The sequence below is a fragment of the Azospirillum palustre genome (assembly GCF_002573965.1).
Lineage (GTDB): Bacteria > Pseudomonadota > Alphaproteobacteria > Azospirillales > Azospirillaceae > Azospirillum > Azospirillum palustre.
On the sequence record NZ_PDKW01000043.1, the window covers coordinates 1,730,985 to 1,785,790 of the forward strand.

Sequence of the window (54,806 nt, forward strand, 5' to 3'; positions counted from 1 at the left end):
CGACTCCTCACGCCCGCGCAGCCAGCGCCATTCCGACCCGGCATGCAGCAGCACCGACACCGGCCGCCCCAGCGCGCCGGCCAGATGGGCCATGAAGGTGCAGGAGCTGATCACCACATCCAGCTCGCCCAGGGCTGCCGCGGTGTTGTCCATGCCCTGCAACGCGTCGCCCCAATCGACGGTGCCGGCGGGCAGCGGCAATTTGGCCATGTCGCCACGCCCTTCCCCGAACTGCAGCACCACCGCCGTCGTCCCCGGAATGCCGAACAGCGGCAGCAGCGGCTCCAGCCGGGGCGAGCGGACGCGATCATAGCGGAAATGCACCGAACCGGCCCAGACGATGCCGATCCTCAGCCCCTCCAGACCCGCGGCCCTCCCGGCCCAGAGGGCCTTGGCCGCCTGCGAGGCGTGGAGATAGGGGATGTCGGCTGGAATGCTGCCCAGCTCGGTCCCCATCCGATGGACCAGGCTCATCACATGGGCATGCATGTCGTAGGGCGGCAGTTCCTCCTCATAGCCGAAGGCGGCATCGACGATGCCGGAGGACCGCAGCAGCCCCAGCAGGTTTTCCTGGCCGCAGAACAGCACCCGCATGCCCTGCGCCCGCAGGATCGGCGCATAGCGGATGAACTGGATCGCATCGCCTATGCCACGGTCGGCATGGATCAGCAAGGTCGCCCCCGGCCGGATGCTGCCGTCCCAGTCCGGCCGGTCGAAACGCCGCGGCGGCTGGAACAGCGGCAGCCGCACCCGCTCCTCATAGAGCGCCGCCCCCTCGCGCAGGCGCCCCATCAGCATCAGCGCGCTGCCCTGCCCGACCGCCGCCTCCGCCAGGGCCGGGTCGAGGCGGCGGGCATGGGCGAAGGCCGCCACCGACGCTTCCGCCCGATGCCGTTGCAGATGCGCGAATCCGAGATTGCTCCAGCTTGCCGGATCGGCCGGATCGAGCGCCAGCGCCCGGCAGAGCGCCGGCTGCGCCTCCTCGATCCGTCCCGCCTCGACCAGTTCCGCCCCTGCCGCGGCCCAGGCCGGCGCCGTGCCGCGAAGCCGGGCCAGCCGGGCCAGCTCCGTCGCCGCCGCCGGCATGGCCTGCCGGCGCAGGGCTTCCGCCAGATTGTTCAGGCTGCGCCCATGGTCGGGCGCCAGCCGCAGCGCCGCCCGGTAAAGCGCCAGCGCCGCCGATTCGTCGCCGCTGCCCAGCCGCAGATCGGCGAGATCGCAGAGCAGGTCGGGAGCCAGCGCGCCGGCAAGCGCCGCCCGATGCAGGACGGCCGCCGCCTCTTCCGCCCGCCCCAGCCGTTTCAGGCAGGCCGCGAGGTTGCGGGCATAGGCGGGATTGCCCGGCGCGCTGCACAGCGACCGCCGGAACGGCGCCAGCGCCCCCACCGCATCGCCGCTGCCGATGGCGGCGACGCCGAGGATGCTCCAGCCATCGCCGCGCCCCGGATCGAGCGCCAGCGCCTGCCGCAACGCCCTGCGCGCCGCTGCCGGCTCCCGCCGCTGCAACGCCGCCGCCGCCGATTGAATGAGTTGGAGAACGTCACCCACGAATATGCCCCCGCCATGCCCCCGATCAGAGTGTTGGGTCGGTCGGGGAGGCGTGGTGGGCCCGGCCGGATTTGAACCGACGACAACACCGTTATGAGCGGCGCGTTCTAACCGCTGAACTACAGGCCCTACCGCGGGGCGCACTTTGCGACAAAGCTTTGGGGAATTGCAACCCCTCGTTCATCGTTCCGACGCGGAAACCCGAAAACGAAAACGGGGGCCGATTGGCCCCCGCTTCGTCTCGAAAAGTACGCTTCCCGATCAGGTATCCCAATCAGGTATCCAGGAAGCTGCGCAGCTTGCGCGACCGCGACGGGTGCTTCAGCTTGCGCAGCGCCTTCGCCTCGATCTGGCGGATACGCTCGCGGGTCACGTTGAACTGCTGGCCGACCTCTTCCAGCGTGTGGTCGGTGTTCATGCCGATGCCGAAGCGCATGCGCAGCACACGCTCCTCGCGCGGCGTCAGCGAGGCCAGGACACGGGTCGTCGTCTCGCGCAGGTTCGCCTGGATGGCGGCGTCCAGCGGCAGGACGGCGTTCTTGTCCTCGATGAAATCGCCGAGATGCGAATCCTCCTCGTCGCCGATCGGCGTTTCGAGGGAGATCGGCTCCTTGGCGATCTTCAGGACCTTGCGGACCTTCTCCAGCGGCATCATCAGACGCTCGGCCAGCTCTTCCGGGGTCGGCTCGCGGCCGATCTCGTGCAGCATCTGGCGGCTGGTGCGGACCAGCTTGTTGATCGTCTCGATCATGTGGACCGGGATGCGGATGGTCCGCGCCTGGTCCGCGATGGAACGGGTGATGGCCTGACGAATCCACCAGGTGGCGTAGGTCGAGAACTTGTAGCCGCGCCGGTACTCGAACTTGTCCACCGCCTTCATCAGGCCGATGTTGCCCTCCTGGATCAGGTCCAGGAACTGCAGGCCGCGGTTCGTGTACTTCTTGGCGATGGAGATGACGAGACGCAGGTTGGCCTCGACCATCTCCTTCTTGGCCCGGCTCGCTTCCTTCTCGCCCTTCTGGACGGTGGAGACGATGCGGCGGAACTCGTTGATCGGCAGACGCGCTTCCTCGGCGACGTTCGAGATCGACTCGCGCGTCTTGCGGATCTCGGCGTCGTACTTCTCAGCGAACTTGCCCCAGGTCTTGGGGTTCAGGCCACGGATGCGCTCCAGCCAGTTCGGGTCCAGCTCGTGGCCGAAATACTGGTTCAGGAAGTCCTCGCGCTTCACCCGGCACTCGGTGGCCATGCGCAGCAGGCGGCCTTCGAAGCCGGTCAGCTTGCGGTTCAGACCATAGAGCTGCTCGACCAGCTGCTCGATGCGCTGGTTGTTCAGGCGGACGGTGTTCATCAGCTCGACCATTTCGAGCTTCAGCTTGTCGTACTTCTTGTCCGTCTGCTTGGCGACGTCCTCGCCGCGCTGCATCGACCCCATACGGGACTCGTGCAGCTTGTGCAGCTTGTCGTAGGTCGCCTTGATGTTCTCGAAGGTCTCGATGACCTGCGGCTTCAACGCGGCTTCCATCGCGGACAGCGACAGGCTGTTGTCGCCCTCGTCGCCTTCCTCGCCCTCTTCGCCCTCGCCTTCGGCGCGCGGCGGACGCGGCTCGTCGCCTTCCTCACCGGCCGGCGCATCGGCACCGGCGGCGGGAGCGGCGGCGGCGGCGCCTCCGGGGACGGCGCCAGGGGTGCCGGCGGCCTCGACCACCTCGGCAAGACCCTCAGGAATCTCCTCACCGTCCGGGCCACCGCCATAGGTGGCGTCCAGATCGATGATGTCGCGCAGCAGCATCTTCCCTTCCATCAGGGAATCATGCCACTCCAGAATGGCGCGGATGGTCAGCGGCGATTCGCAGATCGCGCCGATCATCATCTCGCGGCCGGCTTCGATCCGCTTGGCGATGGCGATTTCGCCTTCGCGCGACAGCAGCTCCACCGACCCCATCTCGCGCAGGTACATGCGCACGGGGTCGTCGGTGCGGCCGATGTCGTCGTCGTCGAGATTGCCCGACGAACGGCCCTCGCCTTCGCTACCGGCCTCGCCGCTGTTCTCCGAATCCTGCTCTTCCGATTCGACGATGTTGATGCCCATCTCGGACAGCATCGCCATCGTGTCTTCGATCTGCTCGGACGAGGACGAATCCTGTGGCAGCGCTGCGTTCAGCTCGTCATAGGTGACATACCCGCGCTCCTTGCCGCGGGCGATCATCTTCTTGACGGCCAAACCCATGCCGTCCATCAGAGGACCGTCTGCGGATTCCTCCCGCGTTTCGGAAACTTCCACGCTGTTCGCAGCTTTCGTGGCCATGCGATCGGTGCCCCCGCATTACCCCAGTGAATAAAGACGAAAGGAGCGCCCGGTCCCGGTTTCCCGGCCCGTCCGCCCCACCCCCAAACCATGTATCTACCCAGAACCCGCCATCACAGAAACTGTCATGCGGCCCCGTCCTGTTACCCTCTGTACCCATCAACCGACACCCGATTGCCGACGATATGCATCATCAACAGTCAGATGTCGTCAAAGTCACTGTCCGCGATACCCATGCCGGACTTTATGACCTCCTGCTGAAGAGCCACGACCCTCGCGAAGTTGGCCTCGCTGTTGTCACGGGTCAGAGCGGCCTTCGCTTCCCTAAGATCGTCGAGCACCCGCTCGTGATGCAGATGCCGCCACGCAGGCCACCATCCCTTCCGAGCGTCCTCCGTGGAGGCGTCCGGACGGGCGAAGCCGGCATGGACATAGGTCGACTCGCCTAGCAAAGCACCGACCATTGTCTCATGGCCGGCGGATGACAAGTGGCGACAAAGCGCATCGGCGTCAAGTGTCGAGTCGTGGTTGCGGTCGTCGGAAAGGCATTCGATGACCGCCCAGCGCAGTTTTTCCAGCTCCGGGTCACCGAATGGCAACAGCCCCAGCGGCTCCGCCAGTTCGCCGAACAAATCCGGATGGTTGATCAGCGTGGCCAGCAGAATGCGCTCGCGCATCGACGCGAGGCGGGAGGCACGGCCGCGCCCCTCCCCCGCCGGCTTGGAGGTCAGGCGTCCGGGCGTGCCCGGCACATGGCGGCGCGGCGCCTCGCCGAAGCGTCCCCGCCCCTGCCCCGGCACCCACGGCCCGCGGTTGTAGGCCGGCCGGGCCGGGGCGAAGGCCTCGTCGACGCGGCGGCGCATCTCGGTGCGGTAGAAGCTCTGGACGTCGCGGTCGGCGATGGTGGCGACGCGGGCCTCCAGCGCCGCCTTCACCGCGGCCTTGGCCTCCGGCGTGTCGGTCGGCCGGCCCTCGCTCTCCATCCGCCACAGGGCGTCGGACAGCGGGATGGCGGCCTCCAGCACCGCTCCCATCGCCTTCGCCCCCTGGGCGCGGATCAGGCTGTCGGGGTCCTCGCCCTCCGGCAGGAAGGCGACGCGGGCCGACTGGCCGGGGGCAAGGTGCGGCAGGATGCGCTCCACCGCCCGCCAGGCCGCCCGCCGGCCGGCATTGTCGCCGTCGAAGCACAGGAAAGGCACCTTCTCCGCCGCCGGGATCAACTTCCACAGCTCCTGCACCTGGGTCTCGGTCAGCGCGGTGCCCAACGGCGCCACCGCCCCCTCGAAGCCGGCGCGGACCAGCGCGATCACGTCCATATAGCCTTCGGCGACGATCACCGGCTTGCCGTCCGCCGCCGCCTGCCGCGCCCGCGACAGGCCGTAGAGCAGCGTGCCCTTGTGGAAGAGCGGCGTGTCGGCGGTGTTGACGTATTTCGGGCCGTCGCCCTCCAGGATGCGTCCGCCGAAGGCCACCACCTGCCCGCGCCGGTCGGTCACCGGGAACATCACGCGGTTGCGGAAGAAGCTGTAGGGCGACCGGCCGTCGTCCGGCCGCTTCAGCAGCCCGGCATTGACCATGTCCTCGTCGGAGAAGCCCTGCTTGCCGAGATATGTGCGCAGCGCATTCGAATCGCCGGGCGCGTAGCCCAGCCGGAAGCGCGCGATGGTCTCGCCGTCCAGACCGCGCCGCAGGAAGTAATCCAGCCCCGACCGCCCGGCGGAGGTGTGCAACTGCTGTTCGAACCAGCGCGCCGCCTGCTCGACGAGGTCATGCAGGGTCTTGCGCCGCTCGTAGCGCTGGCGGTCCTCCTCCGTCGGGCGGGGCACCGGCAGACCGGCCTCGCCGGCCAGATGCTCGACCGCCTCGGGGAAGCCGAGATTGTCGTGGCGCATGACGAAACCGATGATGTCGCCATGGGCGCCGCAACCGAAGCAATGAAAAAAGCCCTTCTGGTCGTTGACGTAGAAGGACGGCGACTTCTCATTGTGGAAGGGACAGGGGGCTTTGTACTCGCGGCCGGCGCGGATCAGCCGCAACCGCTTGGAGACCACTTCCGACAGGGTCAGCCGGGTGCGCAGTTCTTCCAGAAATTGGGGCGGGAAGGCCATGGTCGAACGGTCACCGGATGCGAAGGACGATAGGCGGAAGCGATGGGGGCCACGCTATAGCAGAGGCATAGTATGGGAACCAGCGCCGCCGGCCCCAAGGGTGCAGACGGCGCAAGGTCAGTCCGGCTGCCGAACCAGTTTGGTCCGGGCATAGACTTGGATCAGCGGCACCCGGTATCCGATACTGGCCAGAACCAGTTCATCGTCCGGCCCGATGATGATCGGCTCGGTCGGCCAGTCACCATTACACCGCCGGTGCAGTTCAGCACCGACGCGGGTGGATTGGACGAACAGGATTTCCTGAACGCTGGGGATTGACGCATAGGCCCAGAGATTGCTGCGGGTTTCGCGCTCGTTGCCGGGCGAGAGGATCTCCACGATGAGCACCGGATCGGGAAGCAGACGAGCGTCCGGATCGTCGGGCGCGCAGGTTACCGCCAGATCGGGAACCCGCAAGTTGACGTTGCTGGACAAGCCGGGCACCACCGGCGCCTCGGTCGCCGCCCGGCAGGGGCTACCGCGGTCGATCAGATGGCCTTCGATCAGCCGGGCGAGCGCCACTTGCAGATAGGCGTGCGTGGCGCTCGCCGGCGCCATGGCGCGCGGTTCGCCGTTCACCAGCTCGTACCGCGTGTCGGTGCCGTCGCCGTTCCAGTCGAGGAACTCCGCGACGGTCATGCCCAGGAAACCGGATTTGCGGACCGCGACCATTCCACCGTCCTCCCGACTGCCCAACCGGTCTGCCGCATGGGGGCGCAAGCCTCGCTTCAGCGCCCCGTCCGCCCGGCCTTACTTGCCGGAGAGCCGCGCCTTCACCAGGCCGCCGGCCTTGGCGAAATCCATCTGGCCGGCGTGGCGGGCCCTCAGCTCGGCCATCACCTTGCCCATGTCCTTGATGCTGGCCGCACCAAGCTCGGTCACGATGGCGTCGATGGCGGCGGCGACCTCCTCCTCGCTCATCTGCCTGGGGAGATAACGCTCGACGACCGCGATCTCCTCGCGCTCCTGCTGGGCCAGTTCGGGACGGCCGCCCTGCTCGTACATCGCCGCCGATTCGGTGCGCTGCTTCACCATGCCCTGCAGCATCGACAGGATGCCAGCCTCGTCGATGCCGTCGGTCACGCCGCGCCCCCGGGCTTCGATGTCGCGGTCCTTCAGGCCGGCGAGGATCATGCGGATGGTGGACACCGCGCGCTGGTCCTTCGCGCGCATCGCATCCTTGAGGCTGTCGTTGAACTGCGTGCGCAGTGTCATGTCCCGTCTTCCTTGGTTCGTCGGGCCGGGATAGGAGGCTCCGGCCGGACAGCCGACTATTCCGAAAATGGCCGCCGATTTCCACGGCAAAAGCCCCAGCCGGCAAATGGGTGCCCCGCGGCCGTCCGACTTTGTCCGCGGATCAGGGCCGCCTTGCAAAGCTATTGCTGGAAATCCTGCGTCCAATCGTCATATAGGATGTCCGGCCCATCCGATCAGCCCACTCGATCCCACATAACCGCTTGATTCCGGCGGAGGTGGGGTGCGAGCGGCTACGTGTGCGCGCCCGGCGGGACGCTAGGCCGTCGCCGTTCCGCCGATCACCCGATCCGTCGCCGGCCGCGGTTTTTGGGAAGGTTCACAGGAATGACTCTCGCCACTCCCCCCTCCGACAATGCGGTTCACACCGGCGTCCTGGTCCTGGCCGACGGCACCGTGTTCCGCGGCCGAGGCATCGGCGCCACGGGGGATTCGGTGGGCGAGGTGTGCTTCAACACCTCCATGACCGGCTATCAGGAAATCCTGACCGATCCCAGCTATGCCGGCCAGATCATCACCTTCACCTTCCCGCACATCGGCAACACCGGCGCCAACCTCGAGGACATCGAGACGATCACGCCCGCAGCCCGCGGCCTGATCCTGCGCGCCGACATCACCGATCCGTCGAACTGGCGCGCCACCCGCCATCTCGACGACTGGCTGAAGAGCTACGGCCTCGTCGGCCTGACCGGCGTCGACACCCGCCGCCTGACCCGCCGAATCCGCGACCTGGGCGCGCCCAACGGCGTCGTCGCCCATGCGCCGGACGGCAAGTTCGACATCGAGGCGCTGGTCGCCAAGGCCAAGGGCTGGCCGGGTCTGGAGGGCATGGATCTGGCCAAGGACGTGTCCTGCCGCCAGACCTACGACTGGACCGAGGCCGGTTGGACCATCGGCGGCGGCTATGCCACGCTGGACAAGCCGCAGTACCATGTCGTCGCCATCGATTACGGCGCCAAGCGCAACATCCTGCGCTGCCTCGCAGCCGCCGGCTGCAAGGTGACGGTGGTGCCGTCGACCGCCACGGTCGAGGACGTGATGCGCCACCAGCCGGACGGCGTCTTCCTGTCCAACGGCCCCGGCGACCCCGCCGCCACCGGCGAATATGCCGTGCCGACGATCAAGGGCCTGCTCGACACTGGCGTGCCGATGTTCGGCATCTGCCTCGGCCACCAGATGCTGTCGCTGGCGCTGGGCGCCAAGACCACCAAGATGCAGCAGGGCCACCGCGGCGCCAACCATCCGGTGAAGGATCTGGCGAGCGGCCGGGTGGAGATCACCAGCCAGAACCATGGCTTCGTCGTGATGCCGGAGACGCTGCCGGCCGACGCCGAGGTCACCCATGTCAGCCTGTTCGACGGCACCAACGAAGGCATCCGCCTGAAGGGCAAGCCGGTCTTCTCGGTGCAGTACCACCCGGAAGCCTCGCCCGGCCCGCAGGACAGCCACTATCTGTTCGACCGCTTCGTCCAGCTGATCGCCGAGAAGAAGGCGGCCTGACGCCAGATCGCCGACAGGTCATGAAAAGGGGGAGCCGTTCGCGCGGCTCCCCTTTTTCTATTTGGCGTTGCGGTCCTTGTCAGGGGCCAGCGTTGCGGCGGTCACGGTGCGCGGCTGCACCCGCTGGATGCCACCGTAGCAGCTGGTGCCGCCACGGCCGCCGGGCGATCCGGCGGCTTGGCCGTACTGAGTGCAATCGGCAGTATGGCTGGCGGCAGTCTGGCTGGCGGCGGTTTGGTTGGCGGCTGCCTTTTCGCCGTCATGGTTCCGGTCGCGAGGCTGTGATTTGGGATCGTTCACAGTGGCCTCCTGGAGGTTGCGGACCATATCGTTTATGGCCTCTCCTTGATTGCCAACATGGTCAGCGATCAGCGGTTCCAACAGATATGCGTCTTCCCGATCATCCGTTTTCCCACAAGCCCCAGCCGGCCGCCGAGCCAGACGGCCCCACCTGCCCGCTCTGCGGCCGGCCCATGGTGCCGGGGGCCAGCCTGAACGAACACCACCTGATCCCCCGCACCTATGGCGGGCGCGAGACGGTGACGATGCACCGCATCTGTCATGCGAAGATCCATGCGGTGCTGACCGAGCAGCAGCTGCGAGACCAGTATCACGAGATCGGCGCCCTGCGCGGCCATCCCGACCTTGCCGGCTTCATCCGCTGGGTCCGCCGCAAGCCGCCGGAATTCAACGACGGCCATGCCACCGATCGCCAAGCCAGAGACCGGCGGCGGCGCAAGCGCTGACCGCCGGTGTCAGCCCTGGCGGACGGTCCGCCGCGTGGCGGGTTTCGGCAGGTAATTGCGGGCCTCGCCGTTGCAGACCCGGCTGACCCGCTCATACTCCTCCACCGTATCGACCTGGGCCTGCCGGCGGTCGCGCTCGCGGCCGAAGTCCTGCATGATCCGCCGCATCGCCGACTCGAGCGGCCGGCGGACCGCCGCCATCGCCTGCGACTGGCTGCGCGAGCGCACCGGCACCATCTCCGCGATCACCTGATCCAGACGGCTGCGAATCTGCGGCATCATCTCCTGCAGCAGGGCCTCGTCCACCGCGACATGGCGCATCTCGTGGGCAAGCACCTCGCCATACAGGCAGGAGCCGGCGGGGATTTCCCTGGCGACATGGACGATGCGCTGCTGGAAGCCGAAACTGATGGCAAGCTTGCTGGCAGAGGCGCAATAGGTGCCGTCGCCCATCGTCTTGAACAGGGCCGACACCTGGGACTGCTCGCCGTAGCGCGCCTGGGTCAGCCCCAGCACATGGCTGTCGGCTTTGCTGACCGGCCCCGGCGTGCGTCCCGGCAGGCGGGTGAGCTGCACGATGGACAGCGCATCGTCGCGCTGGATCGGCGCCAGCACGGTGTCGAGGTCCAGCGTGGTCGGCGGAAACCCGGTGCAGCCGTTCGACTGCGCCACGGCCGGCGACATGGACAGCAGGATTGCCGGAAGGGCAAGGAACAGGAGGCGAACGGTCATCCCAGCACTGTTACCGGGAAACCGTTCCCCCACAAGAGATATGGAAGGGCCGCCACCGCTGGTCTGCGGCGGCGGCCTTTTCACTCAATGCTGGCCACTCAATGCTTGGAGGGGAACAGGAAGCGCGCCTTCAGGGTGCCTTCGATGGCGCGCAGGTCGTTGACGACCTCCAGCTCGTCGACGTCGCCGTTGACGTCGACCACCACATAGCCCAGCTCCGGATCGGTCTGGAGATACTGTGCGGCGATGTTCAGGTCGCGGCCGGAGAACACCTCGTTCACCTTGCGCAGCATGCCCGGACGGTTCTCGTGGACGTGCAGGAAGCGGGTGCAGCCCGCCTGCACCGGCAGCGCCACCTGCGGGAAGTTGACCGCGCCGACGGTGGAACCGTTGTCCGAATACTCAAGCAGCTTCTGCGCCACCTCGGTGCCGATGTTGGCCTGGGCCTCCATCGTCGAGCCGCCGATATGCGGGGTCAGGATGGCGGTCTTGATGCCGCGCAGCGCGCTCTGGAACTCTTCCTTGTCCGAGCCGGGCTCGACCGGGAAGACGTCGATGGCGGCGCCCAGGATGTGGCCGGAGTTCATCGCGGCGGCCAGCGCCTCGATCTCCACCACCTGCCCGCGGGCGGCGTTGATCAGGTGGCTGCCCTTCTTCATGGCGGCCAGCTCACGCTCGCCGATCATGTCGCGGGTCTGCGGGGTGTCGGGCACATGCAGGGTCACCACGTCGGACACCGACAGCAGTTCCTCCAGCGAGTCGCAGGCCCGCGCATTGCCGAGCGCCAGCTTGCGCACGGTGTCGTAGAAGCGGACCTGCATGCCCATCGCTTCGGCCAGGATCGACACCTGGGTGCCGATGTGGCCGTAGCCGACGATGCCCAGCGTCTTGCCGCGGATCTCGTAACTGTCCTTGGCCGACTTCATCCAGCCGCCGCCATGGACCAGCTGCGACTTCTCGAAGATGCCGCGCATCAGCATGATGATCTCGCCGATCACCAGCTCCGCCACCGACCGGGTGTTGGAATAGGGGGCGTTGAAAACCGGCACGCCGTGGCGGCGCGCCGCCTTCAGGTCGACCTGGTTGGTGCCGATGCAGAAGCAGCCGACGGTGATCAGCTTGCTCGCCGCCTCGAACACCTTGGCGGTCAGGTGCGTGCGCGAGCGGATGCCCAGGATGTGGACCGAGCCGATGCGTTCCAGCAGCTCGGACTCGTCCAGCGCGCGCGGCAGCCGCTCGACGGAGGCATAACCGCCGCGGGCCAGCTCGTCGATGGCGTTGTCGTGGACACCTTCCAGCAGAAGGATGTTGATCTTGTCCTTGGAGAGCGAGAGCTTGGTCACGGCCGGCTTCCGTATCTGGGCATCGGGTCTGTTCCGCAAGACCCGCCCACCGGGATACGGCGCGTAGGGCCTTTCGGAAAAGCGAGCGCGCAAAATAATACCAAAGGCAGCCCTTGTCACCTGACGGATGTTGCGCCGCGGCGTCCGTTTCCGCATGCCGGATTGGCGCTCAGCGCGGGTTGGGTGTATCTGTCTGACCGCTCTCCAAACTTGGAATCCCTGTCATGAGCGCCGTGACGATCTATCACAACCCGCGTTGCAGCAAATCGCGCGAGACGCTGGAGCTTCTGCGCTCCCGCGGCGTCGAGCCGGCGGTGATCGAGTATCTGAAGACCCCGCCGACCGCGGCGGAGCTGTCGGCGATCCTCGCCAAGCTGGGCAAAGGTCCGCGCGACATCACCCGCGCCAAGGAAGCGGCGGAGGCCGGCATCGCGAAGGACCTCGACGGCGAGGCGCTGATCGCCGCCCTGTCCGCCAATCCGGCGGCCATCGAACGCCCCATCGTGGTCAAGGGCGACCGCGCCCGCGTCGGCCGCCCGCCGGAGTCGGTGCTGGACCTGCTCTGACCGTCTCCGATCCGCCCTGCCCCTCGCCTCTGCTCCCTCACCCCCGTCCCTTCACCGGAGCCCGCCGCCCGTGACCAGCAAGCACACCGCAGCATCCGCCGCCGCTGAGCTGTCGACCATCCGCGATTTCCTGCGCTACGGCGTCAGCCGCTTCAACGAGGCCGAGCTGGATTACGGCCACGGCACCACCACGGCCTTCGACGAGGCGGTGTTCCTGGTGCTGGAGTCGCTGCACCTGCCGGTCGACCAGCTCGACCCCTATCTGGATTCCCGGCTGACCGCGGCCGAACGCGAGGCGGTGGCCGGCATCCTCCATGCCCGCATCGACACCCGCAAGCCGGCGCCCTACCTGCTGAACAAGGCCTATATCCAGGGCATCCCCTTCTATGTGGACGAGCGGGTGATCGTCCCGCGCTCCTACATCGGCGAACTGCTGTTCTCCGACCTGTTCGGCGGCGACGACTTCACGCTGGTGGAGGACCCGACCTCGGTCGAGCGGGTGCTGGATCTGTGCACCGGCTCCGGCTGCCTCGCCATCCTGGCCGCCCGCATCTTCCCGGAAGCGCAGGTCGATGCGGTGGACCTGTCGCCCGATGCGCTGGAGGTGGCCAAGCGCAACATCGCCGACAGCGGCTTCGGGGACCGCATCGCCCTGCATCAGGGCGACCTGTTCGCCCCGCTGAAGACGCGGAAATACGACGTCATCATCACCAACCCGCCCTATGTCGACGCCGAGTCGATGGAAGCCCTGCCGCCGGAATTCCGCGCCGAGCCGGAACTGGCGCTGGCCGGCGGCGACGACGGGCTGGACATCGTCCGCCGTATCCTGAAGGAAGCCCCCAAGCACCTGACGCCGGAAGGCGGGCTGCTGTGCGAGTTCGGCACCGGCCGCGAGATCCTGGAGGCGGACTATCCCCACCTGGACTTCCTGTGGCTGCAGACCGCCAACAGCTTCGGCGAGGTGTTCTGGCTGACGCGGGACCAGCTGAAGGCCGGGAAGTGAGCCGAAGGTAGAGTGCGGTTGCCCCCACGTCTGCCCCCATCCGGGGAGGACAGACGTGGGGACCCGACTTCATCAGGAACCCTTCTCCCGCCCGCCGGTTGTCCTCTGACGATGTTGCACCGCAGCAGCCCCGAGAGGACGCCGCCGATGACCGACCGCCGCTCCACCCTGCTCAAGACCCTGGGCCTCACCGCGCTGACCCTGGGCGGATTGGCCGTCGCCAACACGCTTGCCGCGCGCGCGGCCGAGCGGCGCTATCCGCCGGAAGGCCGCTTCCTCACCGTCGATGGCGTCCGGCTGCATTACATGGAGGCCGGCAACGGCCCGCCGGTCGTTCTGCTGCACGGCAATGTCTCCGCCCTCGGCGATTCGCTGGCGAGCGGGCTGTTCCAGCGTCTGGCCCGGACCCACCGCGTGATCGCCTTCGACCGGCCCGGCATGGGCCACAGCGACCGCCCGCGGGATCGTGCCTGGACGCCCGAGGATCAGGCCGACCTGCTGGCCCGGGCCTTCGACGCGCTGGAGATCGGGAACGCCGTGGTGGTCGGCCATTCCTACGCCACGCTGGTGGCCCTGGCCCTGGCGCTGGACCATCCGCGGACGGTGAAGGGGCTGGTGCTGATGGCAGGCTATTATTTCCCGACCAAGCGGGCCGATGCGGCTCTGGTGGCGCCGCTGGCGATGCCTGTGCTGGGCGACCTGCTGCGGCACACCCTGTCGCCGCCGGTTTCGATGGCGATGATGCCGGGGCTGCTGAAGACGCTGTTCTCGCCCCGTCCGGTCCCGGACCATCTGACCGAGAGCTTCCCCGCCGCCCTGACCATCCGGCCAGGCCAGATGCGCGCCAACGCCCAGGACGGCGTGACCATGGCGCCGGCTGCCGACCGCCTGCAGCACCGCTATGCCGACGTGACCGTCCCGGTGGCGATCTTCGCCGGCCATCAAGACCGCGTGGTCGAGCAGGAGGAGCAGAGCGGCCGGCTGCATCATGTGCTGCCCGACAGCACGATGCACTGGGTGCCGGACTCCGGCCACATGGTCCATTATGTCGACCCCGAGCTGGTCGTGCGCCGGATCGGTGACCTGTCAGCCGGAAAGACGGCTCCGCGGATCGTCGCTCACAGATAGCGCCGCATCAGGATGCTGCCGCCATGGTGCGGCAGCCGGGGGTGCCAGGGGATGGCGGCGTTGCCGATCTCCTCGAACCCCTCGCCGGCATAGAGACGGCGGGCCGGCTCGTTGTCGGCCCAGACATGCAGGGTGACGCGGTCGAAGCCGCCGGTCCGTGCCCGCTCGTAGAACCAGCCGAGCAGCCGGCCGGCGATGCCGTGGCGCCGGTGCGCGGGATCGACCGCCAGGGCGGACAGGAAATAGCTGCCCCAGTCCAGCGTTTCGGGGAATTCGCCCATATGGGCGACGCGGTCGGGCGGCAGGCCGCTGTGATCCTCGGTCCGGATCCAGTCGGTGGGATAGCCATGGGCGATGCCGATCACCTGCCCATCCAGCTCGGCGACACCGCTCTGGCGATACGACAGCGATCCGCTGCGTCCGGCCAGACCGGGCACCAGCATCTCCGCCGCGGTCATCCCCGGCACCAGCCCGTCGAGCAGGAATTCGTAGACGCCGCCGCCGGCGATGTCGATCAGCCGTGCCAGATCCGGTGCGTCGTCGGCATCGGCGGAGCGAAGGCGGAAGCGGTCGTCAGTCGGTGCGGAACTCACGGGCGGAACCCTTGGATCGGGAAAGCGGCTGGATAGAAAAGGCTCTCCCGCCGACGATTTCCAGTCCCAATCTTATCTGTCCTGATCGGCCGCCCGGTTCAGATCGTCGCGCAGCCGCAGCAGCGCATCGCGGAGCGACATCAGCTCCGCGGCGGAACAGCCGGCGGCGGCGGCGATGCGGGTCGGCAGGCATTCGGCCTGCGTCCGCAGGGCCGCCCCTTCGGCGGTCAGGCCGATGCGGACCAGCCGCTCGTCCTGCGGATCGCGGCTGCGGGTCAGCAGCCCCTGCCCTTCCATGCGCTTCAGCAGCGGGGTCAGCGTGCCGCTGTCCAGCCCAAGCCGCTCGCCGAGCAGCTTCATCGACTGGCCGTCCTCCTCCCACAGCAGCAGCATGATCAGATACTGCGGGTAGGTCAGGCCAAGCTGCTCCAGCAGCGGGCGATAGACACGGCTCATCGCCAGATTGGCGGAATAGAGCGCGAAGCACGCCTGATTGGAAAGCAGAAGCGGATCGTCCCTGTCGGCTGCCATGATGTCTGAACCTTGAAAAGACGGCGCGCCGCCGGGATGCTGCGCGTCGGTCGACCGTGCGGACTGCACAATCGCGCGCAACAGCCCGGCGGCGCAATGCCGAAGACTTTTCGCTTCAGGCGACGGTCTCAGGCCCGGCCCTCAGGCAACGGCCCTTAGGCAACGGTCGTGGTGACCGGGATGTTGCCCTTGGTCGCGTGGCTGTAGGGGCAGACCTTGTGGGCGCGGGCCAGCAGATCCTCGGCGGCGGCCTTGTCCATGCCCGGCAGCGAAACCACGAAATCGACCGTCAGGCCGAACCCCTCGCCATCGTCGCGGGCACCGATGCCGACCGTGGCGTTCACCGTCAGATCGGCCGGGACGGCGATCTTGTCACGGTTGCCGACGAACTTGATGGCGCCGATGAAGCAGGCGGAATAGCCGGCGGCGAACAGCTGCTCGGGGTTGGTGGCGCCACCCTGGCCGCCCAGCTCCTTCGGCGCGGCCAGTGCGACCGACAGCAGGCCATCCTCGCTGACGGCCTTGCCGTCGCGGCCACCGGTGGCGGTCACCTTGGTCGAATACAGGGTCTTCATGACGTGTGCTCCTTCATTGATCGCCAAGTGGCGGAGTTTGGTTTCCTGGGCGGCGGCTCGAACCGGCCCCCGTGATCTTGTGAGAAGAACAATGACGCACAATTGAATTGCGCGCAACGTATTTGATCGTGCGCTATTCAATTGTGCGCAATGCATTTGGCGCATGCGCAGCCCGTCGAGCGGCAGCACGATTGCGCCTGCTTCCTGCTAACTGCGTGAAAACTCAACCGGCCTCAATCGAACAGATCGGGGGCTTGACCCGTTGGTGCCGGCCGGTCCGCCAGGGTGCCGCGGTGCAGGATCACCGGATGACGGCGGCCGGGGAGACCGACATACGGACAACCGGCCGGTGCCAGCAGCGCCAGACTGGTGTCGTTGGGGGCGATCCAGGCGATCCTGCTGTTTCCGAGCCAACGGCCGAGATCGAAATCCCAGGCATCGCCACACACCTTCCATTGCTCGCCGCGGGCGGGATCGTTCCACATATGCTGGGTTCTGAGCCAATACTGGTGTCCCTGCTCAGCCGGTGCAGGCGGATTGGCGAAATAGGCCATGAAATAGGCCCGATACCGGCTTTCCACGATGTCATGGACCGACAGCACGCACGCCATGCCTGGAATCGCCATCAGCCGCGGCACGATGAAAGGAACCGCAGGACCGGCGTGGATCTGATTGTAGATGCCGGTTTCCGCCAGTGTCGGTGTATGGCCCCGCAGGTCGAGGGCGCCGAGGTAGGTAAGGAAGTGGGGGCAGGCGGAGACGAAAACATCCTCGCCCATATCTCCCCAGAACGGCCCGTCAAGCCCGAAGAAGTCCGCCTTCAGCGCCAGTTCTTTCCGGCAATACGGGCAACGCGACACACCAACGGCGGGCAGGCCTTCCGAATACTGCTCGTGCATCTCCTCGATGTCGTCGCTCATGCGCTCCAGCACATCATAGTCCCAGACCTGGTCCGGATCATAGAGGGCCTGCTCGGTCTGGGTCAGGCGGCGAACGAGGTCGTTGCGCTCCTGGCGGGTCAGCGGCATACACGGTTCTCCTTTATTCGGGTAGTGCGTACCGGCCACCGGATGGGTCACCCCAGCCCCAGCCCGGATGGGGACTTAGATTGTAGCCCTTGGCGTTCATGTCGTTGAACAGGTCGAGAAGCTGTTGCTCGCTTTCGATTGAACGCACAGAACCATCGGGCATGTACGAGGCCATCGGAAAATCGCTATGCGACAGCCGACCGATTTTCTCGTCAGGGTTCCTGTTTTCGGGGCCATGATGGACGACCCGCTGGGACGGTCTGCCGCGACCGGGCGTTTCGGTGGCACGCTGAAGGGCACGCAACGTCTTCTTTTCCGAGCGCGACAAAGTGCCAAGTACGTCATCATCATTGATGATTTTAGACGGCGGTCGGTCTTCCGGCGGAATCCTGCCGATGGCCAGCAGGTCATAGTCGGCAGTGATCGGCATCCCTGAGACGGGATCGGCCAGCACGGTCAGCGGCTCCCCGTCAGGAACCGGCTTCACCGCATCGGACAGCATCTTCTCACCGGGAGGACCCGCCCGGTAATAGTGCTCTCCAACCTTCATCACTTCACTGGGAGGCGGCGCCAGGTTGGCGTGAACCGTCACCGGCTCGCCATTCGGCGGCGGAATGCGCAAAGGCAGCGCTTTTGCAGCCGGCGGCTTCTCAGCCAGCAGCTTTTTGACCTTAGTGTTGTACTTTTTCACATCACCGGCGTCGGTCAATTTGCTGTATTCCTGCTTCTCCGGGATAAGGCCGGCGTGCGGGCCCCACGAAGCACTTTTCCCTTTGATATGCATGTCCTTCGTCGGACAACCCATCTTGATCCAAGGCTGGGCATGTTCGTTAACGTTGCGGACGATGATCACCTCCTTGCGGGTGTTGGCCACCGTGGCGAAGCCAGCGGCATGATGGGGCAGCATGCTCGATGATTTGATCGCCTTTCTATACCGCCCGTGCCACGCCCCGCTGTTGATCGCGGGCATCTTTCCGCGCTTCACATGGGGGCAGTCGGTCACCAGTGCACCCGGCTGCTTCGATGGCAATGTGGCCGCGGCTTTGCGGACCTGCTCCATTGCCTTGCCCTTGAGCGACTTGGGCGTTCCCTCCGCAGATTTCCTGGCCATTTTCCGACTGACCTTCCCAATTGCCCACTGACGATTGCCGCCTTTTCCAGTCGCTCACCCAGTTTTCCGGAATCGGCGACGCCCTCGACGCCCTTAACCAGCTTCGAGACACCGGCCAGTTGGCCGAGCTGGAGGCGGGGATCAACAACGAGCCGACGTCGAACCCGCCGCCTCCTACGATTGTGCCGTAGGACTCGGCCAGCCGGCCCTCGGGCTCCGCCTGTTCCTTCGCTTCGGCATAGGCAGTGAGGGCCTTGTCCGCCCCGTGCAGGGCGAGATCGTAGGCATTCGCCACCCTGTCGCGCACTTGACGCAGTTTGCCTATGGGATTTGCCGCAGCATCGTCGAGTTGGCGCGAGGTCCAACCGGCGGTTGAGGTGACCGTGGATTTCACGCCTTGGCAGACCCCGACCGACGCTCCTTTGAGGAAGCCACCGAGCCCGTGAAGAGAACCGCTCATCCCCGCTCCCGATCAAATCGTCCGGCCGGTATCCAGCGCAATCCTGGCCCGTAGCAACTCGAGCCGGACTGTGGGCGGGAGATCGGGACGCGGCAGCACATCCCGGCACCAGGACGGCCCGCTCGGGCCATCGAAATCGTCGCCATAAAAGGCGATGCAGGCGGCTATGACCGGCACTGCATCATTGTCTTCCAGCCCCAGTTTCCGTGCCTTTTCCGCCGCAGCGGCAGCAAGGGCGTAGAGCCGTTCCTCCGGACGCACCGCGCTCAGTTCGGAGAAGGTCCAGCACAGCGTGGCGACGGTCCAGCCGGGCGTGTCGTCGGGAGCGAACCACGCCCGGTCATCGGCGTCCTCGTATGCCTCTTCGAGATCGGCCTCGGTAAGACCGTCGATCAACGCGGACAGCCGCTTTGTCTCGTCCGCCTCCGCGATGTCCGCCAGCACATCGGCAACCATCGGATGTTCATCGAAGTCGGCCCCAATCAACGCCATCAGGCGGACGAACGCGGCTATGCCACCCGCCTCGACGAAGCCCCAAGCCCGAGCCCGCTCTACGCCCTGCCGCAGCATTCGGCAGGCCACGGAGCGCGGCAGGCTGAGGAATAGCTCGGGAAATTCCGGCAGCAGGTCTTCGTAGAGGAACTCGACGAACTGTGTCAGGTCTTGCCGAGACATTTCGCCGAATTGTTCGCCGCTAACGGTCAGCATGATCCGACGTCATCTCCAACACTGCCGGAGCAATCAGTGATGACAATTAAGAGTGTCATCATTGGCAGGCATGCGCCGACAGTCTCAAGACCGGTATGATTTCGAAACCCAAGCGGGGGAAGCATAGATCATCCGAGGACCAACTTGGAAGAGAAAGCATGATGGATGATGCAGTCCGGAAAACGAAAGCTAAAGATTCGTTCTTTCCCTGGTCGCTGGAAGACGGAATGACACAGCGCCATCGCGCCGATCCTGGGCAATCATTCTCGGTGAAGCTGTAGCGGGTTCAATCGGCTGTTCAGGCGGCGGAGGCGTGGTCAGCGCCGGTTCTGCCCGGCTTTTCCGACCACGAGGCATTCAGCGCCTTGAAAAGCCTGTTATTCCGCTACCCGGAGGTCCACCTTGCCGCGCCGTTCGTCGGTCCTGCGACCCATGGTGATGTTCTTTGGCGCCCGCACGTCCCGGTTCCGCCAGGTCCAGCATTCGCCCGTCTCATCCTGGAAGCAGACCCAGCACAAATCATGCTCGGCGCCATAGTCGATGAGGAAATGCGCAAGGGCGGGGCCCTTTGGGGTGTCCATGGGAAGCGGCGGATTGAGTTGGAGCATGATGGCCTCGTTGCGACACTGTGGAGCATGAACGCGCCAAAGCGTGCGCTCGGTCCCGTTTCGCTTCCGGACACTCCCATTGCGCCGGTCCCCGTCCGGTTCGGAATGGTCGGTCGACCTCGTCACCGAAGTGCTTTGCGGGCCGGCCCCGTGCGGCTGCCTTCCCGTCCAAGACTTCCAAGCGGTGCCGGCAGAAGACGCGCCGCCCCCCAGGACCCGGACAAAGAAAAAGCCCTGGAACCGTTGGGTTCCAAGGCTTTTTCGTTCCCTCCGGAACTGGTCGGAGCGACAGGATTCGAACCTGCGACCCCCAGACCCCCAGTCTGATGCGCTACCAGGCTGCGCTACGCTCCGTCAACATCACCGCAGTGCTTGCGGCTTGGCTCCGGAAGGGAACGGGACTATAGCCGCGGGCTTTCGCCGATGCAACATCTCCCGTGATGATTTTTCAGCTTTTTTTGCTCCCTATTTCGGACAGACGTGACAGCATCGATTGCAGAGATTTCAGCTCGTCCAGAACCATGGCGATCTCGTGCCGGACCGCGTCCGACAGCGGCGGATGATCCTCGCCCCTCTCCCCGCCGTCATCCCTGTCATCGTCGGTGACATCGCCGCCGAAGCCTTCCGCATCGACCGGCCCGCCGCCATCGTCGGCATCCTCGGGCAGCGGCGGCGTCGGGTCGGACATGCGCCCTTCCTTCAGCAGACGCTGGACGCCCTTGATGGTGTAGCGGTCCTCATACAGCAGAGCCTGGATCCGCCGCAGGAGTTCGACATCCTCCGGCCGATAATAGCGCCGGCCGCCACCGCGCTTCAGCGGGCGGATCTGGGGGAACTTCGTTTCCCAGAACCGCAGCACATGCTGAGGCACGTTGAGATCGGTCGACACCTCGCTGATGGTGCGATAGGCCGTGGCGGACTTCATGGCGCGATCAGGCCGCCGTCCGGCAGAGGCCGCCAGCAGTGATCCGCGGTAAGGCACGGCACGGCGACAGGCAAGGCGGACAGGTCATCGCAATCGACCGGCGTCAGGACAGCGCCCGCGCAGGCGTCGGTGCCCCACCCTCCTGGACCTCGTTGATCCGGTGCTTCAGCACATGGCTGGCACGGAACACCAGAACACGGCGCGGCAGAATCGGCACCTCTTCCCCGGTCTTGGGGTTGCGGCCGACCCGTTCGCCTTTCTGGCGGACCTGGAAACTGCCGAAGGACGAGATCTTGACCATCTCCCCCCGGGACAGGGCATCGGAAATCTCGTCCAGCACCGTTTCGACCAGGTCGGCCGATTCGTTGCGCGAAAGTCCGACTTCCTGGTAGACGGCTTCGCTCAGTTGGGCGCGCGTTACGGTATTTTGCGACATTGTCAGACCTCCCCCCGCAACCGTTGCAAAGACGGTAATCCGGCGGAAGAAGGTCCGTCAATTCAAAAGCTTGGCAGCCTCATACGGCCCGGCCGAAGCCCGGCCGGGCGTGCAGTGCAGCATGACGGAAGCGCGCTATGCGGAGGATGCCGGCGCCTTACCAGCGGACCAGCGCCGACCCCCAGGTCAGGCCGCCGCCGATGGCTTCCATCAGGATCAGGTCGCCGCGCTTGATGCGGCCGTCCGCCACCGCTTCGCCCAGGGCCAGCGGGATCGAGGCCGCGGAGGTGTTGCCGTGGCGGTCCACCGTCAGCACCACCTTTTCCGGCGACAGCTTCATCTTGCGGGCCAGCCCGTCGATGATGCGGCGATTCGCCTGGTGCGGCACCATCCAGTCGATGTCGGTCGACTCCAGGCCGTTGGCGGCCAGGGCCTCCTCGACCACCGCCGACAGCTTCGACACGGCATGGCGGAAGATTTCCTGCCCATGCATGCGGACATGGCCGATGGTGCCGGTCGACGACGCGCCGCCATCGACATAGAGCAGGTCGTACTGGTTGCCGTCGGAATGCAGGTGGGTGGACAGCACGCCGCGGTCGCTCGAATCGCCCTTGGCCTCGTAGGCCTCCATGACGATGGCGCCGGCGCCGTCACCGAACAGCACGCAGGTGGTGCGGTCGTTCCAGTCCAGCAGGCGGGAGAAGGTCTCCGCACCGATCACCAGGGCGCGGCGCGCCTGACCGTTGCGCAGGAAATTGTCGGCAACCGACATGGCATAGACGAAACCGGCGCAGACCGCCTGGATGTCCATGGCGAAACCGCCGGCGCCCAGCGCGGCCTGCACCTTGGTGGCCGTGGCCGGGAAGGTGTTGTCCGGGGTGGTGGTGGCCAGGATGATGCAGTCGATGCTGCCGCCCGGCACGCCCGCATGCTCCAGCGCCCGCGTCGCCGCGGCGATGGCGAGGTCGGAGGTCTTCTCCCCCTCGGCGGCGATGTGGCGGGACCTGATGCCGGTGCGCTGGACGATCCATTCGTCCGTCGTGTCGACCCGCTGTTCCAGATCTTGGTTTGTGACAACGTTGGACGGCAGGAAGATGCCGCAACCCAGAACTCGGGAACGCATGACCATTGTTCAGCCCGCCGCCGCCTTCGTGTCGGGAAGAGGGGGCGCGTCGGCTATACGTCCCATCTCTTCCTTGATGCGTTCGTTGAAGCCGTGCGTCGCCAGATTGATGGCGACCGCAACGGCATTGGCGAAGCCGACAGCGTCGGTGCCGCCATGGCTCTTCACGCAGACGCCGCGCAGGCCGAGGAACATCGCGCCGTTGTAGCGGCGCGGGTCGATCCGCTCGCGGAAGCGCTTGAAGGCGCCGCGGGCCAGCAGATAACCGATCCGTGCCAGGAAGGACGTCGCGAAGGTGCGGCGCAGGAATTCGGAGAACAGCTTCGCCGTCCCCTCCGCCGTCTTCAGCGCGACATTGCCGGTGAAGCCGTCGGTGACGATGACGTCCACCGTGCCCAGCCCGATGTCGGTGCCTTCGACGAAGCCATGGAAGCGGCCGGGAAGCGGCATGTCGCGCAGGCTGGCCGCCGCGGCACGCACCACCTCGTTGCCCTTCATGTCTTCCGAGCCGATGTTCAGCACGCCGATCGACGGCTGCGGCAGGCCCAGGATGGCACGTGCGAAGACGGCCCCCATCACGGCGAACTGGACGAGGTTTTCAGGCTGGCACTCGGCGTTGGCGCCGAGGTCCAGCATCACGCTCTCGCCCCGTTGCGTCGGGAAGAAGGAGGCCATCGCCGGCCGGTCGATGCCCGGCAGCGTCTTCAGCACGAACTTGGCCATCGCCATCAGGGCGCCGGTGTTGCCAGCCGACACCACACAGGCCGCCTCGCCCGCCGCAACGGCGTCGATGGCAAGCCTCATGCTGGACTGGCGACCCGCACGCAGCGCAATCGCAGGCTTGGCGTCCCCGGCCACGAAGTCGGCGGTGTGGCGGATTTCCGCCACCGCCTTCAACGCAGGCCGCTGGTTCAGCAGCGGTTCGAGCCGCTGCTGGTCGCCATACAGCAGAAAACGCACGTCGGGATGGCGTTCCCGCGCGATGTCCGCCCCGGCAATGACCATGTCGGGACCGTGATCGCCACCCATGGCATCCAGGGCGATGGTCAGGCGCTGGCTCACCGCGAACAGGCTCCCCGGCTTGGACCCCGGCAGGGGCGACGGACGCCCCCGATCAACGGGACCTCAGACAACGCGATGCGGATCAAGCGGCCGCGGTGCCGCTCTGAACCACTTCACGCTGGTCGTAATGGCCGCAAGACCCGCAGACGTGGTGCGGACGCTTCAGCTCACCGCAGTTCGGGCACTCATTGTAGGCCGAGGTGGGCAGAGCGTGGTGCGAACGACGCATGTTGCGCCGCGACTTGGAGGTCTTCTTCTTCGGAACAGCCATGACCGTAAACTCTCTTCATTGGAAAGGGCGGCCCGAACAGGGGCCGCCCAGCGCGAGCGGCATTCAATAAGGCAAATGCCCCAAAAGGGCAAGCCCGAACAACCCCCATTTCGCAACCCCGGGCCGCTCATTGGTGGGGGTGGAAGTGCCGGCCCTTATACAAGACGCGGCGGAGAAAGCAACAGCCGGATCAGTCCCGCGGCTTCAACTGCTGCAGGACGGCGAAGGGATTGGGTTTTTCAGACTCCGCGGCGGGCTCTTCCTCCACCGTCTCCCCCTCCTCATGCTCGCGGTAGCCCTCGAAGTCCACGCCTTCGGCATGCGGATAGGGGTCGAGCCCCAGCGACAGGTGCTGCGCCGTCAGCTCGCCGATGTCGATTCGGTTGTTCTCCATCGGCTCGGGAACATCCTCGTCGGACAGGGAGGCGTCGAAATCGATCTCCAGCCCCGGGTCCTCGATCATCGACTCCGGAGCGAACAGCGCCTCGAAGCGTTCGCTGACATGGGCCGGCACCGGCTCCAGCGTCACGACGCAGGTCTGGACCACGTCGGCCTCCAGCTGTCCGGACACCCGGATCATCTGGCCGCCGCGCACGGCGCGCAGCTTCACCGTGGCGGTCAGGCTGCCGATCGCCTCCAGCTCCAGCCGTTCGGCGAGCGCGCGGCGCTCTTTCTCGGTCGCTTCGATGGTTTCGCTCACCTCGGCACGACGCACCGTGTCGGCATTGACGACGCGCGAGAATTCCGGGGCCGGCAGGGTGCCGTTGGCAGGGCTCATGGCAAAGACTTTCCGATCGAAAACCAAAACGGCCGGCGCGGCAAACGCCCGGCGACACCCGAGTCACATGCAGCCCGCGGCGCGGAAAGGCAAGCCCCCAGACGCGGCGGCAGGCGTCGGCGGGACGCAAAGATATCGCAGGGCCACACTTCATATATAGGGAAGCGCTCAGGCCGGCACCGGTGCGAAGCGGATCTCGCCCCGCATCAGCGACTCCAGCGGCTGGGCGTCGAGCGTCGCGGCACAGCTGCGGACATAGGCGGCCATGGTCGCCAGCGCCCCGTCCGGCACCGGATCGACCGTGCCGTAGAGGTTGTTGTCCAGCGCCACCTCCAGCCTGCGGCCGTCGGAGTCGGCCAGCGCCTCGTCATAGGCGCGGATCCGCCCGGCCATCCCGCGCGCCATCGTCTTCACGCGCCGGGCGATGCCGCTGTCGCCGGCCCCCATCTCCAGCAGCGACTTCTCGAAATCGTCGACCATCGTCTCGTAGAGGCGCTGCGACAGTTTGCCCGCCTCCGCCCCCTGCCCCTTCAGCCGGCGCATCACCAGCAGCATGTGCAGCGCCACCATCTCGAACCGCCCGTCCAGGCTGTCGGGCACGGAAAGCGCGCTGTAGAAGCCCGGTTCGCGGGCCTGCCCGACGATGGCGGTGAACAGGCCGCCCACCGCGGCGGCGGTGCGGGCACGGTCTCCGCCCCCGACACGACCCGACAGAGTGCCCAGCAAACGGCCGATAAAGCTTCCTGACACGAACGGCAGCCCTTCCCCGACTCGGAGTCTCGTTGACAGGGCGAAGCAGCCGGTGCGATTGTCCCGCCCGGAGACTGTCCACAGCCGTGAACGGCCTCGCTGCCCCGCCGGCTCCATCATAGCCCGAGCACCATGACCAGATCGAACTTTTCCGCCCCCCGCACCGTCATTCGCACCGCCCTGCTGGGCAGCGTCCTGCTCGCCGGCCTCGCCGCGACCGGCTGCTCGCCCACCGTCGCCACCCGCGGCAACCTGACGGACCCGCAGCTGGTGGCGGAACTGCAACCGGGCCAGAGCCGGCGCGACGACGTCGCCGCGGTGCTGGGCACGCCGACCTCGGTCGGGACCTTCGATCCGAACGTCTGGTACTATATCGGGCAGAAGACCGAGAAGACCGCCTTCTTCGAGCCGGAAGTGACGGAGCGCCGCGTCGTCGTCGCCCACTTCGACGACAACGGCGTCCTGCGCGAGATCAAGACGCTCGACAAGTCGAACGGCCAGGACATCGATCTGGTGGAGCGCACGACCCCCACCGCCGGCCGCGAGATGGGCTTCCTGGAACAGATGATGGGCAACGTCGGCCGCTTCTCCGCCAAGGACACCAAGGGCAAGGGCCCCGGCAGCTGATCGCCGGCCGATAGCCCGGCCCGCCGTGCCCATTCCTCCCGATACGGACACCGACCTGCACCATATGCGCGCCGCCCTGTCGCTCGCGGCGCGCGGGCTGGGACGGACCTGGCCCAATCCCGCGGTCGGCTGCGTGCTGGTCCGCGACGGCGCCGTGATCGGCCGCGGCTGGACCCAGCCCGGCGGCCGCCCCCATGCCGAGACGGAGGCGCTGGCCCGCGCCCGCGCTTTTTCCGGCGGGGCGGACGGCGCCACCGCCTACGTCACGCTGGAACCCTGCAATCACTATGGCAAGACGCCGCCCTGCGCCCTGGCGCTGGTCGAGGCGAAGGTGGCGCGCGTCGTCGTCGCCTGCCAGGATCCCGACCCGCGGGTTGCCGGCGGTGGGCTGACGCGGCTGCGCGATGCCGGCATCGCGGTCACGACGGGCGTCTGCGAGGCCGAAGCGCTGGCCCTGAACGAGGGCTTCTTCAACCGCATCACGCTGGGCCGCCCGCTGGTCACATGCAAGGTCGCCAGCACGCTGGACGGCCGGATCGCCACCGCCACCGGCGAGTCGCAGTGGATCACCGGCCCGACCGCCCGCGCCTGGGGCCACCGGCTGCGCGCCAGCCATGACGCCATCCTGGTCGGCATCGGCACCGCACTGGCCGACGATCCCGAGCTGAGCTGCCGCCTGCCCGGCCTGGAAGACCGCAGCCCGGTGCGCGTGGTGGTGGACAGCGGCCTGCGCCTGCCACCGACGGCGAAGCTCGCCACCGGCGCCCGCCATATCCCGACCTGGGTCGTCACCGGCCCCACCCCCGACCCCGCGCGGGCCGAGGCTCTGGCAGCGCTCGGCGTCGAGCCGATTCCGGTCGCCGCCGGCCCCGACGGACGGGTCGATCCCACCGCAGCGATGACGGCCCTCGCCGCCCGCGGCATCACCCGCGTGCTGGTGGAGGGGGGAGCGTCGATGGCCGGCGCCCTGCTCGGTGCCGGTCTGGTCGACCGGCTGGAGTGGTTCCGGGCCGCCTCGCTGATCGGCGGCGACGGGTTGCCGGCGGTCGCCGGCTTCGGAGTCGAGGCTTTGGCCGCCATGGCGCGCTTCGAATGCACCGCCGTCCGCAGCGCCGGTGCCGATCTGGCCGAAAGCTATCGCCGGATCGGCCCCAAAGCGTCGGTCTAGCCCGCGCAACAGACCGTTGCGCCGCTTGCGGTGTCGCGCCTGCTTCCCCTGGCCGCGAAACCTGCTAAATTCCCCCGCATGTTCACCGGAATCATCACCGATGTCGGGCGCGTCCGGGCCGTGGAGCGGCAGGGCGACACCCGGTTCACCATCGAGACCGCCTTCGACACGGAGACGATCGCGATCGGGGCGTCCATCGCCCATAACGGCGTCTGCCTGACGGTCATCGAAAAGGGACCGGGGGCCTACGTCATCCAGGCGTCTGGGGAAACCCTGTCGAAGACGACGCTCGGCGGCTGGGAGGCCGGCACGCGCGTCAACCTGGAACGAGCGCTCAAGGTCGGCGACGAGCTGGGCGGCCACATCGTGTCCGGCCATGTCGACGGGGTCGGCCGGCTGCTGTCGATCCGCCCCGAAGGCGAATCGCTGCGCCTGACCTTCGAGGCGCCGGCCACCCTCGCCAAATACATCGCGCCCAAGGGCTCGGTCGCCATCGACGGCGTGTCGCTGACCGTCAACGAGGTCGAAGGCAACCGCTTCGGCGTCAACATCATCCCCCACACCCAGACCGCCACCACTTTCGGCGGGCTGACGGAGGGCGATGCGGTCAATCTCGAAATCGATATGCTGGCGCGCTATGTCGCCCGGCTCGCGGGGCAGGAATGACGTCCGAGTTTCACCACTACCTGTCGACGGCCGAAGAGATCATCGAAGAGGCGCGTCAGGGCAGGATGTTCATCCTGGTCGACGACGAGGATCGGGAGAACGAGGGCGATCTGGTGATCCCCGCCTCCTGCGCCACGCCGGACGCGGTGAACTTCATGGCCAAGCACGGGCGCGGCCTGATCTGCCTGACCATGGACCGGCCGAACATCGAACGGCTGCGCCTGCCGCTGATGGCGCAGCAGAACGCCTCGCGCCACCAGACCGCCTTCACCGTCTCCATCGAGGCGCGCGAAGGCGTGACCACCGGCATCTCCGCCGCCGACCGCGCCCGCACCATCGCCGTCGCCATCGACCCGGCGTCCGGCCCGCACGACCTCGCCACCCCCGGCCACATCTTCCCGCTGCTGGCGCGTGACGGCGGCGTGCTGGTCCGCGCCGGCCATACCGAGGCCTCGGTCGACATCGCCCGGCTGTCCGGCCATTCCTCGTCCGCGGTGATCTGCGAGATCATGAACGACGACGGCACCATGGCCCGCCTGCCGGATCTGGTGCAGTTCGCCCAGTTCCACGGGTTGAAGGTCGGCACCATCGCCGACCTGATCGCCTACCGCCGCCGCACCGAGACCATCGTCGAGCAGGTTCTGGCCGGCAATCTCGACAGTCGCTATGGCGGGCGCTTCCAGTCCTACGTCTACATCAACAAGATCCAGTATGCGGAGCACATCGCCCTGGTGCGCGGCGACATCTCCGGCGACGAGCCGGTGCTGGTGCGCATGCATGCCCAGTCGGTGCTGGACGACGTGCTGGGCGACCGCAACTCCGGTCGCGACAACGACCTGCATGCCTCGATGGAGCTGATCGCCAAGGAAGGCCGCGGCGTCGTCGTGCTGCTGCGCGAGCCGAACCCGAACGGCCTGTCCACCGTGCTGAAGGCGCGGCTGGAGGGTCAGGCCGGCAGCGTTCCGGAACTGCGCGACTACGGCATCGGCGCGCAGATCCTGCTGGATCTGGGCGTGCGCAAGATGACCCTGATCTCCAACCGCAAGAAGCCGATCATCGGGCTGGAGGGCTACGGCCTGACCGTGGTCGGCCACCGCGCGATCAATCCGGGTGCCGCGGACCCCGGCGAGGACTGAGGACCAGAACGCCGCCGGATGACCGACACGCCCCACATCATGGTCGTGGACGCCCGCGTCCACGAGGACATCGCCGATGAGCTGGCGCGCGGCGCCGTCGCGGAACTCGACCGCGCCGGCGCCACGCACATCCGCTATGGCGTGCCCGGCTGTCTGGAGCTTCCGGCGGCGATCATGTACGCCATCCGCTCCATGGATTTCTTCACCGCCCGCAAGCGTTTCGACGGCTATGTCGCGCTGGGCTGCGTGATCCGGGGCGAGACGACGCGGTACGACACCATCTGTGCCGAAAGCGCCCGCGGCCTGCAGGATCTGGCCCTGCGCTACAGTCTGGCGGTCGGAAACGGCATCCTGACGGTGGAAAACCGCGAGCAGGCCTGGGCGCGGGCCAATGTCGGATCGGTCAATACCGGCGGGCGCGCGGCGCGGGCCTGTCTTGACATGATTGACCTGAAGCGCAAATTCCGCCTCTATCCGCGCTGACCCCGACATCTCCTCTCTTTTAGCGACTGCAGATCATGAGCAACGACGACGCGGGCAGCCCCGTGACACCCGAACGCGCCTCCGGTCAACCGAAGGGCGGCAAGTCCAAGTCCCGCAAGAACAAGACCGGCGGCGGCTCCGCCAAGGCGCGCCGCAAGGCCGCCCGTCTGGCCGCGGCCCAGGCGCTGTACCAGATCGATCTGGCCCAGGCCCCGGTCGAGAATGTCGTCGGAGAATTCGTCGCCCACCGGCTGGGCGAAGAGATCGACGGCGACAAGTTCGTCTCCGGCGATCCGCAGCTGTTCGCCGACATCGTCCGCGGTGCGATCCACCGCCGCGCCGAGGTCGACGGGGTGCTGGGCGCCGCCCTCGACCCGCGCTTCCCGCTCGACCGGCTGGAGCTGCTGCTGCGCGCCATCCTGCGCGCCGGTGCCTATGAGATCGCGGTCCATACCGACACCCACCCGCGCATCCTCATCAGCGAGTATGTCGACGTCGCCCGCGCCTTCTTCTCCGGCCGCGAGCCGGCGATGGTGAACGGCGTGCTCGACCATGTCGCCCGCGCGCTGCGCGCCGACGACCTCGCCAAGCCCGACCCCGGCCGCAGCGCGGCCGAGGAGTAGAATATACCCTCTCCCGCCCCGGGAGAGGGAGGGACCCGCCGAAGGCGGGAGGGTGAGGGGCGATCCGGACATCGATCCCCTTCGACCCTTGCGAAACCCCTCACCCTTCCCAAGCTCCGCTTGGGCCCCTTCCCTCTCCCGGGGCGGGAGAGGGAGCGTGAAGGCGCTCCCCAATGACCACTCCCACCCTCGGCGAGTTCGGCCGCATCGCCCGCTTCTTCAAGCCGCTGGCCGCCGGTTTTCCCGGTGCCCGCGGTCTGCGGGACGATGCCGCCGTGTTCGGCGTGCCCGACGGGCGGGAACTGGTCGTCACCACCGACGCCATGGTCGCCGGGGTGCATTTCTTCCCCGACGATGCGCCGGCCGACATCGCCGCCAAGCTGATGCGCAGCAACCTGTCCGACCTCGCCGCCATGGGGGCGGAGCCGCTGGCCTACACGCTGGTGACCGCCCTGCCCCGCGGCCTGGACGAGTCCTGGCTGGAGGGCTTCGCCGCCGGGCTGGGCGAGGAGCAGCGCCAGTTCGGCATCGCGCTGGCCGGCGGCGATTCGGTCTCGACCAGCGGCCCCATCACCCTGTCGGTCACCGCCTTCGGACTGGTCCCCACCGGCCGCGCCCTGCCGCGCTGGGGCGGGCAGCCAGGCGACCGCGTCTTCGTCACCGGCAGCATCGGCGACGCCGCGCTCGGGCTCGAAGTCGCCTATGGCCGTCTCGACATCCCGGCCCAGGACACCCGCGCCCATCTGTTGCGCCGCATGCGCCGGCCCGACCCGCGCATGGGCGTCGGGCCGCGGCTGATCGGGCTGGCCAGCGGTGCGATGGACGTGTCGGACGGGCTGGTCGCCGACCTTGGCCATCTTTGCGAGGAGTCCGGCTGCGCCGCCCTGCTTCACGCCGATGCGGTTCCGCTGTCTGAGGCCGCCCGCGGCGCCATCGACGGCGATCCGGTGAGGCTCGCTCTCGCCATCACCGGCGGCGACGATTACGAGCTTCTGTTCACCGCCCCGCCGTCGGCCAGCGACGCCCTGGCGACGCTGGCCGCCGACTGCGGGGTCGCGATCACCGAGATCGGCGAACTCCGCCCCGGCACGCCCGGCGAAGTGGTGGTACTGGACGGTGCCGGGGCGCCCTTGGCGCTGGTCCGGCGCGGCTGGGACCATTTCTGACCGTCCGGTTCCGACGCCCGGCATTTAAGACAATCGAAAGCATCCGCGGCGCAGGGTTCGGCGATTCGCCGTTTGCGCAAGGTGTGTTGCCGTGGTCAAGGCTCTGATCGTCCTCGTTCTCGGCATCGTGTTGCTGGGCGGCGCCAGCTTCGGTGGCTGGTTCGTCTATCAGAAATACTTCACCGAACATCCAGACGCACCACCGAAGAAGGTGGAGCCGCCCCCCAAGCCGCCGACCGCCTTCGTCCGCCTGCCCCCGCTGGTGGTGCCGATGATCGGCCCGACCCGAGTCGAACAGTTCGTGACGGTCGTGGTCGCGGTGGAAGTGCTTCTGGAAAAGCAGCCGATGGTCCAGGCCAACCAGCCGCGCCTGACCGATGCCTTCCTGACCGCGCTCTATGGCGGCGTCGCCGACAAGTCGATCCTGAACGGGGCTTTGGTCAATATTCCTGCCGTAAAGGCCAAGTTGGTGGAGGCCGCCGGCAAAGTCGTCGGCAAGGACGCGGTCTATGACGTGCTGGTGCAGGCGGTTACGCAGCGCAATCTCTGACCGCCACCCGCAGCACCCGCAACTCGCACCCATTTTGCGGTGCATTATCCCGACACTACCCATAAAGGCCAGGGGTACCCCCGGCCATTTCGCCGCGTCGCGCCGCCCCGTGCGGCGGTTGCAAAGCGGCCGCACCGGGCGCATGCTTTTCCCGATAATACTTGCGCCCGACTTCTCCCCCACTTGACCACCGTGGTGGGACCAGCCTTTCCGGGGCGCGACCTTAAAATCAATCGGGGGATGCGATGGCTCTAGCGTTCATCGTCATCATCGCCGCCGGCCTGCTCGCGCTGGCCTACGGTTTTCGTACCGGAAAAGAAGTCATGGCCGCGTCGCCTGGGTCCGAACGGATGCAGGCCATCGCCGCCGCGGTGCAGGAAGGGGCGCGCGCCTACCTGAACCGCCAATACACCACCATCGCCATCGCCGGCGCCGTCCTGCTGGTCATCCTGTGGGTGACGCTGGGCTTTCCCGTTGCCTTGGGCTTCCTGATCGGCGCCGTGCTGTCGGGCAGCGCCGGCTATGTCGGCATGAACGTCTCGGTCCGCGCCAATGTCCGCACGGCGCAGGCGGCGACCATCGGGCTGGCGCCTGCGCTCGACATCGCCTTCAAGTCGGGGGCGATCACCGGCATGCTGGTGGTCGGGCTCGGGATTCTGGGGGTCGGCGGCTATTTCGGCATCCTGACGCTGGTCTACCGCGTCAACGATCCCGTCGAGGTCCGCACGATCCTGGAAGCGTTGGTGGCGCTCAGCTTCGGCGCCTCGCTGATCTCGATCTTCGCCCGGCTGGGCGGCGGCATCTTCACCAAGGGCGCCGACGTCGGCGCCGATCTGGTCGGCAAGGTGGAGGCCGGCATCCCGGAGGACGACCCGCGCAACCCGGCGGTCATCGCCGACAATGTCGGCGACAATGTCGGCGACTGTGCCGGGATGGCCGCCGACCTGTTCGAAACCTACGCCGTCACCATCGTCGCCACCATGCTGTTGGCGGCGATTTTCTTTACCGGCGGCGTGTTGCGGATGATGCTGGTCTATCCGCTGCTGATCGGCGCCGTCTGCATCCTGGCCTCGGTCGCCGGAACCTTCGCGGTGAAGCTCGGCCCCGACAACAACATCATGAAGGCGCTCTACAAGGGGCTGGCCGTCGCGGCCGGCATCTCGCTGGTGCTGATCCTGATCGTCACCGCGATCCTGTTCGGCTTCACCCGCGCCATCACCATGACCGACGGCGTATCGATCACCGGCTTCAACCTGCTGGTGTCGGCGCTGGTCGGGCTGGGCGTCACCGGCCTCCTGGTCTGGATCACCGAGTTCTACACCTCGACCGCTTTCCGCCCGGTGCGCAGCGTCGCCAAGGCGTCGGAGACCGGGCACGGTACCAACGTCATCCAGGGTCTTGCCGTGTCGATGGAATCGACCGCCCTGCCGGTGATCGTCATCTGCGCCGGCATCCTGATCGCCCACGGGCAGGCCGGCGTCTTCGGCATCGGCATCGCCGCGACGACGATGCTGGCGCTGGCCGGCATGGTGGTGGCGCTCGACGCCTATGGGCCGGTCACCGACAATGCCGGCGGCATCGCCGAGATGTCGGACATGCCCGCCAACATCCGCGTCACCACCGACGCGCTGGACGCCGTCGGCAACACGACCAAGGCGGTGACCAAGGGCTATGCCATCGGGTCCGCCGGTCTGGCGGCGCTGGTTCTCTTCGCCGCCTATGTCCAGGATTTGGGCCATTACTTCCCGAACATTCCGGTCGAGTTCCGGCTGAACGACCCTTACGTCGTCGTCGGGCTGCTGATTGGCGGCCTGCTGCCCTATCTGTTCGGCGCCATGGGCATGACCGCCGTCGGCCGCGCCGCCGGGTCCGTCGTCGTGGAGGTGCGGCGGCAGTTCCGCGAAATCCCCGGCATCATGGAGGGCACCGCCAAGCCCGATTACGGCCGTGCGGTGGACATGCTGACCAAGGCGGCGATCAAGGAGATGATCATCCCCTCGCTGCTGCCGGTCCTGGCCCCGGTGGTGCTCTATCTGGTGATCGCCGCCATCGGCGGACAGGCGGCGGGCTTCGCGGCGCTGGGCGCCATGCTGCTGGGCACCATCGTCACCGGCATCTTCGTCGCCATCTCGATGACGTCGGGCGGCGGCGCCTGGGACAATGCCAAGAAGTACATCGAGGAGGGCAATCACGGCGGCAAGGGATCCGACGCCCACAAGGCGGCGGTGACCGGCGATACCGTCGGCGACCCCTACAAGGACACCGCCGGCCCGGCGGTGAACCCGATGATCAAGATCACCAACATCGTGGCGATCCTGCTGCTGGCGATCCTGGCCCAGGTGGGATGACGGCTCGGGTGAGGGTCCGGTGCGGGGCAGGACAACCGCCTGCCCCGCACCGACGCCTTTACAGTCCCGGCGAGGCTTCCGGCGCCAGAGTTTCCACGAACTCGTTGAAGTCGGACGCCTCGCGGAAGTCCTTGTAGACGGAGGCGTAGCGGATATACGCCACCTGATCCATCGTCTGCAGCGCTTCCATGATCTTCTCGCCGATCTGCTTCGACGGGATCTCGCTCTCGCCGGAGGATTCCAGCTGGCGGACCATGCTGTTCACCACCCGGTCGATGCGGTCGGCGTCGATCGGGCGCTTGCGCAGCGCGATCCTCATCGACCGCAGCAGCTTCTCGCGGTCGAAGCCTTCGCGCTGGCCGTTGCTCTTCACCACCGTCAGCTCGCGCAGCTGGACGCGTTCGAAGGTGGTGAAGCGGGCGCTGCAACTGGGACAGAAGCGCCGCCGGCGGATTGCCGAGTTGTCTTCGGTCGGGCGCGAGTCCTTGACCTGGGTGTCCTCGTTTCCGCAGAACGGGCAGCGCATCTGGTGGTTTCCCCCCTTTACGGCGTGGGCAATTACAGCGTGGGATAGATCGGGAACTGACGGCACAGGCCGCGCACCCGCTCGCGCATCGCCGCCTCGACCGCCGTGTTGTCGCCGGAGTTGCTGGCGGCCAGACCGTCCAGCGTCTCGACGATCATCTCGCCGACCTGTTTGAACTCGGCGGTGCCGAAGCCGCGGGTGGTCGCCGCCGGGCTGCCCAGGCGGACACCGGAGGTGATCATCGGCTTCTGCGGGTCGAACGGCACGCCGTTCTTGTTGCAGGTCATGCCGGCATGCTCGAGGCTGGCTTCCGCCGCCTTGCCGGTCAGGTTCTTCGGACGCAGGTCGACCAGCACGATGTGGCTGTCGGTGCCGCCCGACACGATGTCCAGCCCGCCGGCGATCAGCGTCTTGGCCAGCACCTGGGCATTGTCGACCACCGCCTGGGCGTAGGTCTTGAACTCCGGACGCAGCGCCTCGGCGAAGGCCACCGCCTTGGCGGCGATGACATGCATCAGCGGGCCGCCCTGGAGGCCGGGGAAGACGGCCGAGTTGATCTTCTTGGCGATGTCTTCCTTGTTGGTCAGCACCATGCCGCCGCGCGGGCCGCGCAGCGTCTTGTGGGTGGTGGTGGTGACCACGTCGGCATAGGGAAACGGGTTCGGATAGACGCCGCCGGCGATCAGGCCGGCATAGTGGGCGATGTCGACCATGAAGATCGCGCCGACCTCGTCCGCGATGGCGCGGAAGCGCTCATAGTCCAGGACGCGCGGATAGGCGGAGCCGCCGGCGATGATCAGCTTCGGCTTGTGCTCGCGGGCCAGCGCCTCGACCTGATCGAAGTCGATCAGGTGGTCGTCCTTGCGCACGCCGTACTGCACGGCCTTGAACCACTTGCCCGACATGTTGGGAGCGGCGCCATGGGTCAGGTGGCCGCCGGCGGCCAGCGACATGCCCAGCACGCAGTCGCCCGGCTGCAGCAGGGCCAGCAGGACCGCCTGGTTGGCCTGGGAGCCGGAGTTCGGCTGCACGTTGGCGAAATCGCAGCCGAACAGCTTGCAGGCGCGCTCGATGGCGAGGTTCTCCGCCACGTCGACGAATTCGCAGCCGCCGTAGTAACGCTTGCCCGGATAGCCTTCCGCATACTTGTTGGTCAGGACCGAGCCCTGCGCTTCCAGCACCGCCTGGGAGACGATGTTCTCGGAGGCGATCAGTTCGATCTGCTCCTGCTGGCGGACCAGCTCGTCGCGGACCGCGCGGGCCAGTTCGGGATCGGTCTCGGCAAGCGAGGCGGCGAAGAAACGGCCGATCTCTGCGGTGTTGCTGCTGGTCATGGCGGGAGGCTCCTCAATCGAAAGGGCGTCAAGCAGGACAAGCGCGCGGCCGTCCTGCTTTCGTCAGGTCTCCGGGCCCTGTCGCGTCCCGGTTGCGGGCCTTCACGGCCAAATAAGGGGCCAGGAAAAGCGGCGCGAAAACGCGCTCAGCCCATCTTGGCGATGCGGCGGCTGTGACGCTCGCCACCTTCGAAGTCGGTCTTCAAGAAGACGTCGACGCAATCCTTGGCAATCTCAGGCCCGACGATGCGGGCGCCCAGCGCGATCACGTTGGCGTCGTTGTGCTCGCGCGACAGGCGCGCGGTGGTCACGTCGTGCACCAGGGCGGCGCGGATGCCGGGATGGCGGTTGGCGGCGATGCTGATGCCGATGCCGCTGCCGCAGACCAGAACGCCGCGCTGGGCACGGCCGTCGGTGACGGCGGCGGCCAGCGCCGCGGCGAAGTCCGGGTAATCGACCGAGGCCGGACCGTCGGTACCGAGATCGAGGACGGTGTAGCCGGCGCCCTCAAGTTGCCGTGCGATCTGAGCCTTCAGCTCATAGCCGGCGTGATCGGAAGCGAGTGCCACGGTGCGGACGGTCATGACGGCGGAAACTCCGGTGCGGTCGGTAACGGATACGGGCAGTACGGATGCACAGGCGGCAACCGGGCCGGCGAAGCGGCCTGCAATCGGGCAAAAGACGCCGGCACCCTACCAGATGTCGGTGCCAACCGCCACAGCCACACCATGACGTGGATGCATAGCTAAACCCAGCACCGCCCGGCATCGGTCGAGCCGGGGGTCGAGCTGGGAGGTCGACCTGGCGGTCGATTTCCGGCGTGCGATCGGCCGACCCACCGCCGGAGCGGCGGCGCCCCTGATCACCGCGAAAGTTTGGCCTCTGTTTTCACCTCTTCGTTGCCGAGCGAGCAAAACAAGGGAGATAGCCGATTCGATATATGCGGGGGAAATCCGCCAATTGCCGCAACGGGGTCGGGGGAAAATCGCAAGCCGGGGCCTACTAGACGCCCCTTAAAGCCGCGGCACAGCCACAACCGTGCAACGATTTTCAGCGAAGGCTGATTTACGCGGTGTTGCTTTGTTCTGACCGACAAGAGCAACTAATTTGATGCTTGCCGAAATTATATTGACACCCAAATCACGGTATGCAACTTGGTTCCTACGGACAAATGAAAAACCAGGACACAGTGCAATGAGCGACCAGCTTCGCGCCGATGTACCGGACAATGCGCTGCTGCGGATGACCGCCGACATCGTATCGGCGTATGTCAGCAAGAACGTGTTGCCTGCTCAGCAAATCCCCGACGTGATCAATACGGTTTACTCGTCGCTGACCGGTCTGAATGGTCAGCCCCGTGAGGTCGCGGCGGAGCCGCTGAAGCCGGCCGTTCCGATTCGCAAGTCAGTGACGCCCGAATACATCGTCTGCCTGGAAGACGGGAAGAAGTTGAAGATGCTGAAAAGGCACCTTCGCTCGACCTACAACATGTCGCCGGACGAGTATCGCGCACGCTGGGGACTTCCGCCTGACTATCCGATGGTCGCGCCGAACTATGCGGCGCAGCGTTCGGAATTCGCCAAGCGCATCGGCCTGGGCCGCAGTTCCGGCCGCCAGACCCGCCGCAAGGCCGGTTGATCGAGTAAAGTCCGTATGCAACACGGGCCGATCCACCCAGGAGTCGGCCCGTGTACGTGTCCGGTCGATGGCCCTGCCATCCGATTGGTTGAAGCTGCGAATCGGTTGCATCCCATGGGCCGCAGTCCTCAGTTGGCGCACCCCTTGCGGCCCGACAAGCGGCAGTTGAAACGGTCGACATTTCGACTCAATTCGCGCCCGGTCGACACATTTTCTTCGTTCAGGCAGGTCAGGTAGCTCATCGACTTGTCGACGTAATCCTTCACCTCGCCCTGACAGGACGACATCTTGTCGGCGCTGAGGAAGGTCGCCTGATCGTCCATGCACAGCGGCACACCCGGCTTCAGGCAGCCCGCGGCCGGCGTCGTCGGTTGCGGGGCGGTCGAGGACGGTCCACCGTTTGCCGTCCCGCCGGCAGCGCCGGGGGCGGACTGACGGCCGCCATGATCCTGTGCGCCATGGCCCGGCTTCTGGGCCGGCTGGGACGAGGCGGCCAGCGCCGCCTGCGGGATCGCCAGAACCGGCAAGGCTGCAACCGAAGCGGTGGCCGCCACCGCAGCCGACATCAGCGACACGCGCAGCAAAGCCGTCACGCCCAGCGTCCTGAAGCCTGCCGCCCTGAAACCCGCCGCCTTAAAACCCAACATGGCCTCGATCCTCTGGCGTTTCATTTTTCTGCCCGAAGGCCGGCACGGAAAACGGCCCGCCCGACACCCGGCTTAACCGGCTGAACGGCGCAGGAAAAGGGACTTTCCATATGCGCCATTCGTTCAGAGATGCGCGGTTCTACAAGCGTTACACCCCCTGCGCCAGTGTCAAGGGGCAGGCATAGGTCTACTGTCGGGGTCGAGCGGTTCGCTCTACGACCGGCGGGCCGACCCAGCGTCGGGGCCGCCGGCGGAGGCATGCCGGCGCTCACCATCAGCAAAAGCCAGACTTCGATACGCGCCGCCCGGCCCCGTCCGGCGGCGCGTTTTCTTTTCGCCCCCTGCGGAGAAGAGCAACCAACGGCAGATACACAACTTTTGGGTGTTGCGACTGGATCAGTAAAGTCCGCCCCCCCGTTTCGGCCCCGGCTTGGCCGGCGCGGCGGGTCCGACGCCCTTGTTCTGCACGAAGCGCAGCTTGTTGATCGCCGTCCGCTTCAGCAGTTCCTGGCTGCCGGTTGCCGGACCGGCCACCGTCACCTCGACGCCGGTCCTGGCATCGATGGCGGTCACCCGCAGATAACTGCCGACCCGCTGGAACTCGAACAGCACGTCACCGTCGGTCATGCCCAATGCCCTCCCTTGGCCCAGCTCCACATCGCCCGGCCTCGCTATCTTAAGTAAGTCCCCGTTCGAGACCGCAACACCCGGCAGCCATCGCTGTTGTCCACCCAGCCATTCGGCGCGCAGGAGCCCCGCTCCGCCAACCCCCACTGCGAGGAAGGACCACCAAAATGGCCGCCAAGACGATGCAGGATCTGCTGATCGAGGATCTTCGCGACATTTACCACGCCGAGAAGCAGATCGCGAAGGCCCTGCCCAAGATGGCAAAGGCCGCCAGCTCCGACCAGCTGCGCCAGGCGTTCGAAACCCATCTGGAACAGACCCACGGCCAGATCGAGCGGCTTCAGCAGGTGTTCGAGGAGCTGGATACCCGTCCGCGCGGCAAGCATTGCGACGCGATGGAGGGGCTGATCAGCGAAGCCCAGGAAATCCTGGAAATGGGTCTGGCGCCCGAGGTGCAGGACGCCGCCCTGATCGCCGCCGCCCAGAAGGTGGAGCATTACGAGATCGCCAGCTACGGCACGCTGCATGCCTTCGCCACCGCCTGCGGCCTCGACAAGGTCGCCCAGCTGCTGGACGAGACGCTGCAGGAGGAAAAGGACACCGACACGCTGCTGAACAAGCTCGCCATCGGTGACGTCAACAAGAAGGCGATGGCGGCCAGCGGCAGGAAAGCCGCCTGATCCCATAATCCTTCAAGTCTTCCGTGACCAATCGTCCCCGGCCCTGCATAAGGGCCGGACCCTGGTTGCAAGCACCGCGTCGGACCGATAGCATCCCCGCTTTCCGGTCCTTCGCGGTGTTCCGTCATGCGTCGCCTGCTGTGTGCCTTCGGCCTTGCCCTGTTCCTGACGCTGCCGTCGGCGCCATCGGCCGTTGCGAACGAGGGGGCGCCGGGCGCCCTGCCGCCGTCGGTGCGGATCAAGCCGCTGATGGTCCCGGTGGTGAATGCCGGACGGATCGAGAAATACACCCAGGTCGAAGTGAACCTGGAGATCGGCAACGCCCTGAAGCTGGGCGAGGTGCAGCTCAGCATCCCGCGCCTGCACGACGCCATCCTGACCGCCATCTACAAGGGGGTGGACGAGGGCTGGATCGTCCGCGGCAACATCGCGAACGTCCCTGCCCTGCGCCGCCGCATCGACGAATCGGTGATCGCCATGTTCGGCAAGGATGTGGTCAGCCGCATCCTCATCACGCCCATCGCGCGGCAGTCGTCGCTGCAATAGACTGCTCCCCGGAAAGCTCCGTAAAACAAGACTCCATGCTAAGGATCGACTCGTCATGCCCCTCGTCTATGTCGCGCGCAGCGCCGCCCTGACCAAATGGGCGTCCGACGTCGGACAGGGAAAGCACATCTACAAGCTGGGCATCGCGGAGGATGAGGCCGCGGTCAAGGCGGCGGTCGCCGCCGGCTGGGGTGGTGAATCCGACTGGAAACTGATCCAGACCAAGCCGGTCGAGGAGTTGGACGAGGACGCCGCGCTGGCCCGGCTCGGCCGGCGCGAGAAGGCGATCGACCCCACCTATTACCCGCGGCTCAAGGGAGCGGCCGGCGTGTACCGCATCACCCTGACCAACGTGCAGAACAGCCTGCTGGTCGCCAAGGCGATGACCGCGGACGAGCCGCTGACCGACGTCAAGGTGAAGCCCAAGGACATCGCCGACTACATGATCCGCAACGCGATTGCCTGAGCGTCCCCGTGAAGACCTCCCCGCCGCCCATTTGCCGCGTCGCTTTCGGTGCCCTGACGCTGCGTGACCTGCACGACATGCTGGCCCTGCGCAGCCGCGTGTTCGTGGTCGAGCAGGCCTCCCCCTACCCCGACATCGACGGTCGCGATCCCGGGGCGCTTCACCTCATCGCGCGGAACGAGGCGGGCGCCATCGTCGGCTGCGCCCGTTGTCTTGGCCCTGACGAAGATGGCCGGGATGGGACGAATCCGGACGCGCCGGTCTCCTTCGGCCGTCTGGCGGTCGATCCGTCGCAACGCTCCACCGGGCTGGGGCGGGCGCTGGTGGCGGAGTCGTTGACGGTGCTGGCGGAGCGCTGGCCCGGCCGCGACGTGGTCATCGGCGCGCAGCAGCATCTTGAACGCTTCTACGGCAGCTTCGGCTTCGTCCGGGACACCGATCCCTACGACGATTTCGGCATTCCCCACATCGACATGCGGCTGCGGCGCTGACGCTTCCCTTGCCGGCGACCCGCCGCTGACCCTGCGTCGCCACACCTCTCTTACAGCCGCCCCACCATCGCCGGCGCGGCGATGCGACACAATGCCCCATGCATACGGGGGCACTGCTGCCCGCGGCTGTCTGTAGCCCAGGGAAGACAACGGATCGTTGTTATTCCTTCGTTTGCCGGTGAGGCATAAGCCTTACGTAACAGACCGATGATTTCGTCATACGTAGAATTTTCGATGATCGAAATCGAAATCGTTGACGTATCAGTGTTCGCATTCGATTGGGTGAGGCATTCACCCTTTCGTATGCAACTCCGAAGGCGAGGCGGCTGTCCCCGCGGATCAAAGGCCTGTCAGGGCAAATGAGGGGCAAGACGATGTCCTGGTTCACCAATCTCCGTATTGGCGGAAAGCTGTTGACGGCATTTGCTGCATTGATCGTCATCATTGGCGCAATCAGCATTGCCAACTATTCGACCCTATCGTCGATCCAGTCGTCAATCGGCTGGACGATCCACACCTACCGCGTGATCCAGACCACCGATGCGGCGATGGCGGCGATGGTCGATCAGGAAACCGGTCTGCGCGGCTATCTGGTCAGCGGCGATCCGGCCTTCCTCGCTCCCTACCGCTCCGGCGCGCAGGCGTTCGACCGTGCGCTGGCGGAGGTGAAGTCGCTGACCGCCGACAACCCGCAGCAGCAGGCCCGGCTGGAGGAATTGCGCAGGCACGCCGCCACCTGGCGCGAGACGGTGGCGGAAAAGGAAATCGCCCTGATGTCCAGGGCCGACACGCGCGAGGAGGCCCGCGCGATGGAGGCGAAGGCGCTCGGCAAGTCGGCGATGGACAGCATCCGCGCCCTGGTCCGGCAGATCGAGGACGCCGAGCGTGCGCTGCTGACGGCGCGCGACACGGAGCAGAAGACCGCCTTCTCGACCGGCTACCTCACCGCCATCACCGGTACGCTGATCTCCCTTCTGGTCGCCGTGGCCGCCGGGCTGGTGCTGCGCGGGTCCATCGCCACGCCCATCGTCGCCATGACCGCCGCCATGGGACGGCTGGCCGGCGGTGACCGCACGGTCGAGGTGCCCGGCGTCGGCCGCAGGGATGAGGTCGGGGCCATGGCCGAGGCGGTGGATGTGTTCAAGCGCAACGCCATCGAAGCCGACCGCCTCGCCGCCGCCCAGCGCGCCGAGGAGGAGGCCAAGGCCCGCCGCACCGCCCGGCTGGAGGAGCTGATGCGCGCCTTCGAGGGCAACGTCACCGCGGTGGTGCAGAGCCTGTCGGGTGCGGCGACCCAGATGCAGCAGTCGGCCGGCGCGCTGACCAGCACCGCCGACGAGACCAACCGCCAGAGCACCACGGTGGCGTCGGCCGCCGAGCAGGCGTCCGCCAACGTGCAGACCGTGGCTGCCGCGGCGGAGGAGCTGTCCTCCTCCATCGCCGAGATCGGCCGTCAGGTCACCCAGTCGACGCGCGTTGCCGAACAGGCGGTCAGCGGCGCCAACCGCGCCAACGGCGTGGTGTCGGGCCTCGCCGAAGGGGCGCAGAAGATCGGCGAGGTGGTGGACCTCATCAACAACATCGCGGCGCAGACCAATCTGCTGGCGCTCAACGCCACCATCGAGGCGGCACGAGCGGGCGAGGCCGGCAAGGGCTTCGCCGTCGTCGCCAGCGAGGTGAAGAGCCTCGCCAACCAGACGGCCAAGGCGACCGAGGAAATCACCGGCCAGATCGCCACCATCCAGGGCGCGACCCGCGATGCGGTGTCCGCCATCGAGGAGATCGGCCGCATCATCACCGAGATCAGCCAGATCTCCGCGACCATCGCCTCGGCGGTGGAACAGCAGAGCGCCGCGACCCAGGAAATCAGCCGCAACGTCCAGGAAGCGGCCCAGGGCACGCAGCAGGTGACCAGCAACATCGTCGGCGTCACCCGCGCTGCCGGAGACACCGGCCGCGCCGCAGGCGAAGTCCGCAGCGTCGCCGATCACCTGACCGGCGAATCCACCCGCCTGCGCCAGGAGGTGGAGAGCTTCCTCAACGGCGTGAAGGCGGCGTGAAGGCGGCGTGACGGCAGCGTGACGAATCAGGGGGGCGCGACCCGGCGCCCCCCTTGCCCCATTCAGTGCGACAGCAGCAGCGGCACCGGGCAGGTGCGCAGCACATGCCGCGTCCCGCTGCCGCGGTGCAGGAACGGGAAGCCGTAATGCCCGTGGGCACCCATCACCAGCAGGTCGGCGCCGGTGTCCATGGCGCGGGCCAGCAGGGCGTCCATCGCACCGATGTCGCTCACGGTGAAATGGGTCTGCTCCGCCGTCACGCCGTGGAAGGCAAGATGATCGAGCACGCCGACCCGCGGCGCTTCGGACGCGGAGGAGGATGCCTGGGTCAGCACGGTGATGACCGTCACCTCCTTGGCCTTCTCCAGCATCGGCATGGCGTCGGACAGGGCGCGGGCGGCCTCGCGCTCGGCATTCCAGGCGACGGCCACACGCTGGCCGATGGTGGCGAAGCGGCCGGCATAGGGGATGACCAGAACCGGCCGGCCGGAATTCAGCACCACCTGCTCGTTCAACTCCTCCGGCGCCGCCTGCGATCCCGCCTCGCGGTCATACTGGCCCAGCACCGTCAGGTCGGCGAAGCGCGACCAGATGATGACCTCGCGGATGACATGGTTGTACTCGCCATGGGTCAGGCCGTGCCAATGGCCCTGCAACCCGGACGCGGCGAGCTTTTCCTTGAACAGCGCCTCGCTGCGGGCCGCGGCGTCGCCCAGATGGTCGCTGGACCGGCGGGCAATCACGCTGGTGGCGTTGCGGTCGCCCTGCGCGAACAGGCCGCGCAGGAAGGCGCCATGACGCTGGGCCAGCGCGACGGCGGCATCGAGGCGCGCCTCGACATGCGGGCTGCTGTCGAGATGGACGAGGATGTGCTTGTAGGTCATGCGGACCCTCCCGGTATGAAATGCGAAGTCTTATGACGTCTGCGGTTCTCCGCCGGGCCGGCCGGCATGAAGGGTCGGCAGGCTGGCGGATTGTTTCATATGCATCATGTTCAGCCGGGCGGCGTTCGTCCAGCAGCGATCTGCCGGCCTGCGGCGAGAGGTCGCAAGGGGGAGGCGACGCGGCCGTCCGGAAAACCGATCCGGGCACCGGTCAGGCGTCGCGGAACCGTCCGTAGGTGTAATGCGCGGCGCACGCGCCCTCGGCCGAGACCATGCAGGACCCCATGGGGTTTTCCGGCGTGCAGACGGTGTCGAACAGCTTGCAGTCGACCGGCCGCTTCACCCCACGCAGGATGGCGCCGCAATCGCAGCCCTTGTGGTCGGCAACGCTGGCCCCGGCGATGGGAAAGCGCCGTTCGGCATCGAAGGCGGCATAGGCGTCGCGCAGTTTCAGCCCGCTGTGCGGGATGCTGCCCAGCCCGCGCCATTCGAAGGACGGCCGGGTCTCGAAAATCTCCAGAACCAGCGCCTGGGCCTTGCGGTTGCCCTCGGCGGTGACGGCGCGGGTGAACTGGTTCTCCACTTCCGCCCGCCCGTCGTTGATCTGGCGGACCAGCATCAGGATGGATTGCAGCACGTCCAGCGGCTCGAATCCGGAGATCACCACCGGCTTGCCATGCTCCGCCGCGGCCGGGGCATAGGCCTCCGACCCGATGACGACCGAGACATGGGCCGGCCCGACGAACCCGTCGAGCGACAGCCCCTCATCGGCCCCGGCCAGGATGCCCTGGATGGCCGACGGGGTGAGCACATGGTTGCAGAAGACGGAGAAGTTGGTCAGCCCCTGCGCCGCGGCAGCGCGGACGGCCAGCGCCGTGGGCGGAGTCGTCGTCTCGAAGCCGATGGCGAGGAACACCACCTGCCGGTCCGGATTTTCGGCGGCGATGCGCACCGCCGCATCGGCGGTCACCACCATCCGCACGTCGGCCCCCTGCGCCTTGGCCTTCAGCAGGCTGAGCCGCCCCGACCCCGGCACGCGCATCACGTCGCCATAGGTGCACAGCGTCACCTCCGGCCGGCGGGCCAGCGCGATGGCGTCGTCGATCCGCCCGACCGGCAGGACGCAGACCGGGCAGCCCGGCCCATGGATCATCCGCACATTGCCGGGCAGCAGGTCGGGGATGCCATAGCGGGAAATGGCGTGGGTATGGCCGCCGCAGAACTCCATCAGATGATAGGAGCGGTCGGCCCGCACCTCCCGCGCAATGGCGGCGGCGACGTTGCGGGCCAGAACCGGATCGCGGAACTCTTCGACGTATTTCATGGTCGCTCCCTCTGCCCCGCCATTTCACCCGCAAGGCTGATCGTATGCGTTGATACGGATCAAGAGGGAAGTCCGGGAAATCGTCCCGCCATCACACCTTGTAGGCCAGCCGCAGCCCACCCCAATGCCGCCCGCGGACCATGACGGGGGCGGAGACGTCCTTCATCAGCGCGAACTTCCCGCCGCCCATGTCGCGCCGGTAGGTCTGGAGCAGAAACGGCTTGGTGCTGCGGCCGGCGGCCAGCCCGACGCGGTCGTTGAAGATGCGGCGGTTGCGGCAGTTGGCGGCGTTCCAGACCGGGTCGCGGCCCTGGGGCTGGCTGAACTGCCGGTTGTGGGTGGGCAGATAGCCGTTCTCGTCCACCGCCACGCAGAAGACGATGCGGCCGTTGGCCGACAGCACCGGCTCCTGGATGCCGGGCAGGACGCGGTCGCACAGCTGGGTGTAGCGGGTCGTCACCTGCTGCGGGTCCGATCCGGCGACCGGCTGGTACTGGCGGTCGAACAGGTCGGATTCGCTGATGTCGCCGCGGGCCAGCGCATCCTCGAAGGCGGCGGACACCTTCGCGGCGGCATCCTTCACCGCGGCGATGAAGGGGGTGTCGACCGTCTCGATGTTCAGTTCGGCGGTGACGCCGATCAGCCGCTCGCTCATCCCGACCAGGCTGTTCACCCGGTCGCGCGCCTGGGCCAGATTCTCGCTGGACAGCTTAACGCCCACCGCCAGATCGGCGATCTCGCGCTCCAGCTCGCCGCAATTGCCGCCGATCTCGGCCGACGCGGCATCGATCTTGTCGGTCTCGCCGTTCAGCTCGCGCATGGCGCGGCCGACCGTCTCGATCACCGTGCCGATGGCGGTGGTCCCCTCGCTGACCGCGCGGGCCTTGGCGGCGCTGGCGGCGCTCTCCGCCATCAGGCGCTGGGCCTGCTCGTTCAGGGATTTCAGCGTCGCATCGATCTCGGTGGTCGCTTCGCTGGTCTTGGTGGACAGCGACTTCACCTCGTTCGCCACCACGGCGAAACCGCGCCCGGCATCGCCGGCGCGCGCCGCCTCGATGGTGGCGTTCAACGCCAGCAGGTTGGTCTGCTTGGCGATGGTGAAGATTTCCTTGGCGACCTTGCCGACGCGGTCGAGCGCATCGCGCAGCCCGGCGATCTGCCCCTCGATTCCCGTCACCGACGACACCAGGGAATGGATGTCGGACAAGGATTTCTGCACGCGGTCGTGGGAACTGTCGACCTCCTGCCGCGCCTGTTCGGTGACCGAGCGCGCGATGGCCGAGGCCTGGGAAATCCGGTCCGTGCTGCGCGACATCTTGGCGCCGGTATCGCGCAGTTGGGCGAACACCTCCGACTGGTGGGTGACGCGGGCGTTCACATCCTCGATATGGCCGGCGATATCCGCGATCTCGATACCGAGATTGCCAGCCTCTTCCGCGATGTCCGCGATCAGATGCGGACGAAGCCCAAAGCCACCATCCATCTTATCCACCATTTTTGCTGTTTTATAACCGAGCGCTTTCTCCCGAGAACTATTATTGCGCTTTTGATACAGATTCGCAACGAACGGGGTGACCGGGTCGAACCCGGCCCCCCTGTCCATTGGTAGGATACCTTAAGGAGAAGCTGCGCCCAGTGATTGTGCGGTAACAAAAATTGGACGCGAAATGCGGGTTATCCCGCAATACGGATCCGTATCACGGGGTTGCCTTGCGCAACTTTTCCACCGTCAGCCGGCGATGCGGTGGTCCAGACGCTCGTCGACCAGACCGGCGGGCTCCTGATGGACCAGCACCTCGGCATTGGCGAAGGCGGCGCGCAGCCGCGTCTCGACCCGGTCGGCGATCTCGTGCGCGGCGGTCAGGGTCAGGCCGCCGTCCAGCTCCAGATGCAGCTCGATGAAGCAGCCGGTGCCGGCATTGCGCGTGCGCAGGTCGTGCAGGCCGCGCACCCCCGGCTCGGCCAGTGCCAGTTCGGCGATGCGGCCGCGCTCCTCTTCCGCCAGTTCGCGGTCCATCAGCACGTCCAGCGCGTCGCGCGCCACGCCGCGGGCGCCATTCAACAGGAACAGGGCGATGCCGATGCCGAACAGCGGATCGACCACGGTCAGCCCGGTCGCCTCGGTCAGCAGGATGGCGACGATGACGGCGCCGTTCATCAGCAGGTCGCCGGAATAATGCAGCCGGTCCGCCCCGATGGCGACCGACCCCGTGGCGACCTGCACCCGGCGCTGGAAGGTGATCAGCCCGGCGGTCAGCAGGATCGACAGCAGCATCACCGCGATGCCCATCGTCCCCTCGGCGATCGGCTCCGGCCGGACCAGCCGCCGCACCGCCTCGATGCTCAGCAGCACGGCGGAGCCGCCGATGAAGGCCGCCTGGGCCAGCGCCGCCAGCGCCTCCGCCTTGCCATGGCCGAACCGGTGGTTGGCATCGGCCGGGCGCAGGGCATGGCGCACCCCCAGCAGCGTCACCACCGAGGCCATCAGGTCGGTGCAGGAATCGATCAGCGAGGACAGGATGCTGACCGACTCGGTCAGGAGATAGGCGCCCAGCTTCGCCGCGATCAGGGTCGAGGCCACCGACACGCTGGCATAGGTGGCATAGCGGCGCAGGCGGTCCGCCGATGCCGCGTTTTCCGCATTGTCGCTCACTGATTCCCCCCACTCCGCAAAGCCGGCCGGCGCGCGACCCTAGCGGCCCGTCCTTACAGGTCGCTTACGGCCCCCCGCACCGGTCCGACATTCCCCTTTACGGGAACAGATGCTCGGTCGTCCAACCCGGTGCATCGGCGTCGGTTCCTTCTGTCCTCTGGCCCTCCGCCCGCTGGAACACCAGCCGGTCGTGCAGGCGGAACGGACGGTCGCGCCAGAACTCGATGCGCGACGGCAGGACGCGGAAGCCGGTCCAGTGCGGCGGCCGCGGCACCGTGCCGATGGCGTATTTGGCGGCGAACTGCGCGACGCGCTTCTCCAGCTCCCACCGCCCTTCCAGCGGGCGCGACTGCTGCGAGGCCCAGGCGCCGATCCGGCTGTCGCGCGGGCGGCTTTCGAAATAGGCGTCGGCCTCGGCATCGGTGACGATCTCCACCGGCCCCTCGACCCGCACCTGCCGGCGCAGGCTCTTCCAGTGGAAGCACAGGGCGGCGTTCCGATTCGCCAGCAGCTGCGTGCCCTTTCGGCTCTCGGTGTTGGTGTAGAAGACGAAACCGCGCGGATCGATCCCCTTCAGCAGCACCATCCGTACCGACGGAATGCCGCTGGCGTCGGCGGTGGCCAGCGCCATGGCGTTGGGATCGTTGGGCTCGCTCTGTTCCGCCTCCTTCATCCATTCGGCGAAGAGATCGTAGGGGGAGCGGGGATTGCGGTCGTTGCTGTCCGTCATTCCTGGGGTCCTGTCTCGATGGGTCCAGCACCGCCGGGCGGGTGGTGCGCGGCCGGTGCGGGAGCGGGCTTTTGTGCAAAAGCGAAAGGGTCACAGCCTCATCACAATTCACAGCAAGCATAGGGTCGCTTATATCACTGTCCACCGCGAAGCCACCGATTGGCTGCCGCGGCAACCAACCTTTTCGAGGCGCAAGGATGTTCGTTAAGAAAGTCGTTCCGGCCGTGATCGTCGTGGGCCTGCTGGCCGGGTGCCAGACGGGCGGCCAGAAGGAAACGGTCGGCACGGTCGGCGGTGCGGTCGCCGGCGGCCTGATCGGTTCGCAGATCGGCGGCGGAACGGGCAAGCTGGTGGCGACCGGCGTCGGCACGCTGCTGGGCGCCTTCATCGGCAAGGAGATCGGCGGCTCGCTCGACAAGGCCGATGCCGGCTATGCCGAGACCGCGGCCCGTCAGGCCTATGCCGCTCCGGTCGGCGACCGCATCAACTGGAACAACCCGCAGTCGGGCAATTCCGGTACCATCGTGACCACCCGCGACGGCTACAGCAACAGCGGCACCTATTGCCGCGAGTTCCAGCAGACCATCGTGGTCAAGGGGCGGACGGAGCAGGCCTACGGAACCGCTTGCAAACAGGCCGACGGTACGTGGAAGATCATCGGCAACTCGTAACACCGCCGACCCGAAACCTTTGAGCCCCCCTGGGGCGGGAAATCTCTGCCCGTGGCTACGCGCGATCCCTACAGCGTTCTCGGCGTCAGCCGGTCCGCCAGTGCCGACGACATCAAGAAGGCATACCGCAAGCTCGCCAAGCAGCATCACCCGGACCTGAAACCGGGCGACGCCGCCAACGAGGAGCGGTTCAAGGAAATCTCGGCCGCCTACACGCTGCTGTCGGATGCCGAGAAGCGCGCCCGCTACGACCGCGGGGAGATCGACCCGTCGGGGCAGGACCGGCACGCGGGCTTCGGCCCGCGCGGCCGGACCAGCCGGGGCAAGGCCTACACCAGCACCGCCGACGACAGCTTCTTCGGCGGCGGCGACGACTGGTTCTCCGACCTGTTCGGCGGCGGCCGGCGCCGCCCCGGCGGGCCGGGTGCCGGAGCGGGAGCCGGGGCCGGCGGCTCCACCGGGCCGAAGGTGCGGGGCAGCGACATCTCCTATTCCGTCACCGTCCCCTTCATCGAGGCGGCGAACGGGTCGAAGCGCCGCATCAACCTGTCCAACGGCAAGAGCATCGACGTCGCCATCCCGGCCGGAACGGAGAACGAGTCGAAGCTGCGGCTGAAGGGCCAGGGCCTGCCCGGCATGGGCGGCATGCCCAACGGCGACGCCATCGTCGAGGTGCATGTCGAGTCCCACCCCTTCTTCACCCGGCAGGACGGCGACATCCATGTCGAGGTGCCGATCACCCTGAACGAGGCGGTTCTGGGCGCGACCGTCAATGTCCCGACGATCAGCGGCAAGGTCGCGGTGAAGGTGCCGCCGGGCGCCAACACCGGTTCCGTCCTGCGCCTGCGCGGCAAGGGCGTGGTCAACCAGGCCACCAAGCAGCCGGGCGACCAGTATGTGAAGCTGAAGGTCGTCCTGCCCGACCCGCCCGACGGCGAGCTGGTCAAGTTCGTCGAGGAATGGGCGAAGACCCGCAGCTACGACGTCCGCAAGAAGGCCGGGCTGGAGTAACCGCCGCCGGGTTTCCCCCTCCCCTCCGGGCGCAGAACCGCTTCGGCCCGCCGCCACTGCCTGCCCCTACTTCTTCACCGCCCGCAGCGGCACCGGGCCGGCACCTCCCTGCGCCGATCCTTGGCCCGCCGGCTGGCCTTCCGGCGGCGGATCGTCGTTCAACAGCGCCTTCAACGGCACGTTCAGCAGATCGCCCTGCCGCGCCTCGGCGGCATCCAGCAGACGGGCGGTGCGCTCCTGCCAGGGCAGATCCAGGCCGCCCAGGCCATGGACGGAGCCGCGCATGCCGATGCCCAGCGCCTTCATCAGCTCCAGCAGGGTCGCCTCGCCCATGTCGCGGGTGACCACCCAGGCGTCGCGGGTGGTGTGGGCCGCCCAATGGGCATCGCGCAGCTGTTCCAGGATGCCGTCGATCAGCAGCGTGCCCACCGGCACCCGCCCGACCAGCGTGCGGCGGCGCATGCCGACCCCGAGCCGGCTCGCCTCCATCAGCTCATGCAGGACGGCCAGCGCCAGCGCCAGCCGCTGGGCCGGCAGCAGCCCATCCATGCCGCCGCGGGTGACCTTGCCCGCCCGCCATTCCGGCAGCGACGCGGCGACCACCGCGCCGAACAGCACCGTCGACCACGCGATGTAGAGCCAGAACAGGAAGATCGGCACCACCGACAGGGCGCCGTAGATGGTCTGGTAGGCCGGGTATTCGCGCATGTACCAGCCGAAGATCGCCTTCGACCCTTCCAGCAGGATGGAGCCGATGGCGCCGCCGCACAGCGCGTCCAGCCAGAACACGTCCCGATTCGGAATCACCAGATACAGCAGCGAACAGCCGACCAGCTGCAAGGCGAAGGGCAGCAGCATGCCGATCCCCGCCAGCGGATGGACGACGCCTTCCAGATGCGCGACCTCCAGCGCCGTCCACAGCGTGCTGGACAGCGACAGGCTGGCGCCGGCGAACAGCGGGGTCAGCGACACCACCGCCCAGAAGGACAGGATGCGCGTCACGTAGGACCGCGGTTCGCGCACGCGCCAGACCGTGGCGAAGGAGCCTTCGATGGTCCAGATCAACAGCACCGCCGACACCGCCAGCCCGATCACGCCGAAGATCGGCATCTGGCCGGCGTTCGCCATGAAGCGGCCGAGATATTCCAGGATCGCGTCGCCGATCTCCGGCACCAGATTCTTGACCAGCGCGGTCTGGATCCGCAGCTGCAGGGCGCTGAAGGCCGGGAAGGCCGAGAAGATGGCGAAACCGATGGTCATCATCGGCACGATGGCCAGCAGCGAGGTGTAGGTCAGCGCCGCCGCGGTCTGGAAGCAGTTGTCGTTGTAGAAGCGCAGCATCGAGTGGCCGAAGAAGCCGCCAAGCTCCCGCAGGCCGGTCAGGACGCGGCTGCGCTCCTCCTCCTCGCGGCCGGAATTGTCCTTAGGGGCAGACATGCGGCGCCTCCTGCGGCAAGACAGCCCGCGTCGGTTTGACCGTTGGGCGCTTTCGTGTAGGATGCGCCCCACTTTTCGCGGCTGGAGCCGCAGCACATCCGTCGTTCACGAGGTTCCGATGTCCAATCCGATGCCGCTCATGGCCGGCAAGCGTGGCCTGATCATGGGCGTGGCCAACGATCGTTCGATCGCCTGGGGGATCGCCTCCGCCCTGGCCCAGCACGGGGCGGAGCTTGCCTTCACCTACCAGGGCGACGCGCTGCTGAAGCGGGTGAAGCCGCTGGCCGAGCAGGTCGGCGCCAAGCTGGTCCTGCCCTGCGACGTCACGGACGAGGCCAGCATCGACGCGACCTTCGCCGCCATCGAGCAGGAATGGGGCAAGCTGGACTTCGTGGTTCATGCCATCGCCTTTTCCGACAAGAACGAGCTGGACGGGCTGTACCTGGACACCACGCGGGCCAACTTCCTGCGCACCATGGACATCTCCTGCTACTCCTTCACCGCGGTGGCGCAGCGCGCCGTGCCGCTGATGAAGGACGGCGGCAGCCTGCTTACCCTATCCTACTATGGCGCCGAGCGCGTCATGCCCCATTACAACGTGATGGGTGTCGCCAAGGCCGCGCTGGAAGCCAGCGTGCGCTATCTGGCAGTCGATCTGGGTGGCCGCAACATCCGTGTCAACGCCATCTCCGCCGGCCCGATCAAGACCCTGGCCGCCAGCGGCATCGGCGACTTCCGCTATATCCTGAAGTGGAACGAGCTGAACGCCCCGCTGAAGCGCAACGTCACCATCCAGGAGGTCGGCGGCGCCGGCCTGTTCCTGATGTCGGATCTCGGCAGCGGCGTCACCGGCGAGGTGATGCATGTCGACAGCGGTTACCACACCGTCGGCATGGTCGCGGTGGACGAGGCGGCCGAAGTCGCCAGCCTGCTCGGCTCGCTGGGCGGGACGCCGAAGGCCGGCTGAGGCCTGAGCGGCCTCGGTCGGTCGGCCCATCTGGTTGAGCAGCCACGAGGTGCGCGCAATCGCATGGTGAAGAGAGGGATCGGTCCGCCGATCCCTCTTTGCGTTTGCGAATGCGGCGTTTATGATTTGAGAAATATTCTCGGAATTGGGTAATATTCATGCGCGCCCGCAAGAAAATGGACTCGGTTTCTCCGATCCTTGAGCAGATCCTTTATGGCGGGTCCAGCGTGTCGATGAATCTCATCGCCATCACGCGCGAGATCCCTGAAGAGCAGCGCATGTTCAAGGCCCAGGGCCTGAACAACTGCATCCTCTTCAAATACCCGAACTTCGACGACCGCGACGACGATGGCGGCGATCCCATCGCCGAGGACGAGGATCTGGAGGGCGGCGAGCGCCCGGTCGAAACCGGGATCTATGTGCCGCACAACTCCAAGGCGCCGGAGGGTGGCGGTGTCGCCGTCTATCTGCGTGGCCGCAACGCTGCATCGCTTCTGGAAGAGCAGTTCGGCATCAAGCACGGGCCGCAGGAAAACGGCATCATCGGCGACATGAAGATGCTCCAGATGATCGACGACGTGCCGTCGCTGGACGCCTTCCTGCTGAAGACCTGCTTCGAAGCGGAGAAGATCAACGTCGATCCGCGCCACTGGCTGATCTCCAACGAGGAGGACCACCAGCTCCGCCGCCTGATCCGCGCCCGCATCGAGCCGATCGTCCGCAAGGCGCTGTCGGGCAGCCAGGGCAGCGCCGGAAGCGTCGAACGCTTCCTGGAGGCGATCTGGAACCCCAACCTGGAAGAGGCCGGCCTGTTCGTCTCCGCCTTCGGCATCGAGCGGTCGGAGGCCGACACCATCTTCAGCGCCTGGAAGGGCACGACCTTCTACGAGTACCAGCTGCGCCGCATCGCGCCCCGCGCCCGCACCATCCTGACCTGGCTGAAGTCGCGCGAGTGCATCCCGGTCGACATCCGCATGCACAAGCCCTACGAGACCCAGCTGCTGATGCACATCGAGAAGGTGGGCAAGCTGCTGGAGACGACGCTGCTGGACATCCGCACCATCCTGTCGGACTACGAAACCTCCTTCAGCAGCTTCATGGCCGGCCAGCCGGAGCCGTTCCGCGACTATCTGCGCAGCATCCGGTCGCGCTACTGGCTGCTTGGCTACTGCGTGTCCGCGCTGACCAGCGTCGCCCATCTCGACGCCCGCTGCATGAAGAACACGCCGTCGCGCAAGCTGTACTTCGAGGGCATGCAGAAGCTGCTGCGCCAGTTCGACGTGGCGCTCGACCGCCGCCGCGAACAGAAGGGCGCGCTCTGAGCGGTTCCCGCCCGCTTCGAAACCTGCCAAAGAAAAAAGGCGGCGCCTCGCAGCGCCGCCTTCTTTATTTCCGAACCCCGAACCGTCAGGTGCCCTGCGGTTCCGGGCCCATGCCACCGCTTTCCTGCCCGGTGCTGGGCGGAACGGAGGAGCGGCGGCCGGAGCCGGTGGTCGGACGCGGCGGGACGGGCATCGTCTCGCGGTCGTCGTCGCGCAGGATCGGTTCGCCGCGCAGCAGACGGTTGATCTCGTCGCCGCTCAGCGTCTCGTACTCCAGCAGGCCCTTGGCCAGGGTGTGCAGCTGGTCGATGTTCTCGGTCAGGATGGTCCGGGCGCGGTCGTAGCTCTCGTCCACGATGCGGCGGATTTCCTCGTCGACCAGCTGGGCGGTGCGGTCGGACATGTTCTTGTGCTGGGTCACCGAATGGCCCAGGAACACCTCCTGCGTCGGCTCGCCGTAGAGCAGCGGGCCGAGCTTCTCGCTCATGCCCCACTCCGTCACCATCCGGCGCGACATCTCGGTCGCCATCTTGATGTCGCCCGAGGCGCCGGTGGTCACCCGCTCCTTGCCGAAGATCAGTTCTTCGGCGATGCGGCCGCCCATGGCGACGGTCAGGTCGGCCAGCAGCTTGGCCTGCGACAGGCTGATGCGGTCGCCTTCCGGCAGGCGCATCACCATGCCCAGCGCACGGCCGCGCGGGATGATGGTGGCCTTGTGGACCGGGTCGCTGTCGGCGCAGTGGATGGCGCAGATGGCGTGGCCGGCCTCGTGGTAGGCGGTCAGCTTCTTC

The 54,806-nt window shown here is 67.1% G+C and carries 59 protein-coding genes and 2 tRNA genes (2 of these 61 cut by a window edge); 24 read left to right on the top strand and 37 right to left on the bottom strand.

Annotation, left to right across the window (positions count from 1 at the left end; all coding sequences use genetic code 11):
* From CRT60_RS30435 to CRT60_RS30460, 6 genes are all read right to left on the bottom strand, one after another.
* On the bottom strand, window positions 1-1,548 hold the 5' portion of the coding sequence (locus CRT60_RS30435) for a tetratricopeptide repeat protein (RefSeq protein ID WP_098740179.1). Its footprint begins 126 nt before the window's first position; only the first 1,548 of its 1,674 coding nucleotides appear in the window; the start codon lies at window positions 1,546-1,548; its stop codon lies beyond the left edge, outside the window.
* Window positions 1,549-1,601: 53 nt separating this feature from the next.
* A tRNA-Ile gene (locus CRT60_RS30440) sits at window positions 1,602-1,677 on the bottom strand.
* A gap of 145 nt (window positions 1,678-1,822) precedes the next feature.
* Entirely contained in the window at window positions 1,823-3,856 is a 2,034-nt protein-coding gene (gene rpoD / locus CRT60_RS30445; RefSeq protein ID WP_098740180.1) for an RNA polymerase sigma factor RpoD, read from the bottom strand.
* 200 nt (window positions 3,857-4,056) lie between these two features.
* Window positions 4,057-5,964, bottom strand: a complete 1,908-nt coding sequence (dnaG, locus tag CRT60_RS30450) for a DNA primase (protein WP_098740181.1) — start codon at window positions 5,962-5,964, stop codon at window positions 4,057-4,059.
* 117 nt (window positions 5,965-6,081) lie between these two features.
* Window positions 6,082-6,675 (bottom strand): Uma2 family endonuclease, encoded by a 594-nt coding sequence (locus CRT60_RS30455; protein WP_098740182.1) that lies wholly within the window; start codon window positions 6,673-6,675, stop codon window positions 6,082-6,084.
* Between the two features lie 78 nt (window positions 6,676-6,753).
* Entirely contained in the window at window positions 6,754-7,218 is a 465-nt protein-coding gene (locus tag CRT60_RS30460) for a GatB/YqeY domain-containing protein (protein ID WP_098740183.1), read from the bottom strand.
* 366 nt (window positions 7,219-7,584) lie between these two features.
* Here CRT60_RS30460 and carA point away from each other — a divergent pair, with 366 nt between their 5' ends.
* Window positions 7,585-8,757, top strand: a complete 1,173-nt coding sequence (gene carA, locus CRT60_RS30465) for a glutamine-hydrolyzing carbamoyl-phosphate synthase small subunit (RefSeq protein WP_098740184.1) — start codon at window positions 7,585-7,587, stop codon at window positions 8,755-8,757.
* Window positions 8,758-8,814: 57 nt separating this feature from the next.
* On the opposite strand, the gene CRT60_RS30470 is transcribed toward carA, so the two are convergent.
* Window positions 8,815-9,138, bottom strand: coding sequence for a hypothetical protein (locus CRT60_RS30470; protein ID WP_143273423.1), 324 nt, complete (start codon window positions 9,136-9,138; stop codon window positions 8,815-8,817).
* A gap of 5 nt (window positions 9,139-9,143) precedes the next feature.
* On the opposite strand from CRT60_RS30470, the gene CRT60_RS30475 reads away from it, so the two are divergent.
* Window positions 9,144-9,503 carry an HNH endonuclease gene (locus tag CRT60_RS30475; RefSeq protein WP_244592852.1) on the top strand — a complete coding sequence of 120 codons (360 nt, stop codon included), beginning with the start codon at window positions 9,144-9,146 and terminating at the stop codon, window positions 9,501-9,503.
* Window positions 9,504-9,512: 9 nt separating this feature from the next.
* Here the strand turns inward: CRT60_RS30475 and CRT60_RS30480 are convergent, their stop codons facing one another.
* Together CRT60_RS30480 and serA are read right to left on the bottom strand one after the other, a co-directional pair.
* A complete protein-coding gene (locus CRT60_RS30480) occupies window positions 9,513-10,235 on the bottom strand; it encodes a hypothetical protein (protein ID WP_098740187.1) in 723 nt (240 codons plus the stop codon).
* A 98-nt stretch (window positions 10,236-10,333) separates the two neighbouring features.
* Window positions 10,334-11,578: a phosphoglycerate dehydrogenase gene (serA, locus tag CRT60_RS30485; RefSeq protein WP_098740188.1), complete on the bottom strand. Its 1,245-nt coding sequence runs from the start codon at window positions 11,576-11,578 to the stop codon at window positions 10,334-10,336.
* 224 nt (window positions 11,579-11,802) lie between these two features.
* Here serA and arsC point away from each other — a divergent pair, with 224 nt between their 5' ends.
* The 3 genes from arsC (at window position 11,803) to CRT60_RS30500 (ending at window position 14,275) form a co-directional block, all read left to right on the top strand.
* Window positions 11,803-12,144, top strand: coding sequence for an arsenate reductase (glutaredoxin) (gene arsC, locus CRT60_RS30490; protein ID WP_098740189.1), 342 nt, complete (start codon window positions 11,803-11,805; stop codon window positions 12,142-12,144).
* Between the two features lie 70 nt (window positions 12,145-12,214).
* Window positions 12,215-13,147, top strand: a complete 933-nt coding sequence (prmB, locus tag CRT60_RS30495; protein ID WP_098740190.1) for a 50S ribosomal protein L3 N(5)-glutamine methyltransferase — start codon at window positions 12,215-12,217, stop codon at window positions 13,145-13,147.
* 147 nt (window positions 13,148-13,294) lie between these two features.
* Window positions 13,295-14,275, top strand: a complete 981-nt coding sequence (locus tag CRT60_RS30500; protein WP_098740191.1) for an alpha/beta fold hydrolase — start codon at window positions 13,295-13,297, stop codon at window positions 14,273-14,275.
* Here the strand turns inward: CRT60_RS30500 and CRT60_RS30505 are convergent.
* The 16 genes from CRT60_RS30505 to CRT60_RS30575 form a co-directional block, all read right to left on the bottom strand.
* Window positions 14,266-14,868: a GNAT family N-acetyltransferase gene (locus CRT60_RS30505; protein ID WP_098740192.1), complete on the bottom strand. Its 603-nt coding sequence runs from the start codon at window positions 14,866-14,868 to the stop codon at window positions 14,266-14,268. The genes CRT60_RS30500 and CRT60_RS30505 overlap by 10 nt on opposite strands.
* Window positions 14,869-14,940: 72 nt before the next feature.
* Window positions 14,941-15,399, bottom strand: coding sequence for a MarR family winged helix-turn-helix transcriptional regulator (locus tag CRT60_RS30510; RefSeq protein ID WP_098740193.1), 459 nt, complete (start codon window positions 15,397-15,399; stop codon window positions 14,941-14,943).
* Window positions 15,400-15,554: 155 nt separating this feature from the next.
* A complete protein-coding gene (locus tag CRT60_RS30515; protein ID WP_012973667.1) occupies window positions 15,555-15,974 on the bottom strand; it encodes an organic hydroperoxide resistance protein in 420 nt (139 codons plus the stop codon).
* 233 nt (window positions 15,975-16,207) lie between these two features.
* Entirely contained in the window at window positions 16,208-17,002 is a 795-nt protein-coding gene (locus CRT60_RS30520; RefSeq protein WP_098740194.1) for a hypothetical protein, read from the bottom strand.
* A gap of 13 nt (window positions 17,003-17,015) precedes the next feature.
* Window positions 17,016-17,972 (bottom strand): anthrax toxin-like adenylyl cyclase domain-containing protein, encoded by a 957-nt coding sequence (locus CRT60_RS30525; protein WP_161958135.1) that lies wholly within the window; start codon window positions 17,970-17,972, stop codon window positions 17,016-17,018.
* Complete coding sequence (locus tag CRT60_RS36315; RefSeq protein ID WP_161958136.1) at window positions 17,932-18,573, bottom strand: hypothetical protein; 642 nt, start codon at window positions 18,571-18,573, stop codon at window positions 17,932-17,934. Before CRT60_RS36315 ends, CRT60_RS30525 begins: the two co-directional genes overlap by 41 nt.
* 12 nt (window positions 18,574-18,585) lie before the next feature.
* Entirely contained in the window at window positions 18,586-19,281 is a 696-nt protein-coding gene (locus CRT60_RS30530) for a hypothetical protein (RefSeq protein ID WP_098740196.1), read from the bottom strand.
* Between the two features lie 377 nt (window positions 19,282-19,658).
* Window positions 19,659-19,889, bottom strand: a complete 231-nt coding sequence (locus tag CRT60_RS30535; protein ID WP_098740197.1) for a hypothetical protein — start codon at window positions 19,887-19,889, stop codon at window positions 19,659-19,661.
* Between the two features lie 277 nt (window positions 19,890-20,166).
* A tRNA-Pro gene (locus CRT60_RS30540) sits at window positions 20,167-20,243 on the bottom strand.
* A gap of 94 nt (window positions 20,244-20,337) precedes the next feature.
* Window positions 20,338-20,814, bottom strand: a complete 477-nt coding sequence (locus CRT60_RS30545; RefSeq protein ID WP_098740198.1) for a MerR family transcriptional regulator — start codon at window positions 20,812-20,814, stop codon at window positions 20,338-20,340.
* Between the two features lie 103 nt (window positions 20,815-20,917).
* Entirely contained in the window at window positions 20,918-21,250 is a 333-nt protein-coding gene (locus CRT60_RS30550) for an integration host factor subunit alpha (protein WP_098740199.1), read from the bottom strand.
* Window positions 21,251-21,407: 157 nt separating this feature from the next.
* Window positions 21,408-22,379 carry a beta-ketoacyl-ACP synthase III gene (locus CRT60_RS30555; protein WP_098740200.1) on the bottom strand — a complete coding sequence of 324 codons (972 nt, stop codon included), beginning with the start codon at window positions 22,377-22,379 and terminating at the stop codon, window positions 21,408-21,410.
* 3 nt (window positions 22,380-22,382) lie between these two features.
* On the bottom strand, window positions 22,383-23,435 hold the full coding sequence (gene plsX, locus CRT60_RS30560; protein ID WP_098740201.1) for a phosphate acyltransferase PlsX: 1,053 nt from the start codon (window positions 23,433-23,435) through the stop codon (window positions 22,383-22,385).
* Window positions 23,436-23,517: 82 nt separating this feature from the next.
* Window positions 23,518-23,706, bottom strand: coding sequence for a 50S ribosomal protein L32 (rpmF, locus tag CRT60_RS30565; RefSeq protein ID WP_012973646.1), 189 nt, complete (start codon window positions 23,704-23,706; stop codon window positions 23,518-23,520).
* Window positions 23,707-23,896: 190 nt separating this feature from the next.
* Window positions 23,897-24,484 (bottom strand): YceD family protein, encoded by a 588-nt coding sequence (locus tag CRT60_RS30570; RefSeq protein WP_098740202.1) that lies wholly within the window; start codon window positions 24,482-24,484, stop codon window positions 23,897-23,899.
* 168 nt (window positions 24,485-24,652) lie between these two features.
* Entirely contained in the window at window positions 24,653-25,234 is a 582-nt protein-coding gene (locus CRT60_RS30575; protein ID WP_098740203.1) for a ubiquinol-cytochrome C chaperone family protein, read from the bottom strand.
* Window positions 25,235-25,366: 132 nt separating this feature from the next.
* Between CRT60_RS30575 and CRT60_RS30580 the strand changes: the two genes are divergently transcribed.
* The 9 genes from CRT60_RS30580 to CRT60_RS30620 all read left to right on the top strand — a co-directional run bounded on the left by CRT60_RS30580 (window position 25,367) and on the right by CRT60_RS30620 (window position 34,001).
* Window positions 25,367-25,861: an outer membrane protein assembly factor BamE gene (locus tag CRT60_RS30580; RefSeq protein WP_098740204.1), complete on the top strand. Its 495-nt coding sequence runs from the start codon at window positions 25,367-25,369 to the stop codon at window positions 25,859-25,861.
* A 25-nt stretch (window positions 25,862-25,886) separates the two neighbouring features.
* Window positions 25,887-27,029, top strand: a complete 1,143-nt coding sequence (ribD, locus tag CRT60_RS30585; RefSeq protein WP_342210690.1) for a bifunctional diaminohydroxyphosphoribosylaminopyrimidine deaminase/5-amino-6-(5-phosphoribosylamino)uracil reductase RibD — start codon at window positions 25,887-25,889, stop codon at window positions 27,027-27,029.
* A gap of 78 nt (window positions 27,030-27,107) precedes the next feature.
* Window positions 27,108-27,695 carry a riboflavin synthase gene (locus CRT60_RS30590; RefSeq protein ID WP_098740206.1) on the top strand — a complete coding sequence of 196 codons (588 nt, stop codon included), beginning with the start codon at window positions 27,108-27,110 and terminating at the stop codon, window positions 27,693-27,695.
* The gene (ribB, locus tag CRT60_RS30595; protein WP_098740207.1) at window positions 27,692-28,831 is read left to right on the top strand and encodes a 3,4-dihydroxy-2-butanone-4-phosphate synthase; all 1,140 of its coding nucleotides are present in this window, start codon (window positions 27,692-27,694) and stop codon (window positions 28,829-28,831) included. Before CRT60_RS30590 ends, ribB begins: the two co-directional genes overlap by 4 nt.
* Window positions 28,832-28,849: 18 nt before the next feature.
* Window positions 28,850-29,314 (top strand): 6,7-dimethyl-8-ribityllumazine synthase, encoded by a 465-nt coding sequence (ribH, locus tag CRT60_RS30600; protein WP_098740208.1) that lies wholly within the window; start codon window positions 28,850-28,852, stop codon window positions 29,312-29,314.
* A gap of 35 nt (window positions 29,315-29,349) precedes the next feature.
* Window positions 29,350-29,937, top strand: coding sequence for a transcription antitermination factor NusB (nusB, locus tag CRT60_RS30605; RefSeq protein WP_098740209.1), 588 nt, complete (start codon window positions 29,350-29,352; stop codon window positions 29,935-29,937).
* 173 nt (window positions 29,938-30,110) lie between these two features.
* Window positions 30,111-31,103 (top strand): thiamine-phosphate kinase, encoded by a 993-nt coding sequence (thiL, locus tag CRT60_RS30610; RefSeq protein WP_098740210.1) that lies wholly within the window; start codon window positions 30,111-30,113, stop codon window positions 31,101-31,103.
* Between the two features lie 91 nt (window positions 31,104-31,194).
* Window positions 31,195-31,653, top strand: a complete 459-nt coding sequence (locus CRT60_RS30615; protein WP_098740211.1) for a hypothetical protein — start codon at window positions 31,195-31,197, stop codon at window positions 31,651-31,653.
* Between the two features lie 245 nt (window positions 31,654-31,898).
* Window positions 31,899-34,001 (top strand): sodium-translocating pyrophosphatase, encoded by a 2,103-nt coding sequence (locus CRT60_RS30620; RefSeq protein WP_098740212.1) that lies wholly within the window; start codon window positions 31,899-31,901, stop codon window positions 33,999-34,001.
* Between the two features lie 58 nt (window positions 34,002-34,059).
* Here CRT60_RS30620 and nrdR read toward each other — a convergent pair whose 3' ends face one another.
* The 3 genes from nrdR to rpiB form a co-directional block, all read right to left on the bottom strand.
* Window positions 34,060-34,527, bottom strand: coding sequence for a transcriptional regulator NrdR (gene nrdR, locus CRT60_RS30625; protein WP_098740213.1), 468 nt, complete (start codon window positions 34,525-34,527; stop codon window positions 34,060-34,062).
* Between the two features lie 32 nt (window positions 34,528-34,559).
* Window positions 34,560-35,861, bottom strand: coding sequence for a serine hydroxymethyltransferase (gene glyA, locus CRT60_RS30630; RefSeq protein WP_098740214.1), 1,302 nt, complete (start codon window positions 35,859-35,861; stop codon window positions 34,560-34,562).
* 146 nt (window positions 35,862-36,007) lie between these two features.
* The gene (gene rpiB, locus CRT60_RS30635) at window positions 36,008-36,445 is read right to left on the bottom strand and encodes a ribose 5-phosphate isomerase B (protein WP_098740215.1); all 438 of its coding nucleotides are present in this window, start codon (window positions 36,443-36,445) and stop codon (window positions 36,008-36,010) included.
* Window positions 36,446-37,055: 610 nt separating this feature from the next.
* Here rpiB and CRT60_RS30640 point away from each other — a divergent pair.
* On the top strand, window positions 37,056-37,499 hold the full coding sequence (locus CRT60_RS30640; RefSeq protein ID WP_014247241.1) for a Ros/MucR family transcriptional regulator: 444 nt from the start codon (window positions 37,056-37,058) through the stop codon (window positions 37,497-37,499).
* 128 nt (window positions 37,500-37,627) lie between these two features.
* Here the strand turns inward: CRT60_RS30640 and CRT60_RS30645 are convergent, their stop codons facing one another.
* Complete coding sequence (locus CRT60_RS30645) at window positions 37,628-38,146, bottom strand: hypothetical protein (protein WP_098741106.1); 519 nt, start codon at window positions 38,144-38,146, stop codon at window positions 37,628-37,630.
* Window positions 38,147-38,542: 396 nt separating this feature from the next.
* Window positions 38,543-38,773 carry a DUF6898 family protein gene (locus tag CRT60_RS30650; protein ID WP_098740216.1) on the bottom strand — a complete coding sequence of 77 codons (231 nt, stop codon included), beginning with the start codon at window positions 38,771-38,773 and terminating at the stop codon, window positions 38,543-38,545.
* Window positions 38,774-38,940: 167 nt separating this feature from the next.
* On the opposite strand from CRT60_RS30650, the gene CRT60_RS30655 reads away from it, so the two are divergent.
* The 5 genes from CRT60_RS30655 (at window position 38,941) to CRT60_RS30675 (ending at window position 43,016) form a co-directional block, all read left to right on the top strand.
* Complete coding sequence (locus CRT60_RS30655) at window positions 38,941-39,453, top strand: YciE/YciF ferroxidase family protein (protein WP_098740217.1); 513 nt, start codon at window positions 38,941-38,943, stop codon at window positions 39,451-39,453.
* Window positions 39,454-39,579: 126 nt separating this feature from the next.
* Window positions 39,580-39,999, top strand: a complete 420-nt coding sequence (locus CRT60_RS30660) for a hypothetical protein (RefSeq protein ID WP_098740218.1) — start codon at window positions 39,580-39,582, stop codon at window positions 39,997-39,999.
* Window positions 40,000-40,054: 55 nt separating this feature from the next.
* Complete coding sequence (locus tag CRT60_RS30665) at window positions 40,055-40,465, top strand: hypothetical protein (protein WP_098740219.1); 411 nt, start codon at window positions 40,055-40,057, stop codon at window positions 40,463-40,465.
* Window positions 40,466-40,473: 8 nt separating this feature from the next.
* A complete protein-coding gene (locus CRT60_RS30670; protein WP_244592853.1) occupies window positions 40,474-40,956 on the top strand; it encodes a GNAT family N-acetyltransferase in 483 nt (160 codons plus the stop codon).
* A 413-nt stretch (window positions 40,957-41,369) separates the two neighbouring features.
* Window positions 41,370-43,016: a methyl-accepting chemotaxis protein gene (locus tag CRT60_RS30675; RefSeq protein ID WP_342210691.1), complete on the top strand. Its 1,647-nt coding sequence runs from the start codon at window positions 41,370-41,372 to the stop codon at window positions 43,014-43,016.
* A gap of 62 nt (window positions 43,017-43,078) precedes the next feature.
* On the opposite strand, the gene CRT60_RS30680 is transcribed toward CRT60_RS30675, so the two are convergent.
* The 5 genes from CRT60_RS30680 to pdxH form a co-directional block, all read right to left on the bottom strand.
* Window positions 43,079-43,900: a universal stress protein gene (locus tag CRT60_RS30680; protein WP_098740221.1), complete on the bottom strand. Its 822-nt coding sequence runs from the start codon at window positions 43,898-43,900 to the stop codon at window positions 43,079-43,081.
* A 211-nt stretch (window positions 43,901-44,111) separates the two neighbouring features.
* The gene (hypD, locus tag CRT60_RS30685; RefSeq protein ID WP_098740222.1) at window positions 44,112-45,224 is read right to left on the bottom strand and encodes a hydrogenase formation protein HypD; all 1,113 of its coding nucleotides are present in this window, start codon (window positions 45,222-45,224) and stop codon (window positions 44,112-44,114) included.
* A 91-nt stretch (window positions 45,225-45,315) separates the two neighbouring features.
* Entirely contained in the window at window positions 45,316-46,707 is a 1,392-nt protein-coding gene (locus CRT60_RS30690) for a methyl-accepting chemotaxis protein (RefSeq protein WP_098741108.1), read from the bottom strand.
* Between the two features lie 246 nt (window positions 46,708-46,953).
* A complete protein-coding gene (locus tag CRT60_RS30695) occupies window positions 46,954-47,877 on the bottom strand; it encodes a cation diffusion facilitator family transporter (RefSeq protein ID WP_098740223.1) in 924 nt (307 codons plus the stop codon).
* 97 nt (window positions 47,878-47,974) lie between these two features.
* Complete coding sequence (pdxH, locus tag CRT60_RS30700) at window positions 47,975-48,607, bottom strand: pyridoxamine 5'-phosphate oxidase (protein ID WP_098740224.1); 633 nt, start codon at window positions 48,605-48,607, stop codon at window positions 47,975-47,977.
* Between the two features lie 197 nt (window positions 48,608-48,804).
* Between pdxH and CRT60_RS30705 the strand changes: the two genes are divergently transcribed.
* Window positions 48,805-49,278, top strand: coding sequence for an RT0821/Lpp0805 family surface protein (locus tag CRT60_RS30705; RefSeq protein WP_098740225.1), 474 nt, complete (start codon window positions 48,805-48,807; stop codon window positions 49,276-49,278).
* Between the two features lie 51 nt (window positions 49,279-49,329).
* A complete protein-coding gene (locus CRT60_RS30710) occupies window positions 49,330-50,289 on the top strand; it encodes a DnaJ C-terminal domain-containing protein (RefSeq protein ID WP_098740226.1) in 960 nt (319 codons plus the stop codon).
* A gap of 66 nt (window positions 50,290-50,355) precedes the next feature.
* Here CRT60_RS30710 and CRT60_RS30715 read toward each other — a convergent pair whose 3' ends face one another.
* A complete protein-coding gene (locus tag CRT60_RS30715; RefSeq protein WP_098740227.1) occupies window positions 50,356-51,726 on the bottom strand; it encodes a YihY family inner membrane protein in 1,371 nt (456 codons plus the stop codon).
* A gap of 118 nt (window positions 51,727-51,844) precedes the next feature.
* Between CRT60_RS30715 and fabI the strand changes: the two genes are divergently transcribed.
* A complete protein-coding gene (gene fabI, locus CRT60_RS30720; protein WP_098740228.1) occupies window positions 51,845-52,693 on the top strand; it encodes an enoyl-ACP reductase FabI in 849 nt (282 codons plus the stop codon).
* 233 nt (window positions 52,694-52,926) lie between these two features.
* Entirely contained in the window at window positions 52,927-54,015 is a 1,089-nt protein-coding gene (locus CRT60_RS30725; protein WP_244592941.1) for a hypothetical protein, read from the top strand.
* Window positions 54,016-54,100: 85 nt separating this feature from the next.
* Here CRT60_RS30725 and ftsH read toward each other — a convergent pair whose 3' ends face one another.
* On the bottom strand, window positions 54,101-54,806 hold the final stretch of the coding sequence (gene ftsH, locus CRT60_RS30730) for an ATP-dependent zinc metalloprotease FtsH (RefSeq protein WP_098740230.1). 1,232 nt of this gene lie beyond the right edge of the window; the window shows 706 of its 1,938 coding nt (coding positions 1,233-1,938); the start codon falls outside the window, past its right edge; it ends in the stop codon at window positions 54,101-54,103.

What these genes read in the sequence shown, in the direction of transcription:
- rpmF (WP_012973646.1), bottom strand. Translation starts at nt 23,706, where the DNA reads ATGGCTGTTCCGAAGAAGAAGACCTCCAAGTCGCGGCGCAACATGCGT.
- CRT60_RS30475 (WP_244592852.1), top strand. Translation starts at nt 9,144, where the DNA reads ATGCGTCTTCCCGATCATCCGTTTTCCCACAAGCCCCAGCCGGCCGCC.
- CRT60_RS30455 (WP_098740182.1), bottom strand. Translation starts at nt 6,675, where the DNA reads ATGGTCGCGGTCCGCAAATCCGGTTTCCTGGGCATGACCGTCGCGGAG.
- CRT60_RS30680 (WP_098740221.1), bottom strand. Translation starts at nt 43,900, where the DNA reads ATGACCTACAAGCACATCCTCGTCCATCTCGACAGCAGCCCGCATGTC.
- thiL (WP_098740210.1), top strand. Translation starts at nt 30,111, where the DNA reads ATGACCACTCCCACCCTCGGCGAGTTCGGCCGCATCGCCCGCTTCTTC.
- CRT60_RS30620 (WP_098740212.1), top strand. Translation starts at nt 31,899, where the DNA reads ATGGCTCTAGCGTTCATCGTCATCATCGCCGCCGGCCTGCTCGCGCTG.
- carA (WP_098740184.1), top strand. Translation starts at nt 7,585, where the DNA reads ATGACTCTCGCCACTCCCCCCTCCGACAATGCGGTTCACACCGGCGTC.
- CRT60_RS36315 (WP_161958136.1), bottom strand. Translation starts at nt 18,573, where the DNA reads ATGAGCGGTTCTCTTCACGGGCTCGGTGGCTTCCTCAAAGGAGCGTCG.
- CRT60_RS30660 (WP_098740218.1), top strand. Translation starts at nt 39,580, where the DNA reads ATGCGTCGCCTGCTGTGTGCCTTCGGCCTTGCCCTGTTCCTGACGCTG.
- arsC (WP_098740189.1), top strand. Translation starts at nt 11,803, where the DNA reads ATGAGCGCCGTGACGATCTATCACAACCCGCGTTGCAGCAAATCGCGC.
- CRT60_RS30520 (WP_098740194.1), bottom strand. Translation starts at nt 17,002, where the DNA reads ATGCCGCTGACCCGCCAGGAGCGCAACGACCTCGTTCGCCGCCTGACC.
- CRT60_RS30580 (WP_098740204.1), top strand. Translation starts at nt 25,367, where the DNA reads ATGACCAGATCGAACTTTTCCGCCCCCCGCACCGTCATTCGCACCGCC.
- CRT60_RS30655 (WP_098740217.1), top strand. Translation starts at nt 38,941, where the DNA reads ATGGCCGCCAAGACGATGCAGGATCTGCTGATCGAGGATCTTCGCGAC.
- CRT60_RS30525 (WP_161958135.1), bottom strand. Translation starts at nt 17,972, where the DNA reads ATGCCCGCGATCAACAGCGGGGCGTGGCACGGGCGGTATAGAAAGGCG.
- CRT60_RS30645 (WP_098741106.1), bottom strand. Translation starts at nt 38,146, where the DNA reads ATGTTGGGTTTTAAGGCGGCGGGTTTCAGGGCGGCAGGCTTCAGGACG.
- CRT60_RS30640 (WP_014247241.1), top strand. Translation starts at nt 37,056, where the DNA reads ATGAGCGACCAGCTTCGCGCCGATGTACCGGACAATGCGCTGCTGCGG.
- CRT60_RS30460 (WP_098740183.1), bottom strand. Translation starts at nt 7,218, where the DNA reads ATGACACTGCGCACGCAGTTCAACGACAGCCTCAAGGATGCGATGCGC.
- CRT60_RS30715 (WP_098740227.1), bottom strand. Translation starts at nt 51,726, where the DNA reads ATGTCTGCCCCTAAGGACAATTCCGGCCGCGAGGAGGAGGAGCGCAGC.
- CRT60_RS30555 (WP_098740200.1), bottom strand. Translation starts at nt 22,379, where the DNA reads ATGGTCATGCGTTCCCGAGTTCTGGGTTGCGGCATCTTCCTGCCGTCC.
- CRT60_RS30510 (WP_098740193.1), bottom strand. Translation starts at nt 15,399, where the DNA reads ATGGCAGCCGACAGGGACGATCCGCTTCTGCTTTCCAATCAGGCGTGC.
- CRT60_RS30480 (WP_098740187.1), bottom strand. Translation starts at nt 10,235, where the DNA reads ATGACCGTTCGCCTCCTGTTCCTTGCCCTTCCGGCAATCCTGCTGTCC.
- hypD (WP_098740222.1), bottom strand. Translation starts at nt 45,224, where the DNA reads ATGAAATACGTCGAAGAGTTCCGCGATCCGGTTCTGGCCCGCAACGTC.
- CRT60_RS30545 (WP_098740198.1), bottom strand. Translation starts at nt 20,814, where the DNA reads ATGAAGTCCGCCACGGCCTATCGCACCATCAGCGAGGTGTCGACCGAT.
- dnaG (WP_098740181.1), bottom strand. Translation starts at nt 5,964, where the DNA reads ATGGCCTTCCCGCCCCAATTTCTGGAAGAACTGCGCACCCGGCTGACC.
- ribH (WP_098740208.1), top strand. Translation starts at nt 28,850, where the DNA reads ATGACCGACACGCCCCACATCATGGTCGTGGACGCCCGCGTCCACGAG.
- CRT60_RS30725 (WP_244592941.1), top strand. Translation starts at nt 52,927, where the DNA reads ATGAATCTCATCGCCATCACGCGCGAGATCCCTGAAGAGCAGCGCATG.
- nusB (WP_098740209.1), top strand. Translation starts at nt 29,350, where the DNA reads ATGAGCAACGACGACGCGGGCAGCCCCGTGACACCCGAACGCGCCTCC.
- ribB (WP_098740207.1), top strand. Translation starts at nt 27,692, where the DNA reads ATGACGTCCGAGTTTCACCACTACCTGTCGACGGCCGAAGAGATCATC.
- CRT60_RS30650 (WP_098740216.1), bottom strand. Translation starts at nt 38,773, where the DNA reads ATGACCGACGGTGACGTGCTGTTCGAGTTCCAGCGGGTCGGCAGTTAT.
- CRT60_RS30530 (WP_098740196.1), bottom strand. Translation starts at nt 19,281, where the DNA reads ATGCTGACCGTTAGCGGCGAACAATTCGGCGAAATGTCTCGGCAAGAC.
- rpiB (WP_098740215.1), bottom strand. Translation starts at nt 36,445, where the DNA reads ATGACCGTCCGCACCGTGGCACTCGCTTCCGATCACGCCGGCTATGAG.
- CRT60_RS30665 (WP_098740219.1), top strand. Translation starts at nt 40,055, where the DNA reads ATGCCCCTCGTCTATGTCGCGCGCAGCGCCGCCCTGACCAAATGGGCG.
- CRT60_RS30550 (WP_098740199.1), bottom strand. Translation starts at nt 21,250, where the DNA reads ATGTCGCAAAATACCGTAACGCGCGCCCAACTGAGCGAAGCCGTCTAC.
- CRT60_RS30690 (WP_098741108.1), bottom strand. Translation starts at nt 46,707, where the DNA reads ATGGATGGTGGCTTTGGGCTTCGTCCGCATCTGATCGCGGACATCGCG.
- pdxH (WP_098740224.1), bottom strand. Translation starts at nt 48,607, where the DNA reads ATGACGGACAGCAACGACCGCAATCCCCGCTCCCCCTACGATCTCTTC.
- CRT60_RS30500 (WP_098740191.1), top strand. Translation starts at nt 13,295, where the DNA reads ATGACCGACCGCCGCTCCACCCTGCTCAAGACCCTGGGCCTCACCGCG.
- CRT60_RS30515 (WP_012973667.1), bottom strand. Translation starts at nt 15,974, where the DNA reads ATGAAGACCCTGTATTCGACCAAGGTGACCGCCACCGGTGGCCGCGAC.
- CRT60_RS30535 (WP_098740197.1), bottom strand. Translation starts at nt 19,889, where the DNA reads ATGCTCCAACTCAATCCGCCGCTTCCCATGGACACCCCAAAGGGCCCC.
- nrdR (WP_098740213.1), bottom strand. Translation starts at nt 34,527, where the DNA reads ATGCGCTGCCCGTTCTGCGGAAACGAGGACACCCAGGTCAAGGACTCG.
- fabI (WP_098740228.1), top strand. Translation starts at nt 51,845, where the DNA reads ATGTCCAATCCGATGCCGCTCATGGCCGGCAAGCGTGGCCTGATCATG.
- CRT60_RS30705 (WP_098740225.1), top strand. Translation starts at nt 48,805, where the DNA reads ATGTTCGTTAAGAAAGTCGTTCCGGCCGTGATCGTCGTGGGCCTGCTG.
- CRT60_RS30590 (WP_098740206.1), top strand. Translation starts at nt 27,108, where the DNA reads ATGTTCACCGGAATCATCACCGATGTCGGGCGCGTCCGGGCCGTGGAG.
- rpoD (WP_098740180.1), bottom strand. Translation starts at nt 3,856, where the DNA reads ATGGCCACGAAAGCTGCGAACAGCGTGGAAGTTTCCGAAACGCGGGAG.
- glyA (WP_098740214.1), bottom strand. Translation starts at nt 35,861, where the DNA reads ATGACCAGCAGCAACACCGCAGAGATCGGCCGTTTCTTCGCCGCCTCG.
- CRT60_RS30570 (WP_098740202.1), bottom strand. Translation starts at nt 24,484, where the DNA reads ATGAGCCCTGCCAACGGCACCCTGCCGGCCCCGGAATTCTCGCGCGTC.